The organism is Rhizobium sp. PP-F2F-G48, assembly GCF_004342335.1.
Classification (GTDB): Bacteria; Pseudomonadota; Alphaproteobacteria; order Rhizobiales; family Rhizobiaceae; genus Ferranicluibacter.
The window spans coordinates 1-55,916 of record NZ_SLVH01000009.1; the positions used below are offsets into that span (position 1 = coordinate 1).

Below are 55,916 nucleotides of genomic sequence, written 5' to 3' on the forward strand. Positions count from 1 at the left end.
TCGAGCACGACGACCATGGTGCCCGGCGCGAGCTTGTCGATGATCCCCGAGGCGACCTTGCCGATGGCCGTGTCGGGCACCGCGAGAACCACGACATCGGCACCCTCGAGCGCCTCTTCCACGGGAAGGCAGGTGAGCCCGAGATCGGCTTGCAGCCGCGCCCGCCCGGCGTCGCTCACCTCTACGGGGCGGATGTCGAAGCGCGAGCCGATGAGGTTGCGGGCCAGCCGCGTGCCCATTTTGCCGCCGGCGCCGAAAAGTGCGATCGATGTCATGTGTGCTGATCCCATTCTGTCAGGGCATCTAACGGCAACTGGTATAATGAGTCAATGATCATTTCACATGATGTCGCCTTACACACGGAACCAACGTCTGCACACTTTCGCTGACAGGCGGATCCGGCTAAATCACGTAATGCCGGCTTTGGGCCGGACGTCATTTCGGACGGATTGTCATGCTCGTCTTTCTCGACTTCGAAGCCTCGTCTCTCGGCAAGAAGAGTTATCCTGTGGAAGTTGCCTGGGTTTTCGAAGACGGGACTTCCCGCTCGCATATCCTTCGGCCTGCGCCCGACTGGACTGACTGGTCGATCAAGGCGGAACGAATCCATGGCCTGACACGCCGGCGCCTCCATGAGGAGGGCGTGCCCGTAACGGATGTTGCGAACGAAATGCTCGAAACGCTTGCGGGACACGCCCTCTATGCCAGCGCGCCCTCCTGGGATGGGAAATGGCTGAGCGTGCTGCTGCGTGCCGGCGGACTGCCGCGACATGCTTTGCGGCTCGCAAAATCCGACGATGTCTTTCTGGAGCACGCCCGGCAGATCATGGACGGGACGTTTACGCGACGCGAGATCGCCGATTTCGTGAAGGGCATGATCGAGCAGACCGAGCCGGAACAACCCGCACACCGGGCGCTTGCGGATGCAAGGCTGGAGCAGATGCGGTGGCTCGCCATTCGGGACGCCGCAGCCAAGGCGGCCGAGGCGCGCGGACGTCTGGCGCTTTAACGAACACCCTCAGGCGACCGCACGAGCCTGTTCCGGCTGCAGGTCGGACGGTCGCTCGTTCTCGGTGAAGACGCGGTTTCTGCCTGCGAGCTTGGCGCCGTAGAGCGCGCGATCGGCGCGGGCCACGACCTCGTAGATGCTGAGATCGCCGAGGCGTGTTTCCGCGACACCGAAACTTGCGGTGACCGGCCCCGTCTGCGACCAGTCCGCTGATCCGATCCGCGCCTTCAGAGCCTCTGCAACGTGAACGGCCGCGGCGATCGTGAGACCGGGGAGGAAGAGCACGAACTCCTCGCCACCGAACCGCGCGAGAACGGCATCCGCCGCTTGTCCGGCCGCCAAAAGGCGTGCGAGTTCGGCGATGACGGCATCGCCGGCAGCATGCCCGTGCCGGTCGTTGATCCGCTTGAAATGGTCGATGTCGCAGACGATCACCGCGCCCATGGGCCTCTTCCGCCCGGCCAGGCGGTCGAAGCCGCGGCGGTTGAGAAGTCCGGTCATCGAATCCCGGTCGGCCACGTCCTTGTAGCGACCGATCACCTCCAGCGTCACGCAGCCAAGTGCCGCAAATGCCAGAAGGAGGCCGATGACGGTGCCCGTAACCTGCATGAAGAAGGCGTAGGGCGACGCCAGAAAGGTGTCGAAATCGGCCGGATTGCGGTTGAGAAGCGTCATGACGATGTTGCGCACCAGCGCATCCAATATGACCATGAACACCGCTGCGAGCAGCAGGCGCTCCGCGACACCGCGCACGTGGCGAAGGACAGCAATGGCCGGCATGGCGAGGCAGAGTGAGGCGAGGAGATCGTTGACGAGAAGCGCCAGAGTCGGGCTTTGGACGATGAGGGTCGAGACGGCGGAAGCGATGACGCCAATGACGACGATCAGCGCCCTCGGCCAGACGGGCAGAGTTCGCCGAAACTGCCCCAGCAGGCCTTGCCCGTAAAAGCTGAGGGCAAGCAGGAACAGCGTATCCGCCACCAGCGCACGGAACGGCGCGGGAATGGTTTCCGGCAGAACCGGCATTATGAAGCCAAGCGCGGCAGACAGATAGCCGAAACCCCACCATGGCGCGGATCGCGGCTCATGTCGGCCGACGAACAGAAATGTCAGACCGAAGACGCAGAAAATGACCGGCAAAAGAAACGCAAAATGATCCATGCCAGCCCCATTGCCGAGTCTTCCAGGCGCGGTGGCCTCTCACAGGTCGCGCGCGGACGCATGTGTGCGTTCGGGTAGACGTTAAATACCTCGCTTTAACAGCGGGTAAACATGTTCCGCCACCGAAGGATTCCCCGTCAAAATGCCCGGTTGAACACTTCGTCCGGACCGAGGCTGTCGACCCCTTCCAGCGCCGTCGGAGAGACAAGGCCAACAGAAAAAAGGCGAGGGCTCGCAGATCATTAGGCGCGCGGACTGGTCACGCTTCTAAAGAACACCCCTCCCTTTCAAGACCGATCGACCCAAACGAAAACACCGGCCTGGACGCGCTCCAGGCCGGTGTCGATGTCTCGTCCGTTCAGCCTCGGCCGAACGCGGTCAGATCAGTCCCGACCGACGCCCAGCTTGTCGATGGTCTGCATCAGAAGATCGGCGCAGGCCTTTGCCGGCTCGTCGTCCGCACATTTCAGGTCGATCTTCACATCGTCCGTTTCGACGCGGTAGTGCGCTGCCTTGGACGGGGGCGGCGGGCGGCGGCCTTCGGGACCGCGATGCCATTTTTCGCCCTTCATGGCCTCTTCGGGTCCGCGCGGACCCTCCGGCGGCGGCGGGGGTGGCGGGGTCATCGCATCACCGGCAGCCGGCGGGGCGGGTGGCGGCGGAGGCGTATCCTGGGCAACCGCTGCGCCCGCAGCGAGCGACAAAGTAAGGCCGGCGAGAAGAAGAAGGCGCTTCATGAGAGATCCTGTTGTTGAGTGGCCCCCGTCAACGCCTCTTCTGCCAGTTTGTTCATGGACCATATCCTGATTTAGGCATGGTTTTTATCATGTCCTGTCGGCCTTCGCCGAACGCCGGCCCGCAATGTTGCTGCGCGCCGGCGGGAGAACGTCACGCCTGCAGCGCGCGCTCGAAAAGACGTGTCAGCCGTTCGGCAAAAGCGCGGGGATCGGCCGGTTTGTCGCCGTCGAGAACGCGTGCCTGATCGAGAAGCAGGAGCGCGGCATCCTCCTTCAGGGCCGTGCCGTCTGCCTTGGCGGCGATCGCCTTGACGAGCGGATGTGCCGGATTGATTTCGAGGATCGGCTTTGCCGAGAGCTCCAGCCGGCCGGCACCCTGGAGGATCTTCTCCATCTGCCGGTCATAGCCGCCTTCGGAGGCCACGAGGCAGACGGCACTTTCCGTCAGGCGGTCGGAGGCGCGAACGTCCGAAACCTCGCCGGAAAGCTTCTCCTTGGCATAGGCAATGAAGGTCGCGACATCGGCGGATGGCGCACTGTCGGGTGCCGCGTCCCCCTCCGGCTTGGCGAACTGCGCCAGATCGGCCGCTCCCTGCGTGATCGATTTGAACGTCTTGCCCTCGAACTCGCCGGCCGTCATCACCCAGAAGCTGTCGATCTGATCCGTGAGCAGCAGGACCTCGATCCCACGTGCGCGAAAGCCTTCGAGCTGCGGCGAGGCCCGCAATTGCTCAAGACTGGTGCCCGTGAGGTAGTAGATCGCCGACTGTTCCGCCTTGGCATCCGCGACATATTGCTTGAGCGAGCGGCTCTCCTCGCCGGAGGCGGTCGTCTTGAAGCGGGCAAGCGACAGGAGTTGCGTCCGTCGTTCGCCATCTTCGTAGATGCCTTCCTTCAGAACGGCGCCGAAGTTTTCCCAGACCTTGGCAAACGCCTCGGCGTCGCTCTCGGCAAGCTTCTCGATCGCGGTGATGATCCGGCTCGTGACGCCCTTGCGGATGGCCGAAAGGATCGGGCTTTCCTGAATCATTTCGCGCGAGACGTTCAGCGGAAGATCGGCGGTGTCCACGAGGCCGCGAACGAACCGGAGATAACGCGGCAGAACATCGGCCTCGTCGGTGATGAAGATGCGCTTGACGTAGAGCTTCATGCGGCCCTTGCGGTCCGGATCGAACATGTCGAACGGCTGGGCGCCCGGGATATAGGCCAGCGTCGTATATTCGTGACGGCCTTCCGCGCGGAAGTGCACGGTCAAGGCCGGCTCGTCGTACTGCCCGGAGAGGCTCCGGTAGAAATCGGCATGATCTTCCTTTGAAACCTCGTTTTTCGACCGCGTCCACAACGCCGTGCCGTCGGTCAGTTGCGCCGGTTCGGCACCGGGCGTCTCAATGATCGAAACCGGCACCGGCACATGGCCGGACTGTTCCTTGACGATCCGCTCGACCGACCAGCGGGCGGCATAGGATTTGGCATCTTCCATCAGATTGAGCGTGATGCGGGTGCCGCGCGCCGGAGCGTCGGCAAGCTCCACCGGGCTGACGGTGTAGGCGCCCTGCCCGTCCGACGACCAGAGCCAGGCTTCCTCCGCGCCGGCACGCCGCGAGACAACGTCGACCCGATCGGCAACCATGAAGCAGGAATAGAAACCGACGCCGAACTGGCCGATCAGCTGGGCGCCCTCGCCGGCCTTGTTGGCCTCGATACGCTCCATGAAGGCGCGCGTGCCGGACCGTGCGATCGTGCCAAGCGCCTCGATCAGCTCCTCGCGGCTCATGCCGATGCCGTTGTCCTCGACGATCAGGCGGCGGTTCTCCTCGTCGAGCGTTAGCGTGATGCGGCTGTCCGCATCGCTGCCCAGCAGGTTTGGCGTGGCGATCGCTTCGAATCGCAGCTTTTCGCAGGCGTCCGCGGCATTCGAGATCAACTCGCGCAGAAAAACGTCCTTATCCGAGTAGACCGAGTGCACCATCATGTGCAGAAGCCGCGACACGTCGGCTTCGAAAACATGGCTCTCGGCGGGGCGTTCCGCATCCAGGTTCGTCATATCTCATCTTCTCCGTCATGACCGAAATTCAAACGACCAGTTGGCGAAGATTGCGTGCGGATTCAAGATGCTCGCGGTCTTCCTGCGCGTGTTGGCGGCGGAAAAACACAGGGAACGGCGTCCCGGGGCGAAAACCCCGGAACGCCGTGCTCATTTCCTTTGCCGTTCTGCCGAAGCGAATGTTACGGCTGCGGCGGGCGCGGGGCCTCCTCACCGGCCGGGGCGGCTGCCGGTCCATCGGCCGGACCAGCGGCGGGGCCACTTGCGGGACCACGGGCAGGACCGGCATCCGCGCCCTCATCGGGCCCGGCATCGGGCCCATCCTTCGGTCCGCCCTTCGGACCTTTCGGACCCTTCGGGCCATGGCCATGATGCGGCGGCTTGCCGACCGGGCCGAGCGCCTCGATCTTGCCGTCGGGGTGGACGAGGAAGCTTGCATGCAGGAAGCCGTCATCGAAACGACCCTGCACGCTGATCTCCTCATTGGCCGTCACGAGCTTGCCGTCTTCGCCGGCCGGGCCGGTTTCCACCAAGGCGCGACCGCTCGCATCCTGAAGGACGAACTTGTTGCCGAAGATCTCGGCAACCTTGCCCTTGATGGTCACGAGATCGCCGTCCGGCATGGCGGAAATGGCGACCGGCGCCATGGGGGCCATTTCGACGCTCGGCTTCGCGAGCTTCATGGCGCCGGCGCCGCCTGCCACGCCGAGGGCGAGAAGGGCGACGGCTGCGACACCGGTAAGCGCCAGCCGCGACGGGCGCCTGGCATGCGGCGGAACCGGGCGATCTGCGGAAGCCGGGTGGGCGGGGCGGGCGGCGGCTTCAGCGCCGGTGTGGATTTCTTCGTTCGGCATGGTGTTCTCCTGTTCGTGTTGACGAGACCCTTCTAGCAACACCCTGCCACCGACAGCCTGAACCCCGCGGTTCAGCTTGAGTTAAGCCGATGCGCCCTATGTCCTCTTCCACGATCAGCGGGAAACGGGATGCCATGAGAGTTCTTCTTGTCGAGGACGACGCCGATCTCTCGCGCCGTATCGCCGCCAGCCTGCGGGCGGAAAGCTTCGTCGTGGATATCGCGACCAATGGCGAGGACGCCGAACATGCCGGCCTCACGGAAATCTTCGACATCGCGGTGCTCGATCTCGGCCTGCCGCGCAAGGACGGCATCTCGGTCCTGAAGGCCTGGCGGGACGCCGGCCGGCTGTTCCCGGTGATGATCCTGACGGCGCGCGACGGATGGCCGGACAAGGTCGCCGGTTTCAAGGCCGGCGCCGATGACTTCATGACCAAGCCGTTCAAGGTGGAGGAACTCGTGCTGCGGCTGCGGGCTTTGGTCCGCCGCGCCACGGGCCACGCTTCGTCGCTTGTCGCCTGCGGACCGCTCGTGTTCGACGCGCAGCTCGGCACCTTCGAGCTGGAGGGGCTGCCCTTGAAGCTGACCGCGCTCGAATGGCGGGTGCTGTCCTGCCTGATCCTGCGCAAGGAGGTCATCGTCGATCGACGCGAGCTGATCGAGCGTGTCTACGAGGGCGATGCGGACGTCGACTCGAATTCGATCGAGGTCATCATCGCCCGGCTGCGCCGCAAGATCGGCGCGGAGCGGATCGAAACCGTCCGCGGGCGCGGTTACATGCTGACGGCCGCGCCATGAAGCTCCCGTCATTCCCATCGCGTTCGACCATCTCGGCCCGCCTGCTCGCCTTTTCGACGCTGTTCGTCACGGCAACGCTGATCGTCGCTGCGGTCATTCTCTGGCTGATCGTGGCGGGCGTCGTGCGGGAGCAGATCGACCAGCGCCTCGACACCCAGATCGAGGCGCTTCGGGGCACGCTGACGATGAACCCGGATGGGTCGATGTCGCTCGGCGCCGCGTTCGACGGCCCGCCCTTCGATCGCGTCGGCGCCGGCTGGTACTGGCAGGTGAGCGGAAACGGCGCGCCGCTGACATCGATCTCGCTTGCCGGCCGCACGATCGACAGCCCGCCACGCCCTCTGCCCGGCCGACATCGGCCCGACAAGGAACCGGTGCCACGCCCGGAGGCGGCCAGGGACGGGGGAATGGACCTTTACGTGCGGAGCATCGACGCCCGTATCGGCGACCAGACGCTGGAGATCGCGGCGACGGCGCCCCGATCCGCGCTGAACGATCCGGCCCGGCGGGCGCTGTTCTGGCTGGTGCCGGCCATGGTGGTCCTCGGCATCAGCCTGGTTCTTGGCACGTTGCTGCAGGTGCGCTTCGGGCTGCGCCCCTTGAAACGGCTGACCCGCGCTATCGCGGAGGTCGCGGAAGGATCGCGCGAGAGGCTGCCGGATGTGGAGGCGGAGGAGCTGCGACCGGCGGCAAACGAGATCAACAGGCTGATTGCGGCCAACGTCCAGCGCCTCAGCGACACCCGCCTGCATTTCGCCAACCTCGCGCACGGCCTGAAAACCCCGGTCGCCAGTCTGTCACTGGCGCTAGATGACGGGAACGACCCCGATGGGGCGATGCGCCAGCTGGTGGAGCGGATCGATGCGCGCATCCGACATCATCTGGCGCGCGCGCGCAAGACCATGTCCGGCGCAGGCATGGCCGCCGCGACCCTGCTGCAGCCGAGTGTCGCCGACCTCGTGCAGGTCCTCTCCCGCATCCATGCCGAGCGGGGCCACCATGTCACCTGCGATATCCGCGGCGATGTCGCGGTTGCCTGCGCGGCAGACGATCTCGAAGAGGTCCTCGGCAACCTGATCGACAACGCCTTCAAATGGGCGCGCAGCGCCGTCCGGATCACGGCTTCGATCGAAGGCCGCATGGTCGACGTCTGCATCGAGGACGACGGACCGGGGATCGCGCAGGACGCATTGGCCAGCGCCTTCATGCCGGGTGTCCGGATGGACGAAACCGTCCAAGGCGACGGCTTCGGTCTGACGATCGCCCGCGAAATCGCGGAACTTTGTGGCGGCGGAATCACGCTTGCGAACCGTCCGGAAAATGGCCTTACGGTCACGCTCCGCCTGCCGCGTGCCACACATCCGGTGGCGCAGGTGCGGTAGCCGAGTGGCTGGGACGGCCTCTGAGGTCGATGCGCCCGGCAGCGCTGTGGAACTTCGCTCGCGACAGTCCGTTATCGGGCATAGCGAACCGAAGGAGTGATCATGGCAAACCAGAACAACATCTCGCCGGCCGTCAGGTCGTTGCAGAACGAACAAGGCGATCGCGAGCGTCGTGGCGTGGACGGCGATCTGGACAAGGCTTTGGAAGATACTTTTCCGGCCTCGGATCCGGTTGCCGTTTCGTCCACAACAGGCGCGGAAGGCGACAGCGGACGCGGGTATGCGCGCCGCCGTACGGCATCCTCGTCCGATATTAAGGGTTCGCTCGATGGCTACCTGGCCGATATCGAGGGGCGCATCCGCGAAAAGCCGTTGGCCGCTGCTGCAATCGTCGCAGCCGTCGCTTGGCTCTATGGCCGCACACGATAGGCATACGTTTTTTACGATGATCGGCAGGCAGGCTCAGGCCTGCCTGTTTCGTTTCAGGCTGCCGTTGGCTGTGTGAACCGTCGTCAGGCCGACACGGTTCCGGCCGTCGCGTTTGGCCTGATAGAGCGCGGCATCGGCTTCGGAAACCAGTCGCTGCACCCCGTCGAGAGGCCGCCCTGCCATGCGGGAGACGCCGATGCTGGTGGTCAGCGCGATTCGGCGCCCGTCATCGCTGCGCACGTCGAGCGCCATGATCTCGACGCGCATTCGCTCGGCGATGTCGGTGAGCGAATGTTCGTCCCGCCCGGGGACGACGGCCACGAACTCTTCTCCGCCGTAGCGGCCGACGGACGCACCATCGTCCGCCTCGTATCGGCGCAGGACATCCGCGACCGCCACGAGACAGGCATCGCCGGCATGGTGTCCATAGGTGTCGTTGATGACCTTGAAGTGATCAAGGTCGATCATCATCACGGCGATATCCGGGCCACCCGATCTCGCCGTTTGAAAGGTCGTGTCGAGCACGGCCTGGAGAGACCGGCGATTGGCGAGACCGGTCAGGCTGTCGCGGTCGGAGAGGATCTTCAGAAGGGCATTGGTGCGCGTGAGGTCGATGGACAATGCGCCGTAGGCTTTGACGGCATCGGCGATGGTGGCGAGTTCATGAAAAACGGGTTCTCGCGGCGCTTCCGGCTCGGTGTTGCCACGACTGATGGCGTCCAGCCGCGCGACGGCGGACCCGATCGGCGCCATGACATGGCGACTGACGACCCAGAGCGTCAGAACGAAAAACAGGACCGGCAGCGTGAGAATGAGGGTCCAGCCGAGTTTTACCTCGCGCGCCGCGCTGCCGATCGTCGAGGCCATGCTGTCGGCCAGCGCCACCGCATCCGTCGCCAGCGTCTCGCTCAGCCGGTCCGCGGTGTTGATCGCGTGCTGATAGGCTTCCGCACTGGCCGCATCCGTCGCGTGAATCTGCGCCTCAATCTCCGACGTGATCGCCGCCCCGTCGGAATCGCGAAGCCTGCGGGAAGCCTCACGGGTGGAGACGATCACCTTGACGGACGCGGCAATCGCGCGCGCGCCGTCGATCAGAGTCTGGTTTTCATCGAGCGTAAAACTCTGGCAGAGCGTCTGCAGCTGAAGCTGGATCTGCCGCTCGATCTTCCGGTCATGCGCAAGGTAGACCGAGCGGATGAGGGATGCGGCGCGCTCCACCTTCAGCGCATTCCTGTTCTGGGACAGGATCAGCGGGATCTGCTCCTCGCGTGCGGTCTTCGCATCCCGCTCGATGCCGTTCAGAAACTGGACGGAATAGGCGGCCGCAGCCCCGGCATAGAGGCAGACGAGCAGCAGGGCGACCCTGCCGACAAGTCGCATCGATAGGCCATGCCGGGATGTGCGCAAGGAGATCATGGCTCAATAGATGCTGAACGGGAAATAGACATCGTTGATCCGCTCGTAGCTGCCATCCAGACGGGTCTTCTTGATGGCGGCATTGACCTGTTCCAGCAGCGCCGTGTCGCTCTTGCGCGCCGTCACATGGGCGGTGCTCTGAAGAAAATCATTGGTGACGGGATCGCCGATGAATTCGAAGGCCGAGCCCTCGCCGCTTTCGAGGAAGCTCATGAGCTCGATCGCATCCCCGAGCATCAGATCCGCTTTCCCCTGTTCAAGCAGCGCCTGCGCTTCGGGCTGGTCCTCGCCAAGCACGAGCGTGCTCTTTCCATAGACCTTGGCGAGGTACTGCGCCTGCATCGTGCCTTTGCCCGCCGTGATCCGCGCGCCGGCAAGACCCTCGGGGCTGATGTCCTGATACTTCTTCGGGTCGCCGATGAAAACGGCGTGCGAGCGGTAATAGGGCTCCGAATAGGCGATACGCTTGGCGCGCTCCTCGGTGTAGGCCATGCTGGAGACCATGAGATCGTATTTGTTCTGCTCCAGCCCTTCGATGATCTCCGACCAGGGCGTGGCGACGAAGGTGCAGGTTCGCCCCATCTCCTTGCAGAGCGCCTTGGCGATATCGACGTCGAAGCCGGCAAGCTCCCCCTTGTCGTTGACGAAATTGAACGGAGGGTAGGCCCCCTCGGTCCCGATCCGCAGGACGGGATCGTCCGCCAGCGTCGGGCCGGCGGCGACGAGGCCTAGAAGAAGCGCGGCAATCAGGCATCTGCGAATCATGATCGATCTCCCGTTTGGAGCGCATGATGGCTGAGGGCCGTTAAGGCGAGGTCCAGAAATTAGGTAAATTTATCCTTACGTAAGGCTCTGAATGCAAGCCTGCCGCCGCCCGCCGACGGCGCCCAGCGAAAGGCTCAGCTGTAGTCGATGCCGGTCGCATGGGCGGCTGAAAGCATGCCCTTGTAGATGCCCTCTTCCGAGCGGGCAATGACGACGGCGCCGACGGCACGCTTGTAAAAACCCGTCGGCCCCGCGCCGCCGATAACACCATATCCGTACCCTTGGTCGGACATGGCAAGCAACGTCTTCAGGAGCAGCGCGTGACCGATGCCCTTGCCGCGCATCGCCTCGTCCACGCCGGTCGGGCCGAAAAAGCCGCGCGCCGTCGCATCGTAACAGGCAAAGCCGACCAGTTCGCCGTCCTTGACCGCAATCAGCAGCGATACCGGCTGCCGCATCATCGCGACGGTCGCCTCGCTGACCCAGCCCTGGCCGAACCGGGGTCCGATCCAGCTGGCGATCGTGTGCAGTTCCGGGGGCAAGGCGCGGCGAATGACGACGCCCTCTTGCGCCACCTTGCCGTCGAGGGCCGCATCCGGCTTGAGATCGTAGAGGTTGACGAGCATGTCCATGGGGAAATCCTATCCTTTGACCGCGCCGGCCGTCAGGCCGGCCACGATACGCCGCTGGAAGATCAGAACGACGATGATCAGCGGCAATGTAACGGTGACCGAGGCAGCCATGATCTGGCCGAACGGATATTCATAGCGCGTGGTGCCGCCGATCAGCCCGATGGCGACCGGAACCGTCTTGTTCTCGTCCGTCAGCATGAAGGTGAGCGCGAACAGGAACTCGTGCCAGCAAAGGATGAAGGCAAGAATGCCCGTGCTGGCAAGCGAAGGCCCCATCAGCGGCAACAGGATACGGGTCAAGATTCGGAAATGCGAGCAACCGTCGACCAGCGCGGCCTCTTCCAGTTCGCGGGGAAATTCGCGGATGAAGGTCGTCAGGATCCACGTCGTAAATGGCACGGTCGAAAGAAGATATGTCACGACGAGGGCGCTTGGGCGATTGTAGAGGCCGAGCGTGTTGATGAGCTCGAACATGCCGGAGAGCACCGCGATCTGTGGAAAGATCGAGATCATCAGGATCGCCATCAGCATCAGGCGCTTGTGTGGAAATTCCATGCGTCCCAGCGCATAGGCCGTGATGATGCCAAGCGACAGCGACAGCATCGTCGTCGCCGTGGCAACGAAGACGGAATTGACCAGCGACCCCATGAAGACGGAATTGTTAAACAACTGGCGATAGTAGGTGAAATTCAGCGCTGGCAGAAAGACCGTTGTGTAAAGTTCCGCGCCCTGCTTGGTGGAGGAGACGATCGCCCAATAGTAGGGAAAGAGCGTGTAGGCGAGCACGAGCAGGATGAGCACGCCGAGCATGGCCCTGCGAAGACGGCGTTGCAAACGGTAATAGGCGGAAGACCGGCGCTTTACCCGGACGGGCGTCGATGCGGCAGTGGCTGTCGACATAATCAATTCCCCGCGGATCGGTCGAGGCGCAGTGCGCCGATCAGGATGACGGCGACGAGCGCGACGAGCAGGAAAACCCAGGTGGAAGCGGCCGAGCCGACACCGAGTTCCTGGAAACTCACCAGGCGGTCATGCGCATAGATCGAGACCGTCATGACGTTCTGGTTGCTGGCCGCGAGCACATAGGCGAGGTCGAACATGCGGATCGCATCGAGCGCGCGGAAGAGCACGGCGACGCCGATTGCCGGTTTCAGCAGCGGCAGCGTGATCGACCAGAACCGCTTCCAGGCGGGAATGCCATCGACTTCGGCGGCTTCCATCATTTCGCCCGGAATGGTCTGGAGGCCGGCGAGGATCAGGAGCACCATGAAGGGCGTCGTCATCCAGACATCGACGAAGATCACCACACCCATGATCAGCGAACTGCTGGCCGTCCAGGCGATGCCGTGGTCGATGACCCCGAGCGAAATCAGGATACGGTTGAACACGCCGAACTGGTCGTTCAGCATCCACTCCCAGATTTTCGTGGCGACGACGACGGGTATCGCCCAGGGAACGAGGATCGCCGCGCGCAACAGTCCCCGCCCGGGGATCGCCTCGTTAAGCAGCAGGGCGATGCCGAGGCCGAGCAGGGTTTCGATCGCGACCGAGATGACGGCGAAGGTCAGCGTGTTCCGGACCGCGTTCCACCATGTGGGATCCTTGATCACCTCGATGAAGTTTGCAAAGCCGACCATGCCGTAGACGGTGGGATCGTCGAGATAGGCGTCCGTGAAGCTGAAGAAGAAGGTGCGTCCGAGCGGCCACACCGCCACCATCAACATGACGAGAACCAGCGGCGCGAGGAAGAGCCAGGCCGTGCGATGCTCCCGGCGCGCGAGCTTAGCGCTCATGGACAAGCCTCCCCTCGTCGGCGTCCGTCGCAGGCGTCGGGCCTGCAGCCCGGTGCTCCATCCGCTTGCCCTCCGCGTCGAACACGAAGATGTCGGCATCGGCAAAGGACAGGCCGACAGGCTGATTGCGCCGCTCGGTCGGCGGACGCCCGGCGACGCGCACGACCCAGATGCTCTCGTCGGACAGCCGGATATAGGCAAAGTGCTCGTGACCGAGATCCTCGACGCGCTCCAGAATGCCGCTCATGCGCCCGGCATCGGCTGCAACAATCGAGAGTGCTTCCGGCCGAACGCCGATCGAGACCGGCTGCCTGTCTCTAGACGAAGGGGCGTCCGCGACAAGCCCGGCCGGCAAAACGAATGCGCCCGTCTCCGCGCCCATCGGCACCGTGCCGAAATTCATTCTGGGACTGCCGATGAAGCCCGCGACGAAGCGGTTGGCGGGCGCCTGATAGAGTTCAAGCGGCGTGCCGACCTGTTCGATCGATCCCTGATTGAGGACGACGATACGGTCTGCGAGCGTCATCGCCTCGGCCTGATCGTGGGTCACGTAGACCATCGTGGTCTTCAGGGTCTCGTGCAGCCGTGCGATTTCGATACGCATTTCCATGCGCAGGTCGGAATCGAGGTTCGACAACGGCTCGTCGAACAGGAAGATTTCCGGTTCGCGCACGAGCGCCCGACCGATCGCCACGCGCTGCCGCTGCCCGCCGGAAAGCTCGCGCGGACGCCGTGCGAGAAGATGATCGACCTTCAGCATGCGGGCGACCGTGTCGACCTTGCTGCGGATGGCATCCTTGCCGATCCGCAGGGTTTCGAGCGCGAAACCGATATTCCGTTCGACGCTCATATGCGGATAGAGCGCATAGGACTGGAAGACGAAGGCGACGCCGCGCTTGGATGCGGGCACGTCCGTCACGTCCTCGCCGTCGATGAGCACCTGTCCGCCGGAGGCGGGAACGAGCCCCGCGACGATCCGAAGCAGGGTCGATTTCCCGCAGCCGGACGGGCCGACGAAGACCACGAACTCGCCGTCGGCGATGTCGAGATCGACGCCGCGAATGACCTTGTGCGTGCCATAGGCTTTGGTGACGGAGGAAAGGGCGATGGATGCCATGGCAGGTCCGATCAGGATAACGAAGATACGCCGACGCACCTGCGCCGCTGCAGGCCCGTGGTCATGCGCAAAGGTGGACATACGGGGGGAAAGCGGATGATAGCGCTGTCGCGCCTCCGTTCCCGGCTCGCGAGGCGCCGGGAACGGAGGTCGTCTTGGGAGACTTAGCGACTTTCTTTCAGCTTCTCCAGGCGGGCCGCCAGATCCTTCAGGCCGCTCTCGACCTCCTTGCCGCCGGACAGCATGTCGTGGACACTGCGATAGAAGGCCTGGGACACGCGGTTGTAGCTCGTGCCGGTATAGCCGGACGGCCGGATGGCGCTGTCGGCAAAGGCCTGCTGATTGTCCTTCAGGAACGGGATTTTCTTCAACACGTCGGCGTCGGTGTAGAGCGCCGTGATCGACGGATTGAAAGCGGCATCGACGGCGCGCATCTTCTGCATCTCGGGGCCGGTGATGAAATCGACGAAGTTTGCCGCCACATCGGGCTTGGTCGAGAATTTCGAGACGCCGTAATACATCGGACCCAGGCAGCCAGACGATTTCTCTCCGGCCTTGCCGACCGGAAGCGGCATCATGCCGACCTTGTCGATCACGGCGCTGCCGGTGGTCTGCGACGTGCCCCAGACATAGGGCCAGTTGCGGTGGAAGACGGCGTTGCCGGACTCGAAGACCGCGCGCGACGCCTCTTCGTCATAGTTCAAGACGCCTTCGGGGCTGATCGTGCCGATCCAGCTTTTTGCCAGCGTCAGGGCGCCGGCCGCGGCAGGATTGTCGATCGTCACCTTGCCATCGTCGGAAATGATGCTGCCGCCGCCGCTGGAGCTGATCAGCTCGAGCGCATCGCAGGTCAGGCCCTCATAGCTCTTGGCCTGCCAGGCATAGCCCCACATGTCGGCCTTGCCGCCGGCGCGCTCCTTGTCCTGGATCTCCTTTGCGGTCGCCGTCAGCTCTTCCCAGGTCTTGGGCGCCGGCTTGCCGTATTTCTCCAGAAGATCCTTGCGATAGAACATCAGCCCGACATCCATATAGGCGGGCATGGCCACCAGCTTGCCGTCGAGCTTGGCGGCGTTCAGCGTGGAGGCGAAATGCTGGTCCTGGTCGGGCTTGGGCACGAGCGTCGAAAGGTCGAGCAGGTTGTTCTTGAACATGCCGAGCCAGATGACGTCGAGGAAGAGAACGTCGACATCGGTGGATTTGGCCGCAAGCAGCTGCTGGTAGAGCGGGATCGCGTCATCCAGAAGGGCGGGCATCTTGTTGATCTTCGCCTCGTTTCCGGTCTTCTCCTTCCAGGCGGCGGCGGCCTTGGTGCAGAGCTCGAATTCGGTCGATGCGCAGACGACCGATACCGTCTCGGCATGGGCCGCACCGGCGCCAAGAAGCGCGAGAAGTGGAAGGCTGAAGGCAAGTTTTCGATTGAACATGACGGTCGTTCCCCTGTTCGAATTTTCCTCTGACGGCCTCTACCTTTTGGTTTTTGTCGGCCGTTAAGGTCGATTGGACTGGATATGACCAGTTATGTCAATTGGCCTCCACTTTTATATTTCAGGCGTGTGACATTCTCTGTAGTGTTGCGGGAAGCAGGAAGGGAATCCGGTTGGGCGACGGTGCGGCAGCAGAGATATCGGTGGAAGGACTTGTCGGTTCTCAGGGCGACGCGCTGCTCGCCGCCGTGGTGCGCCACGACGATCCGCGGCCGCTCCATCAGCAGGTCAAGGAAGCGCTGCTCCGTGCGATCGAGGACGGTCGCCTGCCGCATAACGGAAAGCTGCCCTCGGAGCGCAAGCTCGTGGAAGCCTTCGGCGTCAGCCGGATCACGGTGCGGCATGCCATCCAGGATCTCATCCGCCAGGGCATGGTGAAGAGCCAGCCCGGCAAGGGCCTCTACGTTACGCTGAGCCCGCGCGGCTACGAGCTGCAGGTGCTGGAGAGCTTTACGGCAACGGCCCTGTCCACCCATCGCCAGCCCGGCAGCATGCTGGTGGAGGTCCAGGTCTACAAGCCGGCGGCCGACATCACCCGGCCGTTGTTCCTGCCGGAAGGCGCCGAAGTGGTGATCCTCAAACGAATCCGGCTGATCGACGGCGTGCCCGTCGCCATCCAGACGGACTGGTTGCCCGCAGCCCAGGTGCCGGGGCTGGCCGATCTCGACTGGACGGGCGCCAACCGCTCGCTCTACGCCGAGCTTCGGGATCGCTACCATATCCAGCCCGGGCGCGGGCATACGACGCTCAGCGCCCGCATGGCGACCGCATGGGAAGCCGGGCGGCTGGAACTGGTGAGCCCCGCAGCCGTCCTCACCGTCGACCAGATCGTCTTCGACCGGCGGAACCGGCCGATCAACATGACGGCGCTGGTGCACCATCCGGAGCGCTACCCGCTGACCTTGACGCAGTCTTGAGGCCGGCGCGTCGAGGGGTCGATCTCTCGGGCGAACTGCGCTAGAAGCCGGCGATCACACCGGAATGCCATCGTGGAAACCACGCTCTATCTGCCCGTCAAAACGTTTCTCGAAAGCTTCGGCTTCGAGGTGAAGGGCGAGGTCGCGAATTGCGATCTCGTCGGCGTGCGGGCGGGCGAGCCGGACATCGTGGTCGTTTGCGAGCTGAAGCTGACCTTCAATCTCGAACTGATCCTCCAGGCCGTGGATCGCGCAGCGGCCTGCGACGAAGTCTGGATCGCCGCGCGGGTTTCAATCAGGGGACGCGGCCGCGAGGCGGACAAGCGCTACCGCGATCTCTGCCGGCGGCTCGGCATCGGCATGCTGGGCGTTGCGGATACCGGCGCCGTCAGCGTCATCGTCAGTGCCGTCTCGCCGATGCCGCGCACCAATCCGAAGCGCCGGGCGAGACTGGTGAAGGAACACCGCGCGCGCCATGGCGACCCCACCGCCGGTGGCGGTGCCCGCGCCCCGATCATGACCGCCTATCGGCAGCAGGCGCTTCTCTGTGCCGCCGCGATCCGCGCCGGCCGCGTGCGGCCGGTCGAGATGCGGTCGAGGGCGCCAAAGGCGGCCGCCATTCTTCAGGACAATGTCTATGGCTGGTTCGAACGTGTCGAGCGTGGGGTCTATCGGCTGACGGACGCCGGTGCAAAGGCGCTGGAACGATGGCCGCAGATCGACGACGCAGCGGAGTGACGGGATCACCGGACCGGGGCACCGACGGGGCGGAAACTGTCATAAAATGGTGATAGACCGACGGCGACAGGAGATTGGGACATATCATGACGACCATCCGCACGATCGAACAGCTTGCCGAAATCTATGACGGCGTCTCGGAAGCCTCCACCGCGAAGGTAACCGTCGCGCTGACGCCGGGTTACCGCGCGATGATCGAGGCTTCGCCGTTTCTGGCGCTCGCCACGATCGGCCCCGAGGGCATGGACTGCTCGCCACGCGGCGATGCGCAAAGCGTCGTGCGAGTGCAGAACGATAAAACAGTGCTGTTGCCCGACTGGCGCGGCAACAACCGCATCGATTCACTGCAAAACATCGTGCGCGATCCGCGCGTCGCTCTCATGTTCCTCGTTCCCGGCTCCAACACGACCATGCGGATCAATGGCACGGCAGCGGTGTCGATCGATCCCGAGCTGCTCGTAAGCTTCGAAACGGATGGCAAGCATCCGCGCAGCGTCATCGTGGTCGAGATCAACGAGGTCTATTTCCAGTGCGCCCGCGCCTTGATGCGGTCCGAACTCTGGAACCCCGCGCGCTTTCAGGATCCGGCGATGCTGCCGAGCGCAGGCGAGCTTTTACGTCAGGCGAAAGCGAGCTTCGACAAGGAAACCTATGATCGCGAATGGGCGGCCCGCGCCGCCCGGACGATGTGGTAGGCCGGTCTCACAGGGACCGCGTGATGCCGCCGTCGACGCGGATGCTCTGGCCCGTGATATAGCCCGCCCCCTCGGAGGCGAGGAAGGAAACGGTCGCCGCGATCTCGTCGCTTCGGCCGTAGCGGCCCATGGGAACGCGGTCGCGAAAAACGTCCTTCTCCGGAAGGCTGTCGATGAAGCCGGGAAGCACGTTGTTCATCCGCACGTTGTCGGCTGCGAACTGGTCGGCAAAGAGCTTGGTATAAGCGGCAAGACCGGCGCGGAAGACGGAGGACGTCGGGAAGACCGGATCGGGCTCGACGGCACTGAAGCTCGATATGTTGATGACGACGCCGGATTTCTGCGCCCGCATGATGGGGGCGACCAGCCGGACCGGGCGGACCACGTTCATGAAATACACGTCCATGCCGCGCACCCAGTCCTCGTCGGTGATATCCGCCACCGGCGCACGCGGTCCGTGGCCCGCGCTGTTGACGAGAACATCGATGCGGCCCCAGCGCTCCATGGTGCGATCGACCAGCGTTTTCAGGTCCGCGTTCGACTGGTTGGAGCCGGTGACGCCGAGACCGCCGAGCTCCGCGGCCAGCGCTTCGCCCTTGCCCGAGGACGAGAGAATGGCGACCTTGAACCCATCGGCGGCAAGCCGGCGGGCAGCGTCCGCGCCCATGCCGCTTCCACCGGCGGTGATGATGGCGATCTTGTCGGTCATGGCGTCTGCCTTTCGGTTTCGAAGCGCTTTCAAGGTTTATGCCACCCCGCCCGCACGTGGCGAAGTGGTTTTTTCAGCCTCGGCTTCTCGGCATGAGATCAGGCCGGCTGTTGCAGGCGAGCCCGTCCGGCAAAGACGATGACGAGCGCGCCGAGCACGGCCGAGAGGCTGGTGAAGCCGAAGACCGCGGTCGCACCATGGGTATCGACCAGAAGCCCGCCGAGGACGGCGCCGCTGGAGATCGCGATCTGGAAGGTGCTGAGCATCAGCGCCCCGGCGCTTTCCGCCTCGTCGCCGGCCGCCCGCGTCACATAGCTCTGCACGCTGACCGGCAAGGCGCCGAAGGCAAAGCCCCAGAGCGCGGTGGTGACGGCGGCGATGACGGGCGACGCGCCGGCAAGCGCCAGAACCAGCGCCGTGACGGCGATACCGCCTGCGGCAAGCGTGATCGACAGCGACGTGTTCCGCTCCGAGACGAAGCCGCCGAAGATGTTGCCGAGGAATCCGCCGATACCATAGGCGAGCAGGATCGCCGACAGGGCTTCCACGCCGAAGCCCGGAACGGTTTCGAGGTAGTAGCGGATGAAGGTGAAGCCGGCGAAATGACCGGCGACGACCAGAAGCACCGTCAGGAGCCCGACGCGGATGGCCGGACGACGCAGGACGGCGAGCAGCGTCGAAAGCCCGGCGACGCCCTTGGACGGCATGGCCGGAAGGCTGGCCGCCTGCATGACAATGGCGACGACGCCGAGGGCGGCGGAGATGCCGAAGGCGGTTCGCCAGCCATAGGCCTCGCCGATCCAGGCACCGAGCGGCGCCGCGCAGACGGTGGCCAGCGACACGCCGGTCATGATGATGGCCATGGCGCGCGGCATCAGGCGGCCGGGAACGAGACGCATGGCGAGCGCCAGCGACATGGCCCAGAAGCCGCCGAGGCCGATGCCGAGAAGGGCGCGCGACAGCAGAAGCATCGGAAGGCCGCTGGCAACGGCCGCCATCAGGCTCGAGACGATCAGCAGCGCGGTGAGCACGAGCAGCGTGGCGCGACGATCCCAACGGCTCGTTCCGATGACGACCGCCGGTCCGGCAACCGCACCGACAATAGCCGTCATCGTCACCGATTGTCCCGCGGCGCCGACACTGACACCGAGATCGACCGACATCGGGGTCAGCAGGCTGGCGGGAAGAAATTCGGCCGTCACCAGCGCAAAGACGCCGAGGGACAGCGAGACGACGCCGGCCCATGCCGCCTGTTTGACGTCCCCGCTTTCGGGCGCGGACGGGATGTCGTCTTCGATATAACTGTTCATGAGAAAGGTCTCCGGGAGGGATATGACCTATGGTTAAGCGCGACAGGCTGGGGAATCTATGCTAGGAAATCCATAACACATGACCATTCGTCCAAATCGAGGCGCCTCACCATGAGCGATCCGCTGACAGAAATGTTAAAAGGGCTTCGCCTCGATGGCGTCGATTATTGCCGTTGCCAGCCGAATGCGCCGTGGGCCACGGCCTTTCCGAAGCGGGATGCCGCCCAGTTCCATTTTCTTGCCGCCGGCTCCGCCTACTTTCAGGAGCCCTCCGGCGCGTGGAGCGAGCTCTTTCCCGGCGACGCCGTGCTTCTGCCGCGCGGCGATGCGCACGTCATCGCCAGTGGCTCCGACGTGCCGGCCACGCCCGTGGCCGCCCTGCCCCGCAAACCGCTTTGCGATGGCATCGTCGAGCTGGAATGCCGCGGCTCCGACAGCCGGAATGTTCTTTTCTATGCCGTGATGCGCTTCAATGTCGACACGCTTCACCCGCTGCTGCAACTGATGCCGGACGTGATGCGCGCCAGCGATCTCGCGGCGAGCGAGCCGTCCATTCGTCCGCTGCTCGACGCCATGCAGCGCGAGGTCGAGATGAACCGGGTCGGTGCGGGCGGCATCCTGTCGCGTCTGGCCGACGTTCTCACGGCGACCCTGATCCGCACCTGGGTGGAGCATGGCTGCGGTGATTCGACCGGCTGGCTTGCTGCCCTGCGCAATCCCGAGATCGGCCGGGTGCTGGCGGCGATCCATCTCGACCCTGCCCATGACTGGAGCGTCGAGGAACTTGCCCGCCATATGGGTGCCTCACGCTCCGCCTTTGCCCAGCGCTTCGCCGATGTGGTCGGCGAGACCCCTGCCCGTTACGTCGCCCGCATGCGCATGCATCAGGCCCACCAGTGGCTGGGCGAGGGCCAGCGCGTGGCAGCGGTGGCCGAACGGCTCGGCTACGAGTCGGAAGCCTCCTTCAGTCGCGCCTTCAAGCGCATCACCGGCAGCCCGCCGAGTCACGTTCGGGATGTGGCGAAACGTCAGCCACGATCGTCTGAGGCGCAAAGTCCCGCGATGCGGCAAGAGGCCTGATTGGCGCAACGTTCTGCCTGCGCTCAATCAGACGTCGGTCACCGGCCGCTCAGCGTTGCCCGCCGTCCAAAATCTCCGCGACCGTCTGGGCGCAGAGCGCCAGCGAAACCGCGCCGGCATCGCGGTGGCCAATACTGCGCTCGGCAAGGGGACGCGCCCGGCCGAGGCGGGGGGTCAGGGCCCGCGTCTGTTCGGCGGCCGTCGTCGCGGCGGCTGCGGCGCTGTTCCAGGCGCGCGGCAACGATCGTGTTTCGGCAAACTTCGCCTCGAGCGTATCGACGAAGGGCACGAAGGCATCGACCAGCGTCTTGTCGCCGACCTTCGCACCGCCGAGCCGCGTCACAGCAGTCAGCGCCAGCCGCGCTCCGGCAACGACCCCCGCTTCATCGCGGGCTTCGGTGTCCGAGAGTGCCGTGCTCCAGGCACGCAGCAGCACGCCCCAGATCACGCCCGAGGTGCCTCCGGCGCGGTCGGCCCAGGCGTCCGCGGCAGCGGCGAGCACGCTGTGTGCGCCGGCACCTGCCGCAACGGCGGCGTCCGCGGCGGATCGCGCGGCTGTTACGCCGCGCACCATGCCCTGCCCGTGATCGCCGTCCCCGGCCTGCGCGTCGATCCGTCCGAGTTCGGCCTCGGCCGTGTGGAGAACATCGGCCATTTTCCCAAGAATCCCGGCAAGGCAGCGCCCGGTCTTGCGCGAGGCGTCGGATGCTTCCGGGAAGGTGGGCGTTTCCTCAGCCTCTTCCGGGATCGGTTCGGCCAGTCCAGGCTCTTCGCGGCGCACGAGGACGGCGGTTTCGCAGGGCGCGCACCAGAGACGTTCGAGGTCGTCATCGAGCCAGAGCACGCTCAGCGAGCAACCACGCATATCGAGGCTCGTCACGAACTCGCCGACCTCGGGCCGCACGATCTCCAGTCCCGCTGCCGTGAGCCGCGCCGCGATCTGGGGCCAGAGAACGAAGAGCTCCTCATACTTCGTGGCGCCGAGACCGTTGAGCAGCGCGGCGACGCGGGTGCAGTCGGCCGGCCGCTCCGCCAGAAGTCGATGCGTCAAAAGGTCAGCCAGGGCCGAGGCCGGAAGGATCTCGGTCTCGCTGATCCCCGGCTCGCCATGAATGCCGAGTCCGAGCGCCATCCGGCCCTTCGGCACCGTGAACAGCGGTTCGTCCGAGCCCGGAAGGGTGCAGCCGCCGAACGCGACGCCGAAGGATACGGTACGGGCATTGGCATGCTTTGCCACGGCCTCGACGGCGTCGAGCGAGCGCCCCTCCTCGGCGGCCGCACCGGCAATCTTGAAGACGACGAGATCGCCGGCGATCCCGCGGCGGCTCACATGATCGTCGGCCGGGCCGCTCGCCACGTCGTCGGTGACGGGGAGCACGCGGACGTCCAGACCCTCGGCCCGCAGTCGCTCGGCCGCAGCGCCGAAGTTCAGGACGTCGCCGGCATAATTGCCATAACCGAGCAGGACGCCACCGCCACGATGCGCCAGACGGCAGACACGCGCCACGGCGGCGGTCGACGGAGAGGCGAAGACATCGCCCGCAACCGCCGCATCGGCGAGGCCCGGACCGACATAGCCGGCAAAGGCGGGATAGTGTCCCGATCCCCCGCCGACGACGACCGCCACCTTGCCCTCGACGCGCGGCGTCGATCGCACCACGCCGCCCTTCACCGCGCGCACGAAGCGTCCGTAGACGGCGGCATAGCCTTCAAGCGCACTTGCTGCGAACTTGTCCGGCTGATCGTAAATCGTCGTCATGCAGGTCTTCTCCTCCGACCAAAGGCTTTCCCGGTATCCTGGGCCTTGCTCATCTCAATGAGCGAAAACGCCCTCGAAATCCTTGAATCCCTTGACCTCGATCGGGTTCCCGCTCGGGTCGAAGAAGAACATCGTGCGCTGCTCGCCCGGTTCGCCCTCGAAGCGGACGACCGGTGGAATGTCGAAGGCGATGCCGGCCTTTTCAATGCGGCTTGCCAGTTCGAACCAATCGTCCAGCGCCAGCACGACGCCCAGATGCGGCATCATCACCATGTGATCGCCGACCTTTCCGGTGCGCGTGACCGCGAAAGGCGTGCCGAGATGCAGCGAGATCTGGTGGCCGAAGAAGTCGAAATCGACCCAGGTCTCCGTCGATCGGCCTTCCGCGCAACCAAGGACATCGCCGTAGAATCGCCGCGCGGCGTCGAGATCGGTGACGTGATAGGCGAGATGGAAGAGAGAGCGCATGGGGTGTCGATCCTGTCCGTCTTTCGGGGCGGCGCGCGACTCGGGCGCCGCATATCGGCAATATGGACCGGCTTCGCCATAGGCGGCAACATGCGTGCGGGTCCAGACACCCGGTGGCTTGACAGACGGGGGGCGGCAAAGGCATCGCTGCCGGCAGGCGCCTTTCATCAACGCGGCGCCGGCAAGGAACCGGAACCGTGAAGGTGAACGTGAACAGGATCGTCTATCTCGACGGCGCGTGGCTTGAAGAGGCCGAGGCAAAGGTTTCGGTCTTCGACCGCGGGTTTCTCTTTGCCGATGCCGTTTACGAGGTGACCGCCGTCATCGGCGGCAAGCTGATCGATTATGCCGGCCATGCCGCTCGGCTGCAGCGCTCGCTCGGCGAACTCGCCCTTGCCTGTCCGATGGCCCCCGAAGACCTCCTCGCCATCCACCGCGAAATCGTGGCGCGCAATGCGCTCGACGAAGGCCTGATCTATCTGCAGATCTCGCGCGGCCCGGCAGACCGTGACTTCGCGTTCCCGGGCACGGCGAGCCCGACGCTCGTGCTCTTTACGCAGGCGAAAGCCGTGCTCGACAACCCTTACAATCAGACCGGCATCACGGTGATCACCGTGCCCGACCAGCGCTGGGCACGCCGCGATATCAAGACGGTGCAGCTGCTCTACCCCTCCATGGCGAAGATGGAAGCCTTGCGGCAGGGCGCACAGGATGCCTGGCTGGTGGAAGACGGCTTCGTCACGGAGGCGACCTCGGCCAATGCGCATATCGTGACCGTCGAGGGTCGCCTCGTCACGCGACCGTTGTCGCATGCGATCCTCCCCGGCATCACCCGCGCGACCATCGTCGAGCTGGCACGCGCGGCCGGCCTCCCGGTCGAGGAGCGCGCCTTCACGCCGGAAGAGGCGAAACAGGCGAGCGAGGCCTTCGTGACGTCGGCGACGAACTTCGCCCTGCCGGTCGTCTCGATCGACGGCGCAGAGGTCGGCAACGGGCGACCGGGTCCGATCACGGAACGCATGCGCGCGCTTTACATCGCCGAGCGCCTGTCGCTGGCCGAACCTGTCACCTGACAGGGAAGGCCCGGTGTTCCGCGCGGCCTACAAGTCGCGCTCAGCGATGGGTCAGGCAGCGCGCGACGCAGTCTTTCCACCCATCGATGCCCGCCTGACGCGCACCATCGTCATCGCCCGGCTTGAACCGGCGGTCGCATTGCCAGGCTTCGGCAAAGCCGGCCCGATCCGGCCAGAGCCCGGCGCGCGAACCGGCGAGCCACGCCGCACCGAGGATCGTCGTTTCCAGGATCACCGGGCGATCGACAGGGGCCGCGAGAATGTCGGCGAGGCGCTGCATCGTCCAGTCTGACGCGACCATGCCGCCATCGACCCGAAGCACGGTGCGTTCGCCCTTATCGCCCCAGTCCTTCTTCATCGCTTCCAGAAGATCGTGGGTCTGGTAGGCGACGCTTTCCAGTGCGGCACGTGCGAATTCGGCGGGTCCCGTCGCGCGCGTGAGCCCGAAGACGGCGCCACGGGCATCGGGGTCCCAATGCGGCGCGCCCAGGCCGGTGAAGGCCGGCACGAGGTAGACATGCTGGTTCGGGTCAGCGGTCTTTGCCAGTTCCTCGGCCTCCGAGGACTTCGAGATGAAGCCCATCTCGTCGCGAAGCCACTGCACGGCGGCCCCGGCGATGAAAATGGAGCCTTCCAGCGCATAGGTCGTCTTGCCGTCGAGCCGGTAGGCGATCGTCGTCAGGAGGCGGTTGGAGGAGACGACGCGATCCTCGCCCGTGTTCAGAAGCGCGAAACAGCCCGTTCCATAGGTCGATTTCAGCATGCCGGGCTCGAAGCAGGCATTGCCGATGACGGCGGCCTGCTGGTCGCCGGCCACGCCGAGGATCGGAATTTCGGCACCGAAGATTTCGGGATCGGTGATGCCGAAATCGGCGGCGCAATCCTTCACCTCCGGCAGCATGGCGCGGGGAACGGACAGGATGTCGAGAAGCTCGTCGTCGAAGCGGTTCTCGGAGATATCGTATAGCAGCGTGCGCGAGGCGTTGGTGGCGTCGGTCACATGGACGCGGCCGCCGGTGAGCTTGTAGATCAGCCAGCTGTCGATGGTGCCGAAACACACCTCGCCCTTTTCGGCGCGGGCGCGCAGGCCCTCCACCGTATCGAGCAGCCAGGCGAGTTTCGTGCCGGAAAAATACGGATCGATCAGAAGGCCGGTCTTTTCCGTGAACAACGGCTCAAGCCCGCGCGCCTTCAAGTCGTCGCAGAAGCGCGCCGTGCGTCGGTCCTGCCAGACGATGGCGCGATGGACGGGCTTGCCGGTCTCGCGGTCCCAGACGACGATCGTCTCGCGTTGATTGGTAATGCCGATCGCCTTGATATCGGCGGCGGTGATTCCGGCCTTCTCGATCGCCTTGCGGCTGGTCGAGAGCACGCTCTCCCAGATCTCGTCGGCATCGTGTTCGACCCAGCCGGAATCGGGAAAGAACTGCTGGAATTCCTGGCCCGAAACCCCGGCAATCGTCATGTTCGCGTCGAAGATCATCGATCGGGTGGATGTCGTGCCCTGGTCGATCGCCAAGATATAACCGCTCATTCGTCCTCGTCTCCCCCTCGACCCTGCAGGTGCCTGTACCGTCACCTGCAATAAGAGGCCGGGGCGCATGGTGCGCCCCGGCCCTTTTCTACCGTTTCAGGCCTACTTCTGCCAGCTCTTGACGAGCTCGTCATAGTTGACCGTGATCGGCTTTTCCTTCTCGTTCTCGATCTTCAGCTGCGGTGCGAGGTTGCCCTTTTCTGCCGCATCCTTGTTCCAGTATTCGATATCGTGTTCCTCGGCGAGGTTCGGACCGATATCGCCCTGGACGCCGGCACGCTGCAGGCGTTGGAGAACCTTTTCCTGTTCGGCGCAGAGCGAGTCCATCGCTTCCTGCGGCGTCTTGTTGCCAGCGGCGGCATCGCCGATCGCCTGCCACCAGAGCTGTGCCAGCTTCGGGTAGTCCGGAACGTTGGTGCCGGTCGGCGACCACTGGACACGGGCCGGCGAGCGATAGAATTCGACGAGACCGCCGAGTTCGGGCGCACGCTTGGTGAAGCTCTTGTCCTGGATGGTCGATTCGCGGATGAAGGTCAGGCCGACATGGCTCTTCTTCACGTCCACGGTCTTCGAGGTCACGAACTGTGCGTAGAGCCAGGCGGCCTGCGCGTTCTTTTCCGGCGTGGACTTCATCAGCGTCCAGGAACCCACGTCCTGATAGCCGAGCTTCATGCCGTCCTTCCAGTAGACGCCATGCGGCGACGGTGCCATGCGCCACTTCGGCGTGCCGTCCTCGTTGACGACGGGCAGGCCCTTCTTGACGGCATCGGCGGTGAAGGCCGTGTACCAGAAGATCTGCTGGGCGACGGTGCCCTGTGCGGGAACCGGGCCGGCTTCGCCAAAAGTCATGCCCTGGGCTTCCGGCGGTGCGTAGGCCTTCAACCAGTCGAGGTACTTGACGATGGAGTAGACGGCGGCCGGGCCGTTGGTATCGCCGCCGCGCGCGACGCAGGAGCCGACCGGCTGGGACTTCTCGTTGACCTTGATGCCCCATTCGTCGACGGGCAGACCGTTCGGCAGGCCCTTGTCGCCGTTGCCGGCCATAGACAGCCAGGCATCGGTGAAGCGCCAGCCGAGCGACGGGTCCTTCTTGCCGTAGTCCATGTGGCCATAGACCTTCTTGCCGTCGATTTCGCGACCGGTGAAGAACTCGGCGATATCCTCATAGGCAGACCAGTTGACGGGAACGCCGAGGTCGTAGCCGTACTTCGCCTTGAAGTCCGCCTTGTTCTTCTCGTCGTTGAACCAGTCGTACCGGAACCAGTAGAGGTTGGCGAACTGCTGGGTCGGAAGCTGGTAGAGCTTCTTGTCCGGCGCGGTCGTGAACGAGGTACCGATGAAGTCCTTGATGTCGAGCGTCGGGGACGTCACGTCCTTGCCTTCGCCGGCCATCCAGTCGGTCAGGTTGCGCACTTGCTGGTAGCGCCAATGCGTGCCGATGAGGTCGCTGTCGTTGACGTAGGCGTCGTAGATGTTTTCGCCGGACTGCATCTGCGTCTGCAGTTTTTCGACGACGTCTCCTTCGCCGATCAGGTCGTGCGTGACCTTGATGCCGGTGATGTCGGTGAAGGCCTTGGCGAGCGTCTTCGACTCGTATTCATGCGTCGTCAGGGTTTCGGAAACGACCTTGATCTCCATGCCGGCAAAAGGCTTCGCCGCATCGATGAACCACTGCATTTCCTTTTCCTGGTCGGCGCGCGAGAGCGTCGAGAGATCGCCGATCTCGGCGTCCAGGAACGTCTTTGCCTCGTCCATGCCCGCATAAGCGGAGCCTGTTAGAGCCAGCAGCATGGCTGCCGTCGATGTTAAAAGGTGCCGTCGCATGCGTAGTCCTCCCTTTGAGATATCTGCGATTGCTGTCACGGGCGCCCCGGACCTCCCCTGGGCTTGCCCGTCTCGTTCACGTGCCTCAGACCAGCTTGAAAACGCCGACGGCGTAGACAACGGACAGGGCAAGAGCCCACCACACGTTGGGGCCGATGAGCCCCAGCCATGCAAGGTGAATGAAGGCGCTGCCGAGCAGCGACACGAAGAGGCGGTCCCCCCGTGTCGTCTCGAAGCGCAGGATGCCGACGCGCGGATTGCCGCCGGGCGAAAGGAATTCCCAGACGCCCATGCCGATGAGCAGCACAAGGATCGTCACGAAGAACAGGACCGTCGGCAGCGTCCACGCCATCCAGGAGAAGTTCATGTCGGTCTCCTTACACGCGGCCGAGGGCAAAGCCCTTGGCGATGTAGTTGCGGACGAAGTAGATGACGATGGCGCCGGGGATGATGGTGAGCACGCCGGCTGCGGCCAGCACGCCCCAGTCCATACCCGAGGCGGACACGGTGCGCGTCATGATCGCGGCGATCGGCTTTGCGTCCGTCGTCGTCAGCGTCCGGGCGATCAGAAGCTCGACCCAGGAGAACATGAAGCAGAAGAACGCAGCCACGCCGATGCCGGAGGCGATCAGGGGAATGTAGATCTTCACGAAGAAGCGGGGGAACGAGTAACCGTCGATATAGGCGGTCTCGTCGATCTCCTTCGGCACGCCCGACATGAAGCCTTCGAGGATCCAGACGGCGAGCGGCACGTTGAACAGGCAATGTGCCAGCGCCACGGCGATGTGCGTATCGATGAGGCCGAAGGCCGAATAGAGCTGGAAGAACGGCAGGGCGAAAACGGCCGGCGGCGCCATGCGGTTGGTGAGCAGCCAGAAGAACAGGTGCTTGTCGCCGAGGAACCGATAGCGCGAGAAAGCGTAGGCTGCGGGAAGCGCCGCAAGCACCGAGATCACCGTGTTCATGACGACATAGATGATCGAGTTGATATAGCCCTTGTACCAGGACGGATCGGTGAAGATCACCGCATAGTTCCGCAAGGTCGGCTGATGCGGATAGAGCGAAAAGGTGCTGGTGATCTCCATGTTCGTCTTGAAGCTCATATTGACGAGCCAGTAGATCGGCAGCAGCAGGAAGACGATGTAGAGCGTCGGCACCAGCCAGGACAGGCGAATGCCTGTCGACTGCGCCGCGACGCGGCTTTCCGTCGTTGAAGTCGGCGTGTTGATGGCCGGATCGGTCATTGCGGTGGTCATGGTTTCTCCTCCCTCCCCGGATCAGTTCTGCGCGTCGCTGGTGGTCATCACGGTGTAGAAGATCCAGGAGAGCAGCAGGATGATGAGGAAGTAGATGAGCGAGAGGGCGGCGGCCGGCCCGAGGTCGAACTGCCCGATGGCGGTCTTGACGAGGTCAATCGACAGGAAGGTCGTGGAGTTGCCGGGGCCACCGCCGGTGATGACGAAGGGCTCGGTGTAGATCATGAAGCTGTCCATGAAGCGGAGCAGGAAGGCGATCAGCAGCACGCGCTTCATCTTCGGCAGCTGGATGTAGCGGAACACGGACCAGCGCGAGGCGCCGTCGATCTTCGCCGCCTGATAATAGGCGTCCGGGATCGACACGAGGCCGGCATAGCAGAGCAGCACGACGAGGCTCGTCCAGTGCCAGACGTCCATGACGATCAGCGTGACCCAGGCATCGAAGACGTTGTTGACGTAGTTATAAGGGATGCCGAGAGCTGCGAGCGTATAGCCGAGCAGGCCGATATCGACGCGTCCGAAGACCTGCCAGATCGTGCCGACCACGTTCCACGGAATGAGCAGCGGCAGCGACATCAGGATGAGGCAGACCGGCACGCCAAGGCCCTTTTTCGGCATGTTCAGCGCGATCAGGATGCCGAGCGGGATCTCGATCGACAGGATGATGACCGAGAACAAGAGGTTCCGCTGCAGCGCATCCCAGAAGCGGGACGAATGCAGCACCTGAATGAACCAGTCCGTGCCGGCCCAGAAGAATTCGTTGTTTCCGAACGTATCCTGAACCGAATAGTTGACGACGGTCATCAGCGGGATGACGGCGGAGAAGGCGACCAGCACCAGCACCGGCAGCACCATGAACCAGGCCTTGTTGTTCCAGGTCTTTTCCATGGCTCAGGCCCTCCCGTTGGCAAGCGACGGATCGGAGACCCGCCAGCTGTCGGCATAGATGTTGACGGCTGCGGGATCGAAGGTGATGCGCGGCTCCGACGGGATCTCGCCGTTCTCTCCGAGCACGATCGCCATCGGCCGGTCGGCGAACAGCGCGCGAACGATCTTGTGGCGGCCGATATCCTCGACCTTGGAGATCGTCACCGGCATGCCCTCGCGGCCGAGCCGCACGAATTCCGGACGGATGCCGAGCTCGACCTTGGCGCCGCTCGCGATCTCGGGCCTGAAGCCCAGCGCAACCTGCCCGCCGCCGAGATCGGCGGTCGTTCCATCGATGCGCGCCGGAATGACGTTCATGCCCGGCGAGCCGATGAAGTAACCGACGAAGGTGTGGCGCGGCCGCTCGAACAGCTCCGCCGGCGTGCCGATCTGCACGATCTCGCCGTCATACATCACCACCACCTTGTCGGCGAAGGTGAGTGCTTCCGTCTGGTCGTGCGTGACATAGACCATGGTGAAGCCGAACTGCTTGTGCAGGCGCTTCAGCTGCGAGCGCAGCACCCACTTCATATGCGGATCGATGACGGTCAGCGGCTCGTCGAAAAGGATGGCGCTGACATCGTTGCGCACGAGGCCGCGACCGAGCGAGATCTTCTGCTTCTGGTCGGCCGTCAAGCCGCGGGCGGTCTTCTTCGCCCAGGACGAGAGATCGATCATCTCGAGGATTTCCTTGACCCGGCGATCGACCTCGGGTTCCGGAACGCGGCGGTTGCGCAAGGGGAAGGCCAGATTGTCGTAGACGGTCATCGTGTCGTAGATCACCGGGAACTGGAACACCTGCGCGATGTTGCGGTCCTGCGTCGGCAGATTGGTGACGTCGCGCCCGTCGAACAGGATGCGGCCTTCCGACGGCGAGACGAGGCCGGAAATGATGTTGAGCAGCGTGGTCTTGCCGCAGCCGGAGGGGCCGAGCAGCGCATAGGCGCCGCCGTCGTCCCAGTCGTGATGGACTTCCTTCAGCGAGTAGTCGGCCGGCGATTTCGGGTTCGGCCCGTAGGCGTGGCGGATATGGTCGAGGCTGATGCGGGCCATGTCTGTCTCCTCACGCCGCTCTGTCGAGACGGCCGTCGATGGCGCGTCCGTCGGTGGAAAAGGCCATGAGATGGCGCGTGTCGAGCATCAGGTTCACGGCCGTCTCCGGCTCGATCATGCGAATACCGGGCTCCAGCATCACCCACCGGGCGCCGGCGCACTCCACATGCACGAAGCTTTCCGAACCGGCGATCTCGCTGATGATGATGCGGGCCGGAAGCACGGCCGCGGCTTGCGAGCTTGCGTCCAGGGACAGATGATAGGGGTGGAAGCCGATGGTGCACGGGCCGTCGGCGATGCTCCGCAGATGGGCGGGAACCGGCAGCAGCGGCGTGCCGTCCTGCAGGAAGCTTTCGCCCGATTTCACCACGGCCAGCGTGTTGAGCGGTGGATCGGCAAAGGTCTTGGCCGTGACGAGATCGGCCGGCCGGCGGTAGACCTCGATGGTCGGGCCGAACTGGCTGATCGTCCCCTGATGCATGGTGGCGGTATGGCCGCCGAGCAGCAGTGCCTCGCCCGGCTCGGTCGTCGCATAGACGAAGATGGCGCCGGAGGCTGCGAAAATCTTTGGCAATTCTTCGCGCAGTTCCTCGCGCAGCTTGTAATCAAGGTTGGCGAGCGGCTCGTCGAGAAGGACGAGGCTCGCATTCTTGACGATCGCCCGCGCAAGCGCCGTGCGCTGCTGCTGGCCACCGGACAGATTGAGCGGCGTGCGGCCGAGATAGGGCGTCAGCTTCATCAGCTCCGCGGCCTTCTTGACCTCGCGGTCGATGGTGGCCGCATCCTTGCCGGCGATCCGCATCGGCGAAGCGATGTTTTCGTAAACCGTCATGGCGGGATAGTTGATGAACTGCTGGTAGACCATGGCAACCGAGCGATCCTGCACGCGAATGCCGGTCACGTCCTTGCCATCGAAGCGGATCGTGCCGGATGTCGGCTTGTCGAGCCCTGCCATCAACCGCATCAGGGAGGTCTTGCCGGACAAGGTCGGCCCAAGCAGTACGTTCAGCGAACCGCGCTGCAGCACGAGGTTCGTCGGGTGGATATGCGTATCCGCTCCCACGACCTTGGTGATATCCGTCAGTTCCAGCATGTCTTTCCTCCCAGCCCTCGCTTCCCCACCTTCGGCGCTCCCTCCTTGGAGCAGCCTCAGGCGACGCAGCGCGCCGTCAATTCCTGCATGTCGTCCGCGAGCGCGCTCGCCTCGGTCTTCGTGAGATTCAGCCCGAGCTTCGTGCGGCGCCAGAGGATATCCTCCGCCGTGCGCGCCCACTCCTGCTCGATCAGATAGCGAACCTCAGCTTCGTAGAGATCCGCGCCATAATGCCGCCCGAGCGCCTCGATCGATTCCGCGTTGCAGATGATCTTCCGGGCCAGCGTTCCGTAGAGCCGGACCAGCCGCCTTGCGTGGCGATCGGTGAGAAAGGCGGCTCGGGATTTCAGTTCCGCCACCTGGGCCTCGTACCCCGTCGGCGCGAAATCGCCACCCGGAAGCGTGCTCTTGGCCGTCCAGGGCGAGCCCTTGCTGCCGATCGCCTCGCCGATTTTTTCGAGTGCATGCTCGGCAAGGCGGCGATAGGTGGTGAGCTTGCCGCCGAAGACGTTGAGCAGGGGCGCCGCGCCATCCTCGCCCTCGACCTTCAGCACGTAGTCGCGCGTCGCTTCCTGCGCCTTCGAGGCGCCGTCGTCGAACAGCGGGCGCACACCGGAATAGCTCCAGACGATGTCTTCGCGACGCACCGGCTCGGCGAAATACTCGCTCGCCGCTTTGCACAGATAGTCCGTTTCGGCGTCGGTAATGCGGATGTCCTTGGGGTCGCCGGTGAAATCCTGGTCCGTGGTGCCGATCAGCGTGAAATCGCGCTCATAGGGGATGGCGAAGATGATGCGGCCGTCGGGGTTCTGGAAGAAATACGCCCTGGGATCGTTGAATTTCTGGCGAATGACGATGTGGCTGCCCTGGACGAGACGGACATTGTGGACCTGATTCTTGCCAACCGCATTGGACAGCACCCGATCGACCCATGGACCGGCCGCGTTGATCAGCATACGGGAGGTGACGCGCCGCAAAGGGCCGCCCTTGCCGTCCTGAATATCGATCGCCCAGAGCGCGCCCTCCCGGCGGGCCGAGATGACGCGGCTGCGCGACAGGATCTCGGCGCCACGATTGGCGGCGTCGCGGGCATTCAACACCACGAGGCGGGCATCATCCACCCAGCCATCCGAATATTCGAAGGCCTTGGTGAACAGCGGCTTCAGCGGCTTTCCGGCGGGATCGCGCCGCATGTCGAGGGTCTTCGTCGCCGGCAGGAGCTTGCGCCCGCCGATATGGTCGTAGAGGAAGAGGCCGAGGCGGATGAGCCAGGCCGGGCGAATGCCGCCCTTGTGGAACGGCAGAACGAAGCGCATCGGCCAGATGATGTGCGGGGCCATGGCCCAGAGCACTTCGCGCTCCATCAGGGATTCGCGGACGAGCCGGAACTCGTAATGCTCGAGATAGCGCAGGCCGCCATGGATGAGCTTTGTGGCACCGGACGAGGTGCCCGAAGCGAAATCGTTCATCTCGGCAAGGCCGACCGAATATCCGCGACCGATGGCATCACGCGCGATGCCGCAGCCGTTGATCCCGCCACCGATGACGAAGATATCGAATGGTTCCTGCCCTGCCATAGTTCTCCACCCCTTTCGCAATGCAGCATAAGAGCGCATCTGCGAAACAAGATCATCTAAAGCGAAATCGAAACGAATGTCAAATGAAAGTGAATGTAAATTGATGCTTTCGGACTGGAAAAGGCGTCAAGCCGTCTCCATCAGCTCGACTTTGTGCTCGCGACAGATGGCGCGGACGCTGTCGGAGGGGCAGCGGTCGGTGATGAACGTATCGACCTGGGAGATATGGCCGATGCGGACCGGTGCCGTGCGATCGAACTTGGACGAATCGGACACCAGAATTACATGGCGCGCATTGGCGATGATGGCCTGCGCGACTTTGACCTCGCGGAAGTCGTAGTCGAGCAAGGCGCCGTCCTCATCGATGGCGGAGACGCCGATGATCGCGAAATCGACCTTGAACTGGCGGATGAAATCGACCGCCGCCTCGCCGACGATGCCGCCGTCCGAGCCCCGGACCACGCCCCCGGCAATGACCACCTCGATCTGCGGATAGACCCGCAATCGATTGGCAACATTGATATTATTGGTGATCACCATCAGTGATGCATGGTCGACCAGCGCGTCGCCCACCGTTTCGGTCGTCGTGCCGATATTGATGAAGAGCGAGGCGTTGTCGGGAATGAGGGCTGCGGCGGCCCGGCCGATCGCCTGCTTCTCCAGCGCGGCCATCGACCGGCGCTCCTCATACTCGACGTTTTCATTGCCCCGCGGGAAGACCGCGCCGCCATGGATGCGGTTCAATGTCCGCCCGTCACAGAGGTCGTTCAGATCCTTTCGGATCGTCTGGGGCGACACGGAAAAACGGAGCGCAAGATCCTCGACCAGAACGCGGCCCTGCTCGCGTGCAATGGACACGATCTCGCTCTGGCGCGATGATAGCAGCACGGTTTCCTCCTCTTTCGTTTTCTTCAGTCTAGGCAGAAAACGAAAGGAGCACAATCGGCCGCGTTAGCCGCGTGCGAGAACGGCTTCGATCTCGTCGAGAGACGGCATGGCTGGCGCCGTTCCGCGCCGCGTCACCGAGATGCCGGCCGTGGCGCAGCCGAAGCGCACGGCGTCCAGGGGATCGCGCCCGACGGACAATGCGGCCGAGAAGCCACCGACGAAAGCATCGCCTGCACCCGTCGTATCGATGACGGGCCCGACGCTGAAAACCGGGAGGTGAACCGACTGCCCGGACGTGTGCAGTAGCACGCCGCGACCGCCGAGCGTGATCACAGCCGCCCGCGCACCGCGCTTCATCAAGGCGTCGCCCGCGCGCCGCGCATCGTCGAGCGTTTCGATGCCAAAGCCGACGAGAGCCGCCGCCTCGGTTTCGTTCGGTATGATGTAGTCGCTCAAACCATAGAGCGCGTCGGGAAAGGTCTCGGCCGGCGCAGGATTGAAAAGGGTAACGACACCGGCGCCGCGCGCGATTTCCAGCGCCCGCTGCGCGGCCGCCACCGGCTGCTCCAACTGGGTGACGAAAACGGTGGAACCCTCGATCGTCGCGCGCGCCGCCTCGACATCCTCGACGGCGATCGTGCCGGCCGCGCCGGGATAGACGATGATCGCATTGTCGCCGTTGCTGTCATTGACGTAGATGAAGGCCGCGCCGGTCGGTTCCGTCTCCATGACGGTCAGAATCGGCGTGACGCCAGCTTCCGCATAAGTTTTTTGCGCGAGATCGCCGAAGGTATCGCGACCGATCTTCGAGATGAAGGACACAGCAGCACCCGCCCTCGCTGCCGCGACTGCCTGATTGGAGCCTTTTCCGCCCGGCCCGACGGCAAATCCGCTGCCGCGGATCGTCTCGCCGATCACCGGCATGCGGGCCGCGAGGTAGGCCGTGTCGGCCACGAAAATACCGAGAATGGATACGCCGTTCTTCACTTCAGTCTCCTCACCCTATCGTCCCAACCAGCGACGCGCCCAAGCGATCGGGCGTCTCCTCTCCCGATCGCTCGCGCCCGCCAGCCTGCGGGGTCCGTCGATCCGCGCCTCTGCGGAACCTATTCCTTGTTCTTCGCTGCAGCGTCCTTCATCTCGGCGCGGAGCGTCGCATTGACCCGCTCCTGCCAGCCCGGTCCGCCCGCCTGGAAGTGTGCGAGAACATCGCTATCGATTTTCAGCGTGACCATCTCCCGGGTCTTCGGAACGAGCTGACGCTCGACGGCCGGCGCGACCGGCTTCTTGACGGGTTTGAACAGCGCTTCGGCTGCATCCTTGGCGCTCATGGGCCGGCGGGGGGTGATCGCCATCAATCGTGTCCTCGTGTGGAATGTAAAACGCGACACTAGCAGCAATTCCGCATTGCGGTCATGGAATCGACGGCGTTTCGAAAACGTCCACAAGCGATTTCGCGGACACGCTCACCGACAGGTTGCGTCCGTTTCGCAGTTCTATGACAGTATTTCGGAGCCTCCTCTTTGTTATTCTGTGTGCGCCCTCCCGCATTTTTGCCTGCCGCGTTTGACAAACCGTGTCTTCTGCCGTACACGGTGTTCATCGATACTTTGTTTGCAGATCGTTTTTTTGCTGCGCCTCGCGCCTCGTGATAAAATCCCCTCTCAAAAGTCGACAGAAATCCTGCCATGCGTCGTATGGTGGGCAACGAATATTGCACTGAAAGGGTTTGTCATGACCACAGGCACCGTAAAATGGTTCAACGCCACCAAGGGCTTCGGCTTCATCCAGCCGGACGACGGCTCTGCTGACGTTTTCGTCCACATCTCGGCCGTCGAACGCGCTGGAATGCGCGAAATCGTCGAAGGCCAGAAGCTCGGCTTCGAGCTCGAGAAGGACCGCAAGTCGGGCAAGATGTCCGCCGGTTCGCTCCAGGCGGCTTAAGTCTTTCGCTCCCCCTGACCGCGGATGTACCGGCAGTGGAAGCATGAGATGATGAAAGGTCAGGCGGATGCCTGGCCTTTTTGCGTCGGCTGACAATCACGATTGGCAGCGTTTCCGGCACGCGCCGACGACGCACGTTCTTTCGGTCGGCGCGGATTTGAGGCATGATGCGACGGCTGGCCACATGAGGGCCGGCAGGTCGCCGACCCGCTAAGCGTGGGATGCCACGGATCCGGTCCGTGACGGAAGACGCGGCAGCTCGGCTGCCATCGAGAAAGTAGAACAAGGAAGACACGTTGAGACACCCGAACGACAATGGCTTCAACGAACGCCGGAAGACGGCGATCGAAGCCAAGAAGCAGCTTCTCGCAAAATTTGCTGCAGCTCCCAAGCCGACCGATCCTGAAATGCAGGCACAGCTTGCGGCCCGCGAAGCGACCGCAAAGGCGCGCGAGGCGCGTCGCGCCGAACGTGACGCCCTCAAGAAGGCCGAGAACGACCGGTTGATGGCGGAAGCGGCGGAAGCGGCTGCGGCGGCGGAAGCCAACGAGCGCGCGGAAGCCGAAGCCAAGCAGGCGGAAGTCAACGACCGCGTTGCGCGCGTCGTGGCCGACGAGGCAGCCCGCAAGGCCGAACGCGACCGCCGCTATGCGGCCCGCAAGGCCCGCCAGGGCTGATTTGCCCGACAATCGGTCGATGGCGGTGCCTGTCGCCGCCATCCCGTTGTCTGACAGAATGAACACAAGTGCCGAACACTCTTAAGTCGGCATTGGCAAGGGCAAGGTGCCGCATCTCCTCTGATCGATCGCGGTTATCGGAGCTCGGGCCTCGTCCGACCGACGATCCGGCTGGCTTCCCCGCCGAAGCCCCGACGTTCGGTGCAGCACGTTAGAACGCTGTAGCAAGCGACAGATCCGACGGCGTTTCGCAAGGCCCGCCTGCTCTACCCTTTCCATTGGCGGGCAACCGCTGGCAGACTGCCGTGCCCGTGAGATCGCGAGATCGTGGCCCATAGATGTGGGATGGGCGCATATCCCACTTGAAGGACCAGACATGACCACTCTTACACTGACGCCGACCCAGATCCGGGGATTGAAGCTTGCCAAGGACGGTAATCTCTTCCCGCAGGAGGCCAAGAAGTGGACGCATGAGAACGCCACCATCACCTATGCGAAGACCGACCGTTTCAAGGAACGCCCGCAGAAGATCAAGTTCGTGACGACCACGACGCTCGACGAACTGCGTGGCATGGGCCTTCTCCGCGCTATCGAGGCCGACAGCGCGCCGCTGGAAACCCCGCATGAAATCACGATGGCCGGCAAAATCTGGTTGCTCCAGAACAAGTAACCGGACGTCTCGCCATTTCGTCGCCGCTCGGCTTGTCTCCACTGCGACGTCGATCGCGACATCAGGGCTTGCAGGCACGCGTCGGTCGTTCATATAGGGATGGGGTGCACGGCGCGGCCGTGCATCCGCCCGATGGACTCACGAACACCAGCACCGAAGGCCCGGCCATGATATCGCTCACCTTTGTTCGGACGCGGCTTTGACGGCCTTCGAAGAGACGGACCGCCTGCACCGGATGGGCTGGTCCGACACCTTTTCCGATCAGTTGTCGTCTGACGAGATCGACCTGCGGGTTCTCCGCGTGTCCTCGGTTCATCGCTCGCGCATCGATGTCATCGATGCGGACGGCCCTGCCGATGTCAACCTTGCGCCGAATACGAACACGGCCGATTTCGCCGTTGGAGACTGGGTGCTCTCGTCGCCGCAGACCGGCGATTTCGTGCGGCGGCTGGAGCGCAAGACCGTGCTGCAGCGCCGGACCGAGGGGAGCCACGGACAACAGCTTGCCGCCGCCAATGTCGATACGCTTTTCATCGTCACGTCCTGCAATGCGGATTTCAACCCCGCGCGGCTCGAGCGCTACCTCATCATGGCGAACCAAGCAGGAACCCGACCCGTGATCGTGCTGACGAAGGCCGATACGGTGGAGGATGCCGCGACCTTCGAGATGCAGGCGCGCGCGCTGCAGCGAGAGCTTCCGGTCGTGGTCCTCAATGCCCGCTCGCCGGATGCCCTGGAAAAGCTCTCGCCCTGGTGTGGCCCGGGCGAGACCGTCGCCCTCGTCGGCTCCTCGGGCGTCGGCAAATCGACGCTCGTGAACACGCTGGCCGGTTCCGGGGTCGAGGCCCAGCAGAAAACCGGCGAAATCCGCCAGCACGATGCGAAAGGCCGCCATACCACGACCGCCCGCTCTCTTCATCCGATTGCCGGCGGCGGATGGGTGATCGACACGCCCGGCATCCGGACCCTCTATGTCAGCGACGTGACGGATGGCATCGATACGCTGTTTGCGGAGATCATCGAACTCGCACCGCTATGCCGTTTCCGCGATTGCACCCACCAGCACGAGCCGGGCTGTGCCTTGCAGGCTGCCATTGCCGCGGGCACGCTGGACGCCGGGCGCCTGGAACGCTGGCGCGGGCTCCTTGCCGAAAATCGCGAAAAGACGCCTGTCTCGAGCGGGCCGAAGGGCAACAAGATCTTCCGGAAGAAGAAGTACTGACGCACGGCGGAAACACCCGGGAAGCCCGCCTCGTCAGGCCCTCCTGACCCCGCAACCCATTGCCAAGTCACCGATTTAGGCGCAAGATGATGCCTTCGGCAGCATATGATGCGGGCGCTGCCGCTTCGGGGTGATGACACCCTGGCCCCAAGCTAAGGGGGACATTATGTCTTCCACGTCGACCGCATTCGTTCCGACTGTCACATCCCAGACGGCGCTCTTCCTCGTTAAGGTAACGCCCGCTCTGTCGCTGATCTTCATCACCTACTGCACGCTCATGGGTTTTGTCTGGTAAGCCAGCCGAAGCCCCAATCACTTTCGGAGGACACCATGGCCAAAGGTCAAGTTCGCGGCAACAAGGAAACCCGCAAGCCCAAGAAGGACAAGGCAGCCGCAGCCCCTGCACCGACGCTGGGTTCGCAGGTCAAGGCCGCCACTTCGGGCAAGAAGGGCTGAAACGCTGACGACCGTGCCGGATGCGCCAGGCGCAGCGGCACGGTCACTCGATCTGCGACGGATCACCAACTCGACGCCCGCTGCATGGCGACGCTGCCGGATCTCCTTCCCGCGGAGCGCTGGGACCGCAAGACGGGCCCACTGCGCACCGCACGCCACATCTGTGCTTGACGCCGGAACGACGTGCCACACTCCCCCCTCGACGAAATTTCCGGATGGCCCCTGCTGGCCTCAATCTTTGCGAACAGTGTTCTGAGCGGCCTGTAGATCGCCTCTTCCAAAGCGCCGATGGTCCTCTGCGAGAGGCGAAATTGCCCATGGTTTATGCGGGCGCAGGTCAAATTTTCAGCACGCTGCCAACAGGTTACGCATATTTTTACCGGACGATAAAAATTTTACCTTTTGATAAATTTATCGCTGGTGCCTTCGTTTTTTTCGGTGCAGGTTTGTCGCGGAAACCGAGCCCAGGGGGCCGGATTCAGGCGGACAACGAGAGGATCGCACCTTGGAAATTGGCATCTTCATCCCGATCGGCAACAATGGCTGGCTGCTCTCGGAGAATGCTCCGCAGTACAAGCCCACCTTCGAGCTGAACAAGGAAATCACGCTGAAGGCCGAGAAATACGGTCTCGATTTCGTGCTCTCCATGATCAAGCTGCGCGGCTTCGGCGGCAAGACCGAGTTCTGGGACCACAATCTGGAATCCTTCACGCTGATGGCGGGCCTTGCCGCCGTCACCACCCGCATCAAGCTGTTTGCGACGGCCGCCAGCCTCGTCATGCCGCCGGCCATCGTGGCGCGCATGGCCTCCACCATCGACAGCATTTCCCATGGCCGCTTCGGCCTCAACCTCGTCACGGGCTGGCAGCGTCCGGAATATTCCCAGATGGGACTGTGGCCGGGCGACGCGTATTTTTCGAAGCGGTATGAATATCTGGCGGAATACGCGACCGTCCTGCGCGATCTCTGGGAAACCGGAACGAGCGACCTCAAGGGCGAGTTCTTCCAGATGGAGGATTGCCGCCTGTCTCCCCGCCCCCAGGCGGACATGAAGATCATCTGCGCCGGCTCGTCCACGGCCGGAATGGATTTCTCGGCGCAGTATGCCGATTACAATTTCTGCTTCGGCGTCGGCGTCAACACGCCCAAGGCCTTTGCGCCCGCCGCCGAGCGGTTGATCGCCGCGACGGAAAAGACCGGCCGGGAGGTCTCGTCCTTCGTCCTCTTCATGATCATCGCCGACGAGACCGACGAGGCCGCCCGCGCCAAGTGGGAACACTACAAGGCCGGCGCCGATCAGGAGGCGATCCAGTGGCTCGGCATCCAGGGTGCTGCCGATACGCGCTCCGGCACGGACACCAACGTCCGCCAGATGGCCGATCCGGTCTCGGCCGTGAACATCAACATGGGAACGCTGGTCGGCTCCTTCGAAACGGTCGCCCGCCTTCTCGACGAGGTGCCGACGGTTCCCGGCACGGGCGGCGTGCTGCTCACCTTCGACGACTTCCTCAAGGGCGTCGAGGATTTCGGAACGCGCATCCAGCCGCTGATGACCTGCCGCCAGCATGTGCGCACGATGACCCTGGAGGCCGCACAATGAGCGACACCGTCACCGCCGGCTACCAGTTGCCTCGCCGCCACGTGCAGAGCGTCACCCTGCCGGCGCGGCCAGAGCCGATCAGCCTGAAGCCGAACGAAACGGCCGTGGTGGTCGTGGATATGCAGAACGCCTACTCGACCGAGGGCGGCTATGTCGATCTCGCCGGCTTCGACATCGCCGGCGCCAAGGGCACGATCGCCAACATCAAGAAGACGCTGGATGCGGCCCGTGCGGCCGGCGTGCTCGTCGTCTATTTTCAGAACGGCTGGGACAAGGATTATGTAGAGGCCGGCGGCCCGGGTTCACCGAACTGGCACAAGTCGAATGCGCTGAAGACCATGCGCGCCCGCCCGGAATTGCAGGGGCAGCTCCTCGCCAAGGGCACATGGGATTATGCAATCGTGGACGAGTTGCAGCCCCAGCCGGGCGATATCCTCGTGCCGAAGACGCGCTATAGCGGGTTTTTCAACACCAATATGGACAGCGTGTTGCGCGCGCGCGGCATCCGCAATCTCGTCTTCGTCGGCATCGCCACCAATGTCTGCGTGGAAAGCTCGCTGCGCGATGCCTTCCATCTCGAATATTTCGGGATCATGCTGGAGGATGCGACGCATCATCTCGGCCCGGATTTCATCCAGCAGGCCACGGTCTACAATGTCGAAAAGTTTTTCGGCTGGGTATCGACCGTCAACGATTTCTGCGGCGCGATCTCGCAGGTCGCGCCCGACAAGATCTGAACCCGGAAACCACAAACGCCTCGTTCGTTCAAGGAGACACCATGCCGAAGTCCATCATCGTCCCGGAAGGCACGCACAAGCCGATCGCCCCGTTTTCGCCAGGCACCCTTGCGGATGGCGTCGTCTATGTCTCGGGCACCCTGCCCTTCGACAAGAACAACGACGTCGTCCACATCGGCGACGCCGGCGCGCAAACGCGCCATGTGCTCGAAACCATCAAGTCGGTGATCGAGACCGCCGGCGGCACGATGGACGACGTGACCATGAACCACATCTTCCTCACCGATTGGGCGAACTATCAGGCCGTGAATGCCGTCTATGCCGAATACTTCCCGGGCGACAAGCCGGCCCGGTTCTGCATCCAGTGCGGCCTCGTCAAGCCCGACGCGCTGATCGAGATCGCGACCATCGCCCATATCGGCTGACGGCGCGCTCAGAAAACATGCGACGCGTTTTCGCGGTTCGAGGAAAAGCAGAAACGCTCTGGAAGGGCCAGGACATGCATTTCGAACTCCACGGCCGGACGGATCCGGCCGCCCGCACCCTCCTGCTGTCCTCCGGCCTCGGCGGGTCGGGCACCTATTGGGCGGAGCAGATTCCGGCATTGGCGGGTGATTTCCGCATCGTGACCTATGATCATCGCGGCACGGGGCGAACGGGCGGCGAGGTGCCGGAGACCGGCGGCATTGCGGCGATGGCGGATGACGTGCTGGATCTTCTCGATAGGCTGGAGATCGACCAGGTCGATTTCGTCGGTCACGCGCTGGGCGGACTGATCGGTCTTGATCTCGCACTGCGTCAGCCGGGCCGCGTCGGCCGTCTGGTGCTCATCAATGCCTGGAGCAAGGCCGATCCGCATTCGGGCCGCTGCTTCGACATCCGCATCGAACTTCTGGAAAAATCCGGCGTGCCCGCCTTCGTCAAGGCGCAACCCCTGTTCCTCTACCCAGCGGCGTGGATGGCGGAGCATGCCGACCGGATCGCGGCGGACGAAGCGCATGGCATCGCGCATTTTCAAGGCAAAACGAATGTCCTGCGCCGCATCGCCGCGCTCCGCGCGTTCGACGTCGATGCCAGGCTTTCCGACATCCCCCACGAGACGTTGGTGATCGCGACCAAGGACGATCTTCTCGTTCCCTGGACGCGCTCGCAAAGGCTGGCCGATGGGCTACCGAATGCCGCACTGGATCTCGTCGATCACGGCGGCCATGCCGTCAACGTGGTCGATCCCGGCCTCTTCAATCTTCGGCTGCAGCGGTTTCTCACCGGTTCTAACTACACGAAGGTCAACGCTTCATGAATATTGCCGCTTCCATTCGCACGGATCTTGCGGAGATCACAGACAGCGATGCACGGCGTGCGGCTTTCCGCGGCGCGATGGCGAGGCTTGGCGCCGCGGTCAACATTATCACCACGGATGGCCCGGGCGGACGGACAGGCTTTGCGGCATCCGCCGTCTGCAGCGTCACCGACGACCCGCCGACCCTCCTCGTCTGCCTCAACCGCTCGGCCTCGGTTTACGGCGCCGTAACGTCCAACAAGGTGCTCTGCGTCAACACGCTGACCGCCGGGCATCAGGCGCTGTCGCAGCTCTTCGGCGGAAAGACCCCGGCGGATGAGCGCTTCGCGGCCGCCGACTGGTCTGTCCTCTCAACGGGCGCCCCGGCACTGGACGACGCGCTCGTCTCCTTCGACTGCGTGATCGAAAGCACGGTCGCCCAGGGCACGCACGACGTTTTGTTCTGCCGCGTGGTCTCCACCGCGTCCCGCGCGGAGGGCAAGGCGCTGTTCTACTTCGACCGCGCCTATCACGCGGTGTAAACACCGACCGCCGATACCCCTTGGGGCACCGGCGGTCGGGATGCTTTTGATGTCTAGAAGGCCAATGGAGCGTTTTCGGCCGAAGCGGGATCGCTTCGGTGTCGCACAATGCTTTCACGAGAAAGAGCTAGAGCGATCGGACGCCTACCATTCGGCAACGCTGCCGTCGGAATGACGCCACAGCGGGTTGCGCCAGCGGTGACCTTCGGCGGCGCGGGCGATCACATAGTCCTCGTCCACCTCGATGCCGAGTCCCGGTCCCTGCGGAATGGAAACGAAGCCGTCCTCGTAGTGGAAGACCTCCTTGTTGGAGACGTAGTCGAGGATATCGTTGCCCTTGTTGTAGTGAATGCCCAGGCTCTGTTCCTGGATGAAGGCATTGTAGCTGACGGCATCGACCTGCAGGCAGGCGGCCAGCGCGATGGGTCCGAGCGGGCAATGCGGCGCCAGCGCCACATCATAGGCTTCGGCCATCGCGGCGATCTTGCGGCATTCCGTGATCCCGCCGGCATGCGACAGATCCGGCTGCAGAATATCGACATAGCCGTCGGAGAGCACCTGCTTGAAATCCCAGCGCGAATAGAGCCGCTCTCCGAGCGCAATCGGCGTCGAGCAATGATTGGCGATTTCCTTCAGCGCCTCGCGGTTCTCCGAAAGCACGGGCTCTTCGATGAACATCAGATTGTAGGGCTGCAGCTCCTTCGCCAACACCTTGGCCATCGGCCGGTGCACGCGGCCGTGGAAATCAACGCCGATGCCGATATGCGGACCGATCGCCTCGCGGATGATGGCGATCGTCTCGACGGCACGCTCGACCTTGTCCCAGCTATCGACGATCTGCATTTCCTCGCAGCCGTTCAGCTTGATGGCCTTGAAGCCGCGGGCGACGACCTCACGGGCATTGTTCGCGACATCGCTCGGACGATCGCCGCCGATCCAGGAATAGACCTTGATCTTGTCGCGGACCTGGCCGCCCAGCAGCGAGTGGATCGGCTGGCCGAGCGCCTTGCCCTTGATGTCCCACAGCGCCTGGTCGATGCCGGCAATCGCGCTCATGTGGATCGCGCCGCCGCGGTAGAAGCCGCCGCGATACATCACGTTCCAATGGTCCTCGATCAGGAACGGGTCCTTGCCGATCAGGTAGTCTTCAAGCTCATGGACGGCCGCCTGCACGGTCAGCGCCCGGCCCTCGACCACGGGCTCGCCCCAGCCCGTGATGCCCTCGTCGGTCTCGATCTTGAGGAACATCCACCGCGGCGGCACGATGTAGGTGGTCAGTTTCGTGATTTTCATGAAGGTTGTCTCTAGGTTGGCGTTTGACGGTGACGGGGTCGGTTTCAGGACGAGGGATGGCGCGGATGTTTTCGCAGCGCGGTTGCGAGATCGCGAGCCGCAAGATCCAGCATCTGCAACGACGAGGCCCGAGCGGCGGCTTTGTCCCGCACCCTCAAGGCTTCGATCAAAGCGCGATGGATTTCCACCGCCTCGTCCCTGGCATCGACAGCCTCGTTGGAGGCGTGAAGGGAAAATTCGAGTGCGGCCTGGATGATGCTCGACAGTTGCATGAAGACCTGGTTGTGGCTCGCCTTCATCAGATTGGTGTGAAACGCGACATCGGCCGCCGTAAAGGCTTCGACATCACCCTCGGCCTCTTTCATGCGCTGCCACGCGCTCTCGATGTCCGCGATCTCCTGTACGGTCGCGCGCTCGGCAGCCAATTCCGCGGCATAGGGCTCCGTCGCGCGGCGCGCGTCGAGGATGCTCTGGAGAAGATCGAGATCGAAGATGCGGGGGCCGATCCATTCCAGCACCTGCCGGTCGAGGAGGTTCCAGTCCTCACGCGGGCAGATCTGGGTGCCGATGCGCGAGCGCCCGCGCACCATGCCCTTCGATTCGAGAATCTTGAGCGACTCCCGGATCACCGTGCGGCTGACACCGTAGCGGATACAAAGTTCGCCTTCCGTCGGCAACATGCCGTTGGGTGGAAAGAGATCGTTGCAGATATCGGTGGCCAGAGACCGCGTCACGTTCTTCTGCACGCGCGGACGTTTGACCGCGGCGTCGCTGCTGGGCGTCTCCGTCAGAAATACGACACGATCCCGCGGTCTTCTCATCAACGCCTCCAACTGGGTTCGATCCGATTCCGCCGCACCGCGGCAAGTGTGCTTCGTGACGCGGGGGTCTGCTTTCGCCGATCATCGCGCCTGGCAACGATAACAGCAGATATCCAATCATCATACAAGATGATTTATGAATATGATGATATCGACAGTGTGTCTGCGACGGCCGTCATGCCTGCCAGCCGCAGCTTGCGGGCCAAACGTACGTTAAAACGCATCCGTCGATGGTGACCGAGCCGCCGGCCGCGCGGAAAAGACGTCCCTCTGGACGGACAGCCGTATATATAAGGTATTTCTTAAAGAAACGTGGTGGAATGTCGATGAGGGTAATACACGCCTGGATCGGTACGAAGGCGCCGCGATTGCACATAATCGTCCGGACACCGAGACGGTGCGTCCACGAACGGCTCGTTTATGATGATTTTACGGGATGATAATAACTTCAGATAGAAATGCGCGATACATGCAAGGAAAAGGGGCTCGGCAGTTAACGGGCCATTAGACAATTAAGCGCAAACTTACGGTTGACCGAGGGGGCTTGGTTGAACGGCAACTTTGAGGTTGGGGATGTTGAACATGTCACGTGTTTTGCGTGACGCCGCAGCGCCTGCTGCGGTCAGACCCGCCATTGGCGCGGGCCGCGCGTTTCGAGACATTGCTTGGCATATCCCGACTGACCGACCGCGACGGTCTCTGCAGATCACTCAGGGACGGCGGTCGTCCATGGGGTTTCATTCTTCGAACGGCAGCAACTGAAATCGGCGACGGTCTGCGGCGCGCGGGAGCTTCGCGTCGACAGAGTGACGAACCTTTGAGAAACGAGTGGGGCACATGTTTGGATTGAACCAGGCCGCGGGACAGGGATCCGATATCTCGGATGCGCTCTCCAAATCTCAGGCGATCATCGAATTCGACCTCGAGGGGAACATCCTGCGGGCGAACGAGAATTTCTGCCGGGCGCTTGGCTATACGATGGGGGAGATCGTCGGCCAGCATCATCGTCTCTTCTGCGATCCCCAGACGGCGGCCTCCCCCGAATACGGGGCATTCTGGAAGCGGCTGGGCAGCGGCACCTTCGACGCCGGAGCCTACAAGCGCATCGGCAAAGGCGGTCGCGAGATCTGGATCCAGGCGACCTACAATCCCGTGATGAAGAACGGAAAGCCTTACAAGGTGGTAAAATTCGCCGCCGACATCACCGCGGCGAAGGAAAAGGCCATCGAGGATGCCGGCAAGCTCGATGCCATCTCGCGCTCTCAAGCCGTCATCGAATTCCACCCAACCGGCGAGATCATCACGGCGAACGAGAATTTCTGCAAGACGCTCGGCTACGCGCTGAGCGAGATCGCCGGACGGCATCACAGCATGTTCTGCCGAAAAGATCATGTCACCACGCCGGAATATAAGAGCTTCTGGACCAGGCTGGCCGACGGAGAATTCATCGCGAACGAATTCGTGCGCATCGGCAAGGGTGGCAAGGAAATCTGGATTCAAGCCGCCTACAATCCGATTCTGGATTCCCGCGGCAAGGTCTGCAAGGTCGTCAAGTTCGCGACCGACGTGACCGAGCGCATGAGCGCCATCGCCGAGATCGGCAGCGCGATGAAGGCGATGTCCGACGGCGACCTGACCCACACGCTCGACAGGTCGTTCGTCCCCTCGATGGAGGACCTCCGCCATCACTTCAATGCGACGATGGCGCAGTTGCGCAGCACGATGGAGAATATCGGCATCAGCGTCGCTGCCATCGCAGACGGATCGAACGAGATCAGCCAGAACGCCGGGAGCCTGTCGCGCCGCACCGAACAGAATGCGGCAAGCCTCGAGGAGACGGCCGCAGCACTCGAAGAGATCACCACCACCGTCAACGACACGAGCGCCCGGGCGCAGGAAGCCGGCAGCCTCGTCAACCAGACGCGCAGCGGCGCCGAGCGTTCCGGTGCCGTGGTCGAGCGCGCCGTCTCCGCCATGGCCGAAATCGCCTCTTCGTCGCAATCGATCACGAGCATCATCGGCGTCATCGACGAGATCGCGTTCCAGACGAACCTGCTGGCGCTCAACGCCGGCATCGAAGCCGCACGTGCCGGCGAGGCGGGCCGAGGGTTTGCCGTCGTGGCGCAGGAGGTTCGCGAACTGGCGCAACGTTCGGCGCAGGCAGCCAAGGAGATCGGCGCCCTGATTGCCGCTTCGAACGGCATCGTGCGCAACGGCGTCGATCTGGTCGGCCAGACCGGGCGGGCGCTGGAGGACATCGTCAGCAAGGTCGGCCTGATCGACGTCAATATTACAGCGATCGTCCAGGCGGGTCGGGAGCAGGCGGTCGGCCTTCGCGAGATCAACATCGCGGTCAACGCCATGGACCAGGCGACGCAGCAGAATGCCGCCATGGCGGAAGAGAGCACGGCTGCGAGCGTGGAACTGGCGGCGCAGACGACGGCGCTTCGCCAGCTTCTCGCAGTCTTCACCTACAGCGAGCCGCGACTGCGCCGCGTCGCCTGAACGGCCGGGCATCACGCCCCGCAGGGACCCCGCCGGCGCAATGGCGGTTGTGGCGCGAACAGAGGATCGCGCCATGCCAACCAGACAGAACACCGATCCACCGCTCGACCGACCGAAACAGATCGCCGAAAATGTCTGGATCGTCGACAGCGGCCCGATGATGGCCATGGGCATTCTTCCCCTGCCGGTGCGGATGACGATCGTGCGATCGGCAGACGGTGGGCTCCGGGTGCATTCGGCGACCCGGTTTTTTGCCGTGCTTCTCCGGCAACGGGAAGAGCTCGGACCGATCCGCCATTTCGTCACACGAACAGTGCACGTTGGACCTTTCTTGGGGAATGGCAGGCCCATGTCCCCGGCGCCACGACCTGGGACGGTGACATCGAACGGATCGTCGTCGATGGCGGCGGCTTCTATGAAATGTGCTTCTTCCACTGCCCGTACGCGGCGCTTCTCTCGCGCATGAAAAAGCCGGGCTGCGAACAGCCCGGCTCAGACTGCTGACAAACCCGTCGATTTTTTCGGCGGGTTTTTGTCGTTTCTGGGGTGCGCGCGCAGGTGGTGTTTTTTCGGTGCGTTTTTTATCAGAGACAGGGGCGCGGGCCTCATCCCCAGGCTGGCTTGGGGGCTTTGGTCATTGCGGTTGCGATCTTCTTGATATTCTGCGCGGCTGCGGCCAGCAGACATTGCCATCTGACCTTGATGAGGCCGCGGAAGCGGGCATAGCGGTGCCCGTGAAGCTGTTTTGCATCGGCGAAGGAGCGCTCGACCGTCTCCTTTCGTCGCTTATAGATCGCCTTGCCCCAAGGCGTTTTGCGATTGGCATCCGTTCGTTCGCGCGCGTCGGCCCAGACATGGCGGGTGATGGTCCGTTCTGCCTTGGCATTGGATGTGCAGGACGCCAGAAGCGGGCAGTCGCGGCAGATGGTCGGGTCGGAGCGATAGTGCTTGTAGCCGTTGCGGTCGGTGGTGGCGTAGGGGAGCAACTGGCCCGGAGGACAGCGATAGCCGTCTGTCTCGGGCTCAAAGACGAACGTCGACTTGCGCATCATCCCGTCCTTGGGCGGGGTCGGATTGCGATAGCCGGTGACACCAAGGATCTGTCGATCCTCCAGACCCTTGGCGATGCCGGATGTGGCATAGCCCGCATCGAGCCCCACCGCGCCGACCGCTAAGTCGAAGCGTTGGCGCTGCCGGTCGAGCCGCTCCAGGTAGACGATGCTGTCATGCACATTGGCTGGCGTCACATGCGTATCGGTGATGATCGCATGGCGACCATCGACGGTGCGATGATCGAGATAGAAGAAGCCCTTGGGCTTGCCGTCGCGCACCATGTAGCCCGCCTCCGGATCGGTGCGGCTGACCTTGGCTTCCTTCACCTCCGGCTCGCGCGCCTTTGCCTTCAGCGGCTTCTGGCCATGCGCCGCGCGCTCGGCCTCGATCGCCCGGTCGAGATCGGCCCAGTAATCGGCCCGCGACTTCTGGAGCATCTCCAGATCGGACTTGCCCTTGTTGGCATTGGCCTTCAGATGCGTCGAATCCGTATACAGCACCGTGCCATCAACCAGACTATGACGGATCGCCTGCTCGACGATGGCGTCGAAGATGTCCTGCGCAACGTCGGTATCCTTGAAGCGACGGCGACGGTTCTGGCTGAGCGTCGAGGCATCGAAGACCGGGTCCGTCAGCTTTATGCGAAGAAACCAGCGATAGGCGACATTCACCTCGATCTCGCGCACCAACTGCCGCTCAGAACGCACGCCAAACAGGTAGCCGATGAACAGCGCCTTGAACATCAGCGTCGGATCGAGCGCCGGCCGCCCGTTGTCGGCGCAGTAAAGACCGGCAACGCGATCATGAATGAAGGAAAAGTCGATCACCGCATCGATCTTGCGAAGCAGATGATCCTTCGGCACCAGGCTGTCGAGCGTCACCATCTCAAGAGCCGTCTGTTCGGGAGCAGGTTTCTTCAACATGTCCCAGTGAATCATAAACCCCCGGCTGTGGCCAGGGGTTTGTCAGCAGTCTGAGCCGGGCTGCGAACAGCCCGGCTTCGGAAACTCACGAGAAGCAGAGCCCTCGATCAGCCCTTGAACGTATAATCCGCAATCGACTGCGCCTTCATCTCGATGGAGAATCCCGGCTGGGTCGGGGGCATATAGGCGGCATTTTCGATCACGCAGGGCTCGAGGAAATGCTCGTGCAGATGATCGACATATTCGATGACGCGGTCGGTCTTCGTGCCGGACACGGCGATATAGTCGATCATCGAGAGATGCTGGACATATTCGCACAGCCCGACGCCGCCGGCATGCGGCCAGACCGGCAGCTCGTATTTCGCAGCGACGAGCAGGACGGCGAGAACCTCGTTCAGCCCGCCCATGCGGCAGCTGTCGATCTGCACGATGTCGATCGCGCCCTCGGCGATGAACTGCTTGAACATGATGCGGTTCTGGCACATCTCGCCGGTTGCGACCTTGACCGGCGCGATCGCCTGCCGGATCTTGCGATGGCCGGCGACATCGTCGGGGCTCGTCGGTTCCTCGATGAAGAACGGTTTGCAGAAGGCGAGTTGTTTGACCCAGTCGATCGCCTCGCCGACCTCCCAGACCTGGTTGGCGTCGATCATCAGATAGCGATCGGGGCCGATCACCTCGCGCGCGATCGTCAGGCGACGGATATCGTCCTCGAGATCGCGGCCCACCTTCATCTTGACGTGGTTGAACCCCGCGTCGATCGCCTCCTGGCAGAGCCGGCGCAGCTTGTCGTCGTCGTAGCCGAGCCAGCCGGCCGACGTCGTGTAACAGGTATAGCCTTCCGTCCGCAGCATGGCCATGCGCTCGGCCTTGCCGGGCTCGGCGCGCTTGAGGATGTCGATCGCCTCGTCGCGGGTCAGCACGTCGGTGAGATAGCGGTAATCGACGATGTCGGCGATCTCTTCCGGCGACATCTCGCCGACCATCTGCCACACCGGCTTGCCGGCTTGCTTGGCGAGCAGGTCCCAGACCGCATTGACGACCGCACCGGTCGCCAGGTGCATTGCGCCTTTCTCAGGCCCGATCCAGCGCAACTGGCTGTCGCTCGTCAGATGCCGCCAGTAGCGGCCGGGATTTTCCAGAACCTTGGAAAGCTCGGTGCCCACGACGAGATGCCGCATCGCCTGGATGGCCATGCAGCAGATCTCGTTGCCGCGGCCGATGGTGAAGGTCAGGCCATGACCCGAGAGACCGGGCGTGTCCGTGTCGAGAATGACATAAGCTGCCGAGTAATCCGGATCGGGATTCATGGCATCCGAGCCGTCGAGGCTCTGGGACGTCGGAAAGCGCAGGTCGAACACGCGCAGGTCGGTAATGCGGGTCATGGGGGCTCCGGAGAGAGTTAAGGGAGATCAGGCGTCAGCGCGGGCGGTCTGGCGCTGCGAACCGAGACCGTCGATCCCCAGTTCGATCACGTCGCCGGGCTTGAGGTAGCGCGGCGGCTTCATGCCCATGCCGACGCCGGGCGGCGTGCCCGTCGAGATGATATCGCCCGGCTGCAGCGACATGAACTGCGAAAGATAGGACACGAGATAGGCCGCGCCGTAGACCATGGTCTTCGTCGTGCCGTCCTGCATCGTCTCGCCGTTGACCGTCAGCCAGAGGCGCAGATCCTGCGGATCGGGAACCTCGTCCTTCGTCACCAGCCAGGGCCCGGTCGGCCCGAACGTGTCGCAGGACTTGCCCTTGGTCCACTGGCCCGAGCGTTCCGTCTGGAAGGCGCGTTCGCTGACATCGTGGATCGTGCAATAGCCAGCGACATAATCGAGCGCTTCCGCCTCGCTCACATATTTGGCCTTGCGGCCGATGACGATGCCGAGTTCGACCTCCCAGTCGGTCTTTTCCGAGCCGCGCGGGATGAGGAGATCGTCGTTCGGACCTGAGATCGCCGAGGTCGCCTTCATGAAGATGATCGGCTCGGGCGGCACGGTCGCGCCGGTTTCGGCGGCGTGGTCGGAATAGTTGAGACCGATGCAGATGAACTTGCCCGTGCCGGCCACGCAGGCGCCGAGCCGCTCGTCGGCAGAGACCAGCGGCAGCGATGCCGGATCGACCGAGGCAAGTGTCGCCAGCGCATCGGGATCGATGGCGGCGCCGGAAAGATCGGAGATATGACCCGAGAGGTCGCGAATGGCGCCGGCTGCGTCGATCAGACCGGGCTTCTCGGCGCCCTCGGCACCGTAACGAACGAATTTCATGGAATTATCCTTGCAGTTCTTTGAAAGGGCGGGCGGTCGGTCAGATCGACCAGCCACCGTCGATGGCATAGGCCTGGCCGGTCGTATAGGTGGCGCCGGCGAGATAGACGGCGAGATCGGCGATCTCCTCCGCCGTTCCGAGCCGGCCCATCGGCTGGCGGGCGATGAAGGCGGCGCGCGCCGTCTCGTAGTCGCCCTGGGCGCGCATGCGTCCTTCGAGCGAGGGGCTTTCGACCGTGCCCGGGCAGATCGCATTGCACCGGATGCCGGCCGCGACATAATCGGCGGCAACCGCCTTGGTGAGGCCGATCACGGCGGCCTTCGTCGTGCCATAGGCGAAGCGGTTCGGCACGCCCTTGATGCTGGAGGCGACGGAGGCCATGTTGATGATGGCGCCATCCTTGCGCTCGATCATGGCCGGCAGGACCGCCCGGATGGTGCGGATCATCGCCTTGACGTTGAGGTCGAAGGCGAAGTCGAGATCCTTGTCCGGCATATCGAGGATCGAGCCGGAATGAACGACGCCGGCGCAATTGAAGAGCACGTCCACGGCACCGATCTCGGCGACGATCGCCTTGACCGCGGCTTCGTCGAGGACGTCGAGCTTGTGCGTGAGGATGCCCGGCTCGTTGGCGATCTCGGACAGGATGTCGAGGTTGATGTCGGTCGCGTGAACGGTCGCGCCCGCCTTGGCGAAGGCGAGAGCCGTCGCCCGGCCGATCCCCTGGGCCGCGGCGGTGATCAACACCGTCCTGCCCGTCATTGTCGTCGTCATGGGTTTCTCCTACTTCTGTTTTCGTTCGACGAGCAGAATATGGTCTGCGGCCAGCACCACCTCGTTGCGCTGGTTCAGCACCTCGCAGCGTTCGATGACCCGGCCCCTGTCCGCCCGCTTGGGATCGTCCTCCTTGGCGCAGATCGTCACCCGGGTCCTGATCGTGTCGCCGATATGCACCGGGCGCACGAACCTCAACCTATCGTAACCGTAGGAAAAGGCGACCGGATTGATGAGCGATGCCGTCATTCCGATGCCGATCGAGAAGATCATCGTGCCATGCGCGATCCGCTGCCCGCCGGGCAGGGTCTTTGCGAATTCGCTGTCCATATGATGCGGAAAGAAATCGCCGGTATGGCCGGCATGTACGACGAAATCCGTCTCGGTGATGGTCCGCCCCGTCGTCAGCCGCGCGTGGCCGAGGTCGTAATCTTCGAAATACAGCGTCTGCTCGATCATCTCAGGCCTCCGGCAGCGGACGCACGGGCGTCGCCGGCTGTGCGCTGGATTGATAGGCGGCGTCCACCAGTGCCATGGTCCGCCAGGCGTCGTCCACCGCGCCGACCAGCGTCTCGTCCTCGCCGAGCGCGAAGCGCTGCAAATTCGCCATCCGGCCGATGAAGGCGTCGGGAAACCAGGTGCCTTCAAGCGGGATCTCGACCCAGCCATCACCGCCGGCTGGAAAGATCCAGAGTTCGTCCGGCTCGCCCCTAGGATAGTCGAGATTGACCCCGAGCTTCACATAGGCCGCACCATTGGTGCCGCAGATGCGGAATTCGCTGGCCTGAAACGTCCGTCCAAAATCATGGTCGTGATTGATCGACAGGGCGCAGCGCACGCGGTCGCCATAGTCGAGGATCGCGCTCGTGCGCGTCTGCGCGACATCGTGGTTGGGATGGCCGATGGTCTTTGCGTGAATGCCTTGGGGGTCGCCGAGCAGGCCGCGGATGAGATCGAGATAGTGGATCGAATGCATGGCGATCTCGATGCGTGGCAGCCCTTTGAGAAACGGCCACAGGCCCCAGGGTGTCGACAGCGCCAGATGGGCGTCGATATCCACGACATCGCCGAGATATCCGCACCGGATGGCGTCCTGCAATGCCAGCATCATCGGCGCGAAGCGAAGCTGGAAGTTCACGGCGGCCTGCAACTTGCGCCGCCGGCAGAGATCGAGGATCTCGGTCGCAGCATTCAGATCCGCACCCATCGGCTTCTGGATGAGGACATAAGCGCCCTCAGGGAGCAGAGCGAGACTGCGCGCATGAGCTGCGGGCGGTGTCGCCAGATCGAAGATCGCGCCCTCGACGGCGGCGGCCTCCTCGGCGGAGGAAAAGACCTCGACCCCAAAGCGGGCGGCCATCGCGCGGGCTTTCTCCAGGTCCGGATCGTAGAGCCCGGCAACTAGGAAACCGGCCTTCTGGTAAGCGGGCAAATGCGCATCGCCAACGATGCTGCCGGCGCCGAAAATGGCGATCGGACGCGGGCGGCTCGGCTGCGGCCACCATTGCTGCAAGCTCGCGGGATCGAAGTCCGGGCTGTTCCGGCGGGTCTCAGTCATGATGGAAGACCTTTTCCATCATTGCCCATTCGGGAATGCACGGGTCGCACGGCTGCGTCTTCATGAGGCTTTCTCCACCGAATGCCTCCTCGGAAGCCGCTCCTCTCATCCACGAGAAGTTCATTCATATACAAACGTTATTCTCATGCAGCGTCAAGCACAAGTTTGCTTTGTCGGCCTCTCGATCTTCGTATATGGAATTCGATATTCACAGGGGATCCGACATGTCGGACGCAGAAGACGATCGCTACCGCGCACCGGCGCTGGACAAGGGGCTGGATATCCTCGAGCTTCTGGCCGGTGTCGATGGCGGGCTGACGCAGGCGGAGATTTCCAAAAAACTCAATCGCAGCCCCAACGAGTTCTACCGAATGCTCGATCGCCTCCTGCGGCGCGGCTACATCACCCGCATCGATGGCGACCGATTTTCGCTGACGCTCAAGCTGTTCGGACTGGCGCAATTGCACGCGCCGACGCGTCGTCTCGCCGCCTATGCGACGCCGCTGATGCGCGATCTCGCCCAGCGGACGCGGCAGGCAAACCAGCTTGCGGTGTTCGATCGTGGCTCGGCCGTCGTCATCGCGCAACAGGAAGCCCCGGATTACTGGGGCATTTCCATTCGGGTCGGCTCGCATATCAGTCTATTCGATACCGGCTCGGGCCATGTGCTCCTCGCCTTTCGCCCGCCGGAGGAACGGGAGATGATGATCTCCGAACATGTGAAGAGCCGGACGGAGATCGGGCTGACGCCGGAGTTCTTCGCGCGCCTGGACGAGATCCGCGCCCGCGGCTACGAGATGATGGCGAGCGCCCAGACGGCTGGCGTGTTCAACCTGTCGGCGCCCATTCTCGGGCCGGACCGCCGCAGCATCGCCGCTCTGACCGTTCCCTATATCAGCCTCGTCAACGCACCGACGGCGCCGGACATCTCGACCACGATCTCTCTCCTGCAGAAGACCGCCGAGCAGCTCTCCCTTCTGGCAGGCTCCGATGTGCAGCACGATGCACCGACGGAGGCTTGAGGCTCCGCACTGTCGGCGGGCGACCGCATTCTTATTTGAAACCTCTGCCTGCCTGTGAGA

General features: G+C 63.5%; 57 protein-coding genes and 1 pseudogene. 23 read left to right on the plus strand and 35 right to left on the minus strand.

Annotated features, from left to right (window positions below; translation table 11 throughout):
• Nucleotides 1-275, minus strand: a 275-nt coding sequence (locus tag C8J36_RS18635) for an NAD(P)-binding domain-containing protein (protein ID WP_165915109.1), incomplete at its 3' end; no start/stop codon positions are given.
• A gap of 179 nt (nt 276-454) precedes the next feature.
• On the opposite strand from C8J36_RS18635, the gene C8J36_RS18640 reads away from it, so the two are divergent.
• Nucleotides 455-1,009 carry a transcriptional regulator gene (locus C8J36_RS18640; protein ID WP_132536889.1) on the plus strand — a complete coding sequence of 185 codons (555 nt, stop codon included), beginning with the start codon at nt 455-457 and terminating at the stop codon, nt 1,007-1,009.
• Nucleotides 1,010-1,018: 9 nt separating this feature from the next.
• Here C8J36_RS18640 and C8J36_RS18645 read toward each other — a convergent pair whose 3' ends face one another.
• From C8J36_RS18645 to C8J36_RS18660, 4 genes and pseudogenes are all read right to left on the minus strand, one after another.
• Nucleotides 1,019-2,170: a GGDEF domain-containing protein gene (locus C8J36_RS18645; RefSeq protein ID WP_132536890.1), complete on the minus strand. Its 1,152-nt coding sequence runs from the start codon at nt 2,168-2,170 to the stop codon at nt 1,019-1,021.
• Nucleotides 2,171-2,553: 383 nt separating this feature from the next.
• Entirely contained in the window at nt 2,554-2,907 is a 354-nt protein-coding gene (locus C8J36_RS18650) for a hypothetical protein (RefSeq protein ID WP_062597008.1), read from the minus strand.
• Nucleotides 2,908-3,058: 151 nt separating this feature from the next.
• The gene (gene htpG, locus C8J36_RS18655) at nt 3,059-4,951 is read right to left on the minus strand and encodes a molecular chaperone HtpG (RefSeq protein ID WP_132536891.1); all 1,893 of its coding nucleotides are present in this window, start codon (nt 4,949-4,951) and stop codon (nt 3,059-3,061) included.
• A gap of 371 nt (nt 4,952-5,322) precedes the next feature.
• A pseudogene (locus C8J36_RS18660) lies at nt 5,323-5,805 on the minus strand (hypothetical protein); the annotation flags it as partial.
• Between the two features lie 134 nt (nt 5,806-5,939).
• Between C8J36_RS18660 and C8J36_RS18665 the strand changes: the two are divergent.
• The 3 genes from C8J36_RS18665 to C8J36_RS18675 all read left to right on the plus strand — a co-directional run bounded on the left by C8J36_RS18665 (nt 5,940) and on the right by C8J36_RS18675 (nt 8,413).
• Nucleotides 5,940-6,602 (plus strand): response regulator transcription factor, encoded by a 663-nt coding sequence (locus tag C8J36_RS18665; protein WP_062597006.1) that lies wholly within the window; start codon nt 5,940-5,942, stop codon nt 6,600-6,602.
• On the plus strand, nt 6,599-7,984 hold the full coding sequence (locus C8J36_RS18670) for a HAMP domain-containing sensor histidine kinase (RefSeq protein ID WP_132536892.1): 1,386 nt from the start codon (nt 6,599-6,601) through the stop codon (nt 7,982-7,984). The genes C8J36_RS18665 and C8J36_RS18670 overlap by 4 nt, the downstream gene beginning before the upstream one ends.
• Nucleotides 7,985-8,086: 102 nt before the next feature.
• A complete protein-coding gene (locus C8J36_RS18675) occupies nt 8,087-8,413 on the plus strand; it encodes a hypothetical protein (RefSeq protein WP_132536893.1) in 327 nt (108 codons plus the stop codon).
• A gap of 33 nt (nt 8,414-8,446) precedes the next feature.
• Here the strand turns inward: C8J36_RS18675 and C8J36_RS18680 are convergent, their stop codons facing one another.
• The 7 genes from C8J36_RS18680 to C8J36_RS18710 all read right to left on the minus strand — a co-directional run bounded on the left by C8J36_RS18680 (nt 8,447) and on the right by C8J36_RS18710 (nt 15,560).
• Nucleotides 8,447-9,793 (minus strand): GGDEF domain-containing protein, encoded by a 1,347-nt coding sequence (locus C8J36_RS18680; RefSeq protein WP_165915110.1) that lies wholly within the window; start codon nt 9,791-9,793, stop codon nt 8,447-8,449.
• Nucleotides 9,794-9,832: 39 nt separating this feature from the next.
• Nucleotides 9,833-10,594, minus strand: coding sequence for a transporter substrate-binding domain-containing protein (locus tag C8J36_RS18685; protein WP_132536895.1), 762 nt, complete (start codon nt 10,592-10,594; stop codon nt 9,833-9,835).
• 134 nt (nt 10,595-10,728) lie between these two features.
• Nucleotides 10,729-11,226, minus strand: a complete 498-nt coding sequence (locus tag C8J36_RS18690) for a GNAT family N-acetyltransferase (RefSeq protein WP_132536896.1) — start codon at nt 11,224-11,226, stop codon at nt 10,729-10,731.
• Between the two features lie 9 nt (nt 11,227-11,235).
• Entirely contained in the window at nt 11,236-12,126 is an 891-nt protein-coding gene (locus tag C8J36_RS18695) for a carbohydrate ABC transporter permease (RefSeq protein ID WP_132536897.1), read from the minus strand.
• 2 nt (nt 12,127-12,128) lie between these two features.
• Nucleotides 12,129-13,019 carry a sugar ABC transporter permease gene (locus tag C8J36_RS18700; RefSeq protein ID WP_132536898.1) on the minus strand — a complete coding sequence of 297 codons (891 nt, stop codon included), beginning with the start codon at nt 13,017-13,019 and terminating at the stop codon, nt 12,129-12,131.
• Nucleotides 13,009-14,136, minus strand: coding sequence for an ABC transporter ATP-binding protein (locus C8J36_RS18705; protein WP_132536899.1), 1,128 nt, complete (start codon nt 14,134-14,136; stop codon nt 13,009-13,011). Before C8J36_RS18705 ends, C8J36_RS18700 begins: the two co-directional genes overlap by 11 nt.
• A gap of 164 nt (nt 14,137-14,300) precedes the next feature.
• Nucleotides 14,301-15,560 carry an ABC transporter substrate-binding protein gene (locus C8J36_RS18710; protein ID WP_132536900.1) on the minus strand — a complete coding sequence of 420 codons (1,260 nt, stop codon included), beginning with the start codon at nt 15,558-15,560 and terminating at the stop codon, nt 14,301-14,303.
• Nucleotides 15,561-15,763: 203 nt separating this feature from the next.
• On the opposite strand from C8J36_RS18710, the gene C8J36_RS18715 reads away from it, so the two are divergent.
• The 3 genes from C8J36_RS18715 (at nt 15,764) to C8J36_RS18725 (ending at nt 17,970) form a co-directional block, all read left to right on the plus strand.
• The gene (locus C8J36_RS18715) at nt 15,764-16,537 is read left to right on the plus strand and encodes a GntR family transcriptional regulator (protein WP_245506630.1); all 774 of its coding nucleotides are present in this window, start codon (nt 15,764-15,766) and stop codon (nt 16,535-16,537) included.
• A gap of 72 nt (nt 16,538-16,609) precedes the next feature.
• Nucleotides 16,610-17,275 carry a DUF2161 family putative PD-(D/E)XK-type phosphodiesterase gene (locus C8J36_RS18720; RefSeq protein WP_132536901.1) on the plus strand — a complete coding sequence of 222 codons (666 nt, stop codon included), beginning with the start codon at nt 16,610-16,612 and terminating at the stop codon, nt 17,273-17,275.
• 86 nt (nt 17,276-17,361) lie between these two features.
• Nucleotides 17,362-17,970, plus strand: a complete 609-nt coding sequence (locus C8J36_RS18725) for a pyridoxamine 5'-phosphate oxidase family protein (protein WP_132536902.1) — start codon at nt 17,362-17,364, stop codon at nt 17,968-17,970.
• 7 nt (nt 17,971-17,977) lie between these two features.
• On the opposite strand, the gene C8J36_RS18730 is transcribed toward C8J36_RS18725, so the two are convergent.
• Together C8J36_RS18730 and C8J36_RS18735 are read right to left on the minus strand one after the other, a co-directional pair.
• Complete coding sequence (locus C8J36_RS18730; protein ID WP_132536903.1) at nt 17,978-18,679, minus strand: SDR family oxidoreductase; 702 nt, start codon at nt 18,677-18,679, stop codon at nt 17,978-17,980.
• Between the two features lie 98 nt (nt 18,680-18,777).
• Entirely contained in the window at nt 18,778-19,989 is a 1,212-nt protein-coding gene (locus C8J36_RS18735) for an MFS transporter (RefSeq protein WP_132536904.1), read from the minus strand.
• 111 nt (nt 19,990-20,100) lie between these two features.
• Between C8J36_RS18735 and C8J36_RS18740 the strand changes: the two genes are divergently transcribed.
• Nucleotides 20,101-21,069: an AraC family transcriptional regulator gene (locus C8J36_RS18740; RefSeq protein ID WP_132536905.1), complete on the plus strand. Its 969-nt coding sequence runs from the start codon at nt 20,101-20,103 to the stop codon at nt 21,067-21,069.
• Nucleotides 21,070-21,118: 49 nt separating this feature from the next.
• On the opposite strand, the gene C8J36_RS18745 is transcribed toward C8J36_RS18740, so the two are convergent.
• A complete protein-coding gene (locus tag C8J36_RS18745) occupies nt 21,119-22,828 on the minus strand; it encodes a dihydroxyacetone kinase family protein (protein WP_132536906.1) in 1,710 nt (569 codons plus the stop codon).
• A 54-nt stretch (nt 22,829-22,882) separates the two neighbouring features.
• Nucleotides 22,883-23,296 carry a VOC family protein gene (locus tag C8J36_RS18750; protein WP_062596992.1) on the minus strand — a complete coding sequence of 138 codons (414 nt, stop codon included), beginning with the start codon at nt 23,294-23,296 and terminating at the stop codon, nt 22,883-22,885.
• A gap of 203 nt (nt 23,297-23,499) precedes the next feature.
• On the opposite strand from C8J36_RS18750, the gene C8J36_RS18755 reads away from it, so the two are divergent.
• Nucleotides 23,500-24,369, plus strand: coding sequence for a D-amino-acid transaminase (locus C8J36_RS18755; RefSeq protein ID WP_245506636.1), 870 nt, complete (start codon nt 23,500-23,502; stop codon nt 24,367-24,369).
• Nucleotides 24,370-24,409: 40 nt separating this feature from the next.
• On the opposite strand, the gene glpK is transcribed toward C8J36_RS18755, so the two are convergent.
• From glpK to C8J36_RS18810, 11 genes are all read right to left on the minus strand, one after another.
• Nucleotides 24,410-25,903 (minus strand): glycerol kinase GlpK, encoded by a 1,494-nt coding sequence (gene glpK, locus C8J36_RS18760; RefSeq protein WP_132536907.1) that lies wholly within the window; start codon nt 25,901-25,903, stop codon nt 24,410-24,412.
• Between the two features lie 102 nt (nt 25,904-26,005).
• Nucleotides 26,006-27,727 (minus strand): ABC transporter substrate-binding protein, encoded by a 1,722-nt coding sequence (locus C8J36_RS18765; RefSeq protein ID WP_062596990.1) that lies wholly within the window; start codon nt 27,725-27,727, stop codon nt 26,006-26,008.
• Between the two features lie 85 nt (nt 27,728-27,812).
• The gene (locus tag C8J36_RS18770; protein ID WP_062596989.1) at nt 27,813-28,094 is read right to left on the minus strand and encodes a DUF2160 domain-containing protein; all 282 of its coding nucleotides are present in this window, start codon (nt 28,092-28,094) and stop codon (nt 27,813-27,815) included.
• A gap of 10 nt (nt 28,095-28,104) precedes the next feature.
• The gene (locus C8J36_RS18775) at nt 28,105-28,971 is read right to left on the minus strand and encodes a carbohydrate ABC transporter permease (RefSeq protein ID WP_245506637.1); all 867 of its coding nucleotides are present in this window, start codon (nt 28,969-28,971) and stop codon (nt 28,105-28,107) included.
• Between the two features lie 33 nt (nt 28,972-29,004).
• A complete protein-coding gene (locus C8J36_RS18780; RefSeq protein WP_132536908.1) occupies nt 29,005-29,871 on the minus strand; it encodes a sugar ABC transporter permease in 867 nt (288 codons plus the stop codon).
• Between the two features lie 3 nt (nt 29,872-29,874).
• The gene (locus C8J36_RS18785) at nt 29,875-30,963 is read right to left on the minus strand and encodes an ABC transporter ATP-binding protein (RefSeq protein WP_132536909.1); all 1,089 of its coding nucleotides are present in this window, start codon (nt 30,961-30,963) and stop codon (nt 29,875-29,877) included.
• Between the two features lie 10 nt (nt 30,964-30,973).
• Entirely contained in the window at nt 30,974-32,056 is a 1,083-nt protein-coding gene (locus C8J36_RS18790; protein WP_062596986.1) for an ABC transporter ATP-binding protein, read from the minus strand.
• Between the two features lie 56 nt (nt 32,057-32,112).
• Entirely contained in the window at nt 32,113-33,633 is a 1,521-nt protein-coding gene (locus C8J36_RS18795) for a glycerol-3-phosphate dehydrogenase (RefSeq protein WP_132536910.1), read from the minus strand.
• Nucleotides 33,634-33,759: 126 nt separating this feature from the next.
• A complete protein-coding gene (locus tag C8J36_RS18800) occupies nt 33,760-34,521 on the minus strand; it encodes a DeoR/GlpR family DNA-binding transcription regulator (RefSeq protein WP_062596984.1) in 762 nt (253 codons plus the stop codon).
• Between the two features lie 63 nt (nt 34,522-34,584).
• Nucleotides 34,585-35,508 carry a ribokinase gene (gene rbsK, locus C8J36_RS18805; protein ID WP_132536911.1) on the minus strand — a complete coding sequence of 308 codons (924 nt, stop codon included), beginning with the start codon at nt 35,506-35,508 and terminating at the stop codon, nt 34,585-34,587.
• Between the two features lie 119 nt (nt 35,509-35,627).
• Nucleotides 35,628-35,876 carry a BrnA antitoxin family protein gene (locus C8J36_RS18810; protein ID WP_062596982.1) on the minus strand — a complete coding sequence of 83 codons (249 nt, stop codon included), beginning with the start codon at nt 35,874-35,876 and terminating at the stop codon, nt 35,628-35,630.
• Between the two features lie 379 nt (nt 35,877-36,255).
• Between C8J36_RS18810 and C8J36_RS18815 the strand changes: the two genes are divergently transcribed.
• From C8J36_RS18815 to C8J36_RS18855, 11 genes are all read left to right on the plus strand, one after another.
• The gene (locus C8J36_RS18815; RefSeq protein ID WP_062478651.1) at nt 36,256-36,465 is read left to right on the plus strand and encodes a cold-shock protein; all 210 of its coding nucleotides are present in this window, start codon (nt 36,256-36,258) and stop codon (nt 36,463-36,465) included.
• A 296-nt stretch (nt 36,466-36,761) separates the two neighbouring features.
• Nucleotides 36,762-37,142 (plus strand): DUF6481 family protein, encoded by a 381-nt coding sequence (locus C8J36_RS18820; RefSeq protein ID WP_062596981.1) that lies wholly within the window; start codon nt 36,762-36,764, stop codon nt 37,140-37,142.
• Between the two features lie 376 nt (nt 37,143-37,518).
• Nucleotides 37,519-37,812, plus strand: a complete 294-nt coding sequence (locus C8J36_RS18825) for a hypothetical protein (RefSeq protein WP_062596980.1) — start codon at nt 37,519-37,521, stop codon at nt 37,810-37,812.
• 172 nt (nt 37,813-37,984) lie between these two features.
• Nucleotides 37,985-39,034 (plus strand): ribosome small subunit-dependent GTPase A, encoded by a 1,050-nt coding sequence (gene rsgA, locus C8J36_RS18830; RefSeq protein ID WP_132536912.1) that lies wholly within the window; start codon nt 37,985-37,987, stop codon nt 39,032-39,034.
• A gap of 166 nt (nt 39,035-39,200) precedes the next feature.
• Nucleotides 39,201-39,329, plus strand: a complete 129-nt coding sequence (locus C8J36_RS25635; RefSeq protein WP_277995981.1) for a hypothetical protein — start codon at nt 39,201-39,203, stop codon at nt 39,327-39,329.
• Between the two features lie 35 nt (nt 39,330-39,364).
• Nucleotides 39,365-39,490 (plus strand): hypothetical protein, encoded by a 126-nt coding sequence (locus C8J36_RS25640; protein WP_277995980.1) that lies wholly within the window; start codon nt 39,365-39,367, stop codon nt 39,488-39,490.
• A gap of 505 nt (nt 39,491-39,995) precedes the next feature.
• Entirely contained in the window at nt 39,996-41,090 is a 1,095-nt protein-coding gene (rutA, locus tag C8J36_RS18835; RefSeq protein ID WP_132536913.1) for a pyrimidine utilization protein A, read from the plus strand.
• Nucleotides 41,087-41,827 carry a pyrimidine utilization protein B gene (gene rutB / locus C8J36_RS18840; protein WP_062596977.1) on the plus strand — a complete coding sequence of 247 codons (741 nt, stop codon included), beginning with the start codon at nt 41,087-41,089 and terminating at the stop codon, nt 41,825-41,827. Before rutA ends, rutB begins: the two co-directional genes overlap by 4 nt.
• 41 nt (nt 41,828-41,868) lie before the next feature.
• A complete protein-coding gene (gene rutC / locus C8J36_RS18845) occupies nt 41,869-42,252 on the plus strand; it encodes a pyrimidine utilization protein C (RefSeq protein ID WP_132536914.1) in 384 nt (127 codons plus the stop codon).
• Nucleotides 42,253-42,326: 74 nt separating this feature from the next.
• The gene (gene rutD / locus C8J36_RS18850; RefSeq protein WP_132536915.1) at nt 42,327-43,127 is read left to right on the plus strand and encodes a pyrimidine utilization protein D; all 801 of its coding nucleotides are present in this window, start codon (nt 42,327-42,329) and stop codon (nt 43,125-43,127) included.
• A gap of 77 nt (nt 43,128-43,204) precedes the next feature.
• Nucleotides 43,205-43,648 (plus strand): flavin reductase, encoded by a 444-nt coding sequence (locus C8J36_RS18855; RefSeq protein WP_245506638.1) that lies wholly within the window; start codon nt 43,205-43,207, stop codon nt 43,646-43,648.
• A 144-nt stretch (nt 43,649-43,792) separates the two neighbouring features.
• On the opposite strand, the gene dgoD is transcribed toward C8J36_RS18855, so the two are convergent.
• Both dgoD and C8J36_RS18865 read right to left on the minus strand, forming a co-directional pair.
• Nucleotides 43,793-44,941: a galactonate dehydratase gene (gene dgoD / locus C8J36_RS18860; protein WP_132536917.1), complete on the minus strand. Its 1,149-nt coding sequence runs from the start codon at nt 44,939-44,941 to the stop codon at nt 43,793-43,795.
• 44 nt (nt 44,942-44,985) lie between these two features.
• Complete coding sequence (locus tag C8J36_RS18865) at nt 44,986-45,762, minus strand: FadR/GntR family transcriptional regulator (protein WP_132536918.1); 777 nt, start codon at nt 45,760-45,762, stop codon at nt 44,986-44,988.
• 837 nt (nt 45,763-46,599) lie between these two features.
• On the opposite strand from C8J36_RS18865, the gene C8J36_RS18870 reads away from it, so the two are divergent.
• Together C8J36_RS18870 and C8J36_RS18875 are read left to right on the plus strand one after the other, a co-directional pair.
• The gene (locus tag C8J36_RS18870) at nt 46,600-48,267 is read left to right on the plus strand and encodes a methyl-accepting chemotaxis protein (RefSeq protein WP_132536919.1); all 1,668 of its coding nucleotides are present in this window, start codon (nt 46,600-46,602) and stop codon (nt 48,265-48,267) included.
• A gap of 73 nt (nt 48,268-48,340) precedes the next feature.
• Nucleotides 48,341-48,733, plus strand: a complete 393-nt coding sequence (locus C8J36_RS18875; RefSeq protein WP_132536920.1) for a hypothetical protein — start codon at nt 48,341-48,343, stop codon at nt 48,731-48,733.
• A gap of 139 nt (nt 48,734-48,872) precedes the next feature.
• Here the strand turns inward: C8J36_RS18875 and C8J36_RS18880 are convergent, their stop codons facing one another.
• The 6 genes from C8J36_RS18880 to C8J36_RS18905 all read right to left on the minus strand — a co-directional run bounded on the left by C8J36_RS18880 (nt 48,873) and on the right by C8J36_RS18905 (nt 54,834).
• Nucleotides 48,873-50,243 (minus strand): IS1182 family transposase, encoded by a 1,371-nt coding sequence (locus C8J36_RS18880; RefSeq protein ID WP_132536921.1) that lies wholly within the window; start codon nt 50,241-50,243, stop codon nt 48,873-48,875.
• A 107-nt stretch (nt 50,244-50,350) separates the two neighbouring features.
• Complete coding sequence (locus C8J36_RS18885) at nt 50,351-51,628, minus strand: L-fuconate dehydratase (protein WP_132536922.1); 1,278 nt, start codon at nt 51,626-51,628, stop codon at nt 50,351-50,353.
• A gap of 27 nt (nt 51,629-51,655) precedes the next feature.
• Nucleotides 51,656-52,501: a fumarylacetoacetate hydrolase family protein gene (locus C8J36_RS18890; protein WP_132536923.1), complete on the minus strand. Its 846-nt coding sequence runs from the start codon at nt 52,499-52,501 to the stop codon at nt 51,656-51,658.
• Between the two features lie 40 nt (nt 52,502-52,541).
• On the minus strand, nt 52,542-53,276 hold the full coding sequence (locus tag C8J36_RS18895) for an SDR family oxidoreductase (RefSeq protein WP_132536924.1): 735 nt from the start codon (nt 53,274-53,276) through the stop codon (nt 52,542-52,544).
• 9 nt (nt 53,277-53,285) lie between these two features.
• Nucleotides 53,286-53,735 carry a MaoC/PaaZ C-terminal domain-containing protein gene (locus C8J36_RS18900; RefSeq protein WP_062596968.1) on the minus strand — a complete coding sequence of 150 codons (450 nt, stop codon included), beginning with the start codon at nt 53,733-53,735 and terminating at the stop codon, nt 53,286-53,288.
• 1 nt (nt 53,736) lies between these two features.
• Entirely contained in the window at nt 53,737-54,834 is a 1,098-nt protein-coding gene (locus C8J36_RS18905; protein ID WP_132536925.1) for a Gfo/Idh/MocA family oxidoreductase, read from the minus strand.
• Nucleotides 54,835-55,058: 224 nt separating this feature from the next.
• Between C8J36_RS18905 and C8J36_RS18910 the strand changes: the two genes are divergently transcribed.
• Nucleotides 55,059-55,856, plus strand: coding sequence for an IclR family transcriptional regulator (locus tag C8J36_RS18910; protein WP_132536926.1), 798 nt, complete (start codon nt 55,059-55,061; stop codon nt 55,854-55,856).
• The last annotated feature ends 60 nt before the right edge of the window (nt 55,857-55,916 follow it).

Excerpts from the sequence above, each read along its gene's own strand:
- C8J36_RS18640 (WP_132536889.1), top strand. The coding sequence starts at position 455 with ATGCTCGTCTTTCTCGACTTCGAAGCCTCGTCTCTCGGCAAGAAGAGT.
- C8J36_RS18645 (WP_132536890.1), bottom strand. The coding sequence starts at position 2,170 with ATGGATCATTTTGCGTTTCTTTTGCCGGTCATTTTCTGCGTCTTCGGT.
- C8J36_RS18650 (WP_062597008.1), bottom strand. The coding sequence starts at position 2,907 with ATGAAGCGCCTTCTTCTTCTCGCCGGCCTTACTTTGTCGCTCGCTGCG.
- htpG (WP_132536891.1), bottom strand. The coding sequence starts at position 4,951 with ATGACGAACCTGGATGCGGAACGCCCCGCCGAGAGCCATGTTTTCGAA.
- C8J36_RS18665 (WP_062597006.1), top strand. The coding sequence starts at position 5,940 with ATGAGAGTTCTTCTTGTCGAGGACGACGCCGATCTCTCGCGCCGTATC.
- C8J36_RS18670 (WP_132536892.1), top strand. The coding sequence starts at position 6,599 with ATGAAGCTCCCGTCATTCCCATCGCGTTCGACCATCTCGGCCCGCCTG.
- C8J36_RS18675 (WP_132536893.1), top strand. The coding sequence starts at position 8,087 with ATGGCAAACCAGAACAACATCTCGCCGGCCGTCAGGTCGTTGCAGAAC.
- C8J36_RS18680 (WP_165915110.1), bottom strand. The coding sequence starts at position 9,793 with ATGCGACTTGTCGGCAGGGTCGCCCTGCTGCTCGTCTGCCTCTATGCC.
- C8J36_RS18685 (WP_132536895.1), bottom strand. The coding sequence starts at position 10,594 with ATGATTCGCAGATGCCTGATTGCCGCGCTTCTTCTAGGCCTCGTCGCC.
- C8J36_RS18690 (WP_132536896.1), bottom strand. The coding sequence starts at position 11,226 with ATGGACATGCTCGTCAACCTCTACGATCTCAAGCCGGATGCGGCCCTC.
- C8J36_RS18695 (WP_132536897.1), bottom strand. The coding sequence starts at position 12,126 with ATGTCGACAGCCACTGCCGCATCGACGCCCGTCCGGGTAAAGCGCCGG.
- C8J36_RS18700 (WP_132536898.1), bottom strand. The coding sequence starts at position 13,019 with ATGAGCGCTAAGCTCGCGCGCCGGGAGCATCGCACGGCCTGGCTCTTC.
- C8J36_RS18705 (WP_132536899.1), bottom strand. The coding sequence starts at position 14,136 with ATGGCATCCATCGCCCTTTCCTCCGTCACCAAAGCCTATGGCACGCAC.
- C8J36_RS18710 (WP_132536900.1), bottom strand. The coding sequence starts at position 15,560 with ATGTTCAATCGAAAACTTGCCTTCAGCCTTCCACTTCTCGCGCTTCTT.
- C8J36_RS18725 (WP_132536902.1), top strand. The coding sequence starts at position 17,362 with ATGACGACCATCCGCACGATCGAACAGCTTGCCGAAATCTATGACGGC.
- C8J36_RS18730 (WP_132536903.1), bottom strand. The coding sequence starts at position 18,679 with ATGACCGACAAGATCGCCATCATCACCGCCGGTGGAAGCGGCATGGGC.
- C8J36_RS18735 (WP_132536904.1), bottom strand. The coding sequence starts at position 19,989 with ATGAACAGTTATATCGAAGACGACATCCCGTCCGCGCCCGAAAGCGGG.
- C8J36_RS18740 (WP_132536905.1), top strand. The coding sequence starts at position 20,101 with ATGAGCGATCCGCTGACAGAAATGTTAAAAGGGCTTCGCCTCGATGGC.
- C8J36_RS18745 (WP_132536906.1), bottom strand. The coding sequence starts at position 22,828 with ATGACGACGATTTACGATCAGCCGGACAAGTTCGCAGCAAGTGCGCTT.
- C8J36_RS18750 (WP_062596992.1), bottom strand. The coding sequence starts at position 23,296 with ATGCGCTCTCTCTTCCATCTCGCCTATCACGTCACCGATCTCGACGCC.
- glpK (WP_132536907.1), bottom strand. The coding sequence starts at position 25,903 with ATGAGCGGTTATATCTTGGCGATCGACCAGGGCACGACATCCACCCGA.
- C8J36_RS18765 (WP_062596990.1), bottom strand. The coding sequence starts at position 27,727 with ATGCGACGGCACCTTTTAACATCGACGGCAGCCATGCTGCTGGCTCTA.
- C8J36_RS18770 (WP_062596989.1), bottom strand. The coding sequence starts at position 28,094 with ATGAACTTCTCCTGGATGGCGTGGACGCTGCCGACGGTCCTGTTCTTC.
- C8J36_RS18775 (WP_245506637.1), bottom strand. The coding sequence starts at position 28,971 with ATGACCGATCCGGCCATCAACACGCCGACTTCAACGACGGAAAGCCGC.
- C8J36_RS18780 (WP_132536908.1), bottom strand. The coding sequence starts at position 29,871 with ATGGAAAAGACCTGGAACAACAAGGCCTGGTTCATGGTGCTGCCGGTG.
- C8J36_RS18785 (WP_132536909.1), bottom strand. The coding sequence starts at position 30,963 with ATGGCCCGCATCAGCCTCGACCATATCCGCCACGCCTACGGGCCGAAC.
- C8J36_RS18790 (WP_062596986.1), bottom strand. The coding sequence starts at position 32,056 with ATGCTGGAACTGACGGATATCACCAAGGTCGTGGGAGCGGATACGCAT.
- C8J36_RS18795 (WP_132536910.1), bottom strand. The coding sequence starts at position 33,633 with ATGGCAGGGCAGGAACCATTCGATATCTTCGTCATCGGTGGCGGGATC.
- C8J36_RS18810 (WP_062596982.1), bottom strand. The coding sequence starts at position 35,876 with ATGGCGATCACCCCCCGCCGGCCCATGAGCGCCAAGGATGCAGCCGAA.
- C8J36_RS18815 (WP_062478651.1), top strand. The coding sequence starts at position 36,256 with ATGACCACAGGCACCGTAAAATGGTTCAACGCCACCAAGGGCTTCGGC.
- C8J36_RS18825 (WP_062596980.1), top strand. The coding sequence starts at position 37,519 with ATGACCACTCTTACACTGACGCCGACCCAGATCCGGGGATTGAAGCTT.
- C8J36_RS25635 (WP_277995981.1), top strand. The coding sequence starts at position 39,201 with ATGTCTTCCACGTCGACCGCATTCGTTCCGACTGTCACATCCCAGACG.
- C8J36_RS25640 (WP_277995980.1), top strand. The coding sequence starts at position 39,365 with ATGGCCAAAGGTCAAGTTCGCGGCAACAAGGAAACCCGCAAGCCCAAG.
- rutB (WP_062596977.1), top strand. The coding sequence starts at position 41,087 with ATGAGCGACACCGTCACCGCCGGCTACCAGTTGCCTCGCCGCCACGTG.
- rutC (WP_132536914.1), top strand. The coding sequence starts at position 41,869 with ATGCCGAAGTCCATCATCGTCCCGGAAGGCACGCACAAGCCGATCGCC.
- rutD (WP_132536915.1), top strand. The coding sequence starts at position 42,327 with ATGCATTTCGAACTCCACGGCCGGACGGATCCGGCCGCCCGCACCCTC.
- C8J36_RS18855 (WP_245506638.1), top strand. The coding sequence starts at position 43,205 with ATGGCGAGGCTTGGCGCCGCGGTCAACATTATCACCACGGATGGCCCG.
- dgoD (WP_132536917.1), bottom strand. The coding sequence starts at position 44,941 with ATGAAAATCACGAAACTGACCACCTACATCGTGCCGCCGCGGTGGATG.
- C8J36_RS18865 (WP_132536918.1), bottom strand. The coding sequence starts at position 45,762 with ATGAGAAGACCGCGGGATCGTGTCGTATTTCTGACGGAGACGCCCAGC.
- C8J36_RS18870 (WP_132536919.1), top strand. The coding sequence starts at position 46,600 with ATGTTTGGATTGAACCAGGCCGCGGGACAGGGATCCGATATCTCGGAT.
- C8J36_RS18875 (WP_132536920.1), top strand. The coding sequence starts at position 48,341 with ATGCCAACCAGACAGAACACCGATCCACCGCTCGACCGACCGAAACAG.
- C8J36_RS18880 (WP_132536921.1), bottom strand. The coding sequence starts at position 50,243 with ATGTTGAAGAAACCTGCTCCCGAACAGACGGCTCTTGAGATGGTGACG.
- C8J36_RS18885 (WP_132536922.1), bottom strand. The coding sequence starts at position 51,628 with ATGACCCGCATTACCGACCTGCGCGTGTTCGACCTGCGCTTTCCGACG.
- C8J36_RS18890 (WP_132536923.1), bottom strand. The coding sequence starts at position 52,501 with ATGAAATTCGTTCGTTACGGTGCCGAGGGCGCCGAGAAGCCCGGTCTG.
- C8J36_RS18895 (WP_132536924.1), bottom strand. The coding sequence starts at position 53,276 with ATGACGACGACAATGACGGGCAGGACGGTGTTGATCACCGCCGCGGCC.
- C8J36_RS18900 (WP_062596968.1), bottom strand. The coding sequence starts at position 53,735 with ATGATCGAGCAGACGCTGTATTTCGAAGATTACGACCTCGGCCACGCG.
- C8J36_RS18905 (WP_132536925.1), bottom strand. The coding sequence starts at position 54,834 with ATGACTGAGACCCGCCGGAACAGCCCGGACTTCGATCCCGCGAGCTTG.
- C8J36_RS18910 (WP_132536926.1), top strand. The coding sequence starts at position 55,059 with ATGTCGGACGCAGAAGACGATCGCTACCGCGCACCGGCGCTGGACAAG.